Raw genomic sequence first — 57671 nt, forward strand, 5'->3', positions numbered from 1 at the left:
CTCTATACTGTTTTTTGCAACTCTAGTATATCAGATGAACATGTCTTTTGTGTTGCACTTCATTTTACAACAGGGCTCTTTCTATTTTATTGAAATTTTCTTTAATATACAAGGATCTTGTTTTCTATTTAAAATTATTTGAAGCTACATACCGTTAACAATAGGCTTAGCAGTGGATATTGTTTATCAAGCATTCTCAACTTCCTATTAACTTCAATTTCATCCACAAGACTTTCTATGAAAATAATAAAAATACATGCATGAAGAAAGGTATAGCTCATAAAATAAGATAGACAAGAGGTACTTCCTTTTATAAAGCCCAAAAAACCGTAAGAATTTCTTCTTACGGTTTTTCTAGTAAACTCATATAATCAAAATGCTCAAGTTTACTTTATCAGAGTAATGTTTTACTCTTCTTCCTCGCGTTTTTTAGCGATGAGAAGTCCACCTGTCGCTGCTGCAAGAAGCGCTAGAGCAAGTGAAGCACTAGATTGTTTTGTACCAGTGTTCGGCAACTCTTTCGCTCCTGCTTTCTTAGCTGTTGGGTTAGCAGAAGACTCTTTAGTTGCTTCCTTAAAAGTATTCTCACTTGCAATTACTGCTACTGAACCATTTACAAAGGTTACAACAACTGATCCGTCATTGTTAACCTTGATATCTTTCGCAGTTGGGTTAGCTTTCTTAACTTCATCCGCTACCTTAGCTTTTTCTGCATTAGTCAAGTTGCTTGAATCTGTAACTGGAGTTACGGCTGGATTCTTAACTCCATCTGATTCCTTAACCTTATCAGCTGATTTCTTAACTGTCTTATCTGCTGGAATAACGGCTGTGGTGTCATCTTTAAAGGTTACAACTACTGATCCATCTTTGTTTACATTGATGTCTTTCGCAGTTGGGTTAGCTTTCTTAACTTCATCCGCTACCTTAGCTTTTTCTGCATCAGTCAAGTTGCTTGGATCTGTAACTGGAGTTACGGCTGGATCCGTTACTTTGTTATTATCCGCATCTGTGCTTGGAGTTTTAACAGTAACTTTAATTGGAACTTCATCCTTAGATCCGTCTGGGTAGGTTACAACGACTGTTGCGTCTTTTTCACCATCAGTTGCTGTATCTACTGGTGTCTTGAATTCGTATGTTGTACCAATTGGTAGATCTGAAACATTACCAATTGAGTCTTGTGCATTTGGTGTTGAACCTGCTGTTACTGTTTGTGCCTTAGCAGTTGGATCATTCTTATCCGCATCGCTACGTGAGTTTTGTACTTCAAATGTAATCGTGACTTCTTGTGGGTCTTGTTTGTAGTATTCTGGATAAGTAACCACTACAGTTTTAGTATATGTACCTGGAGTTGTCGCTGTAGGAGCCTCACCATCTTTCCATGCAAATGTTGTTGCACCACGGTAGTTATTTGGAAATGCTGGTGTGCCAGTTTGATTTGTAACGTATGTCGAAGGATCTGCGTTAAAGCTTCCACCAACTTTTGCAGTGTACTTTTCTTTTACTGCTACTGCTTGGAATTTTGAACTTACATCATCAATAAAGTTATCTGTGAAACCAGTCATGATATTTGTTCTACCACCAACAACCCCTGTTCCTTGTATACCTGCAACATAGTCAAGTGGCATAGATTTATCTAGGATTGGTGTGTCAAATGTAATCGTCCACATAACGTTACGAATTGCATTATTATCCGCTGTCATCGTATACAAAGCCTGTGAACGTTCTGCTGTTTGAGCCGCTACCGCTGCTTCATTTCCTCGAATTGCTGGATTTTTTGTATCTTTGTAAAGTTGAGTCAAACGCTTCGTCGTTTCAGCGCCAGTATAGGTATTCATTCTACCATTTTGACCCATTAAGTATACTCCGTCATTATTCTTCCAGTAATTACGGCTATTGACTACTTTTCCATTCTTATCCGTCTGTACAACGCTCCAATTGGTCGGTTCACCTACAGAATCTTTCGGAATTGTGAAGTAGACATAACCACTGGCTGAGTTTCCTTTACGGCCTGGGTTATCAAGAATTATCCAGTGGATAACATTTTTAGCCTTGTCTACTTCGTAGTTAATTTTAACATAACCTTCGACATCTTCTTTGTTTGTATAGTCAAGGTTTTGTGCACCATCTGACGCACGTGTTTCAGTTGATGCTGTAGCACGCGCTGCACGATTAGTACATGGTTTAGCTACTAAAGAGCCATCTTTGATAGTTTGAACTGCTGTCAAGTTTGCACTTGAACCATCTGCAAAAGTAACAACTACTGATCCGTCTGCTTGGACTTGAACAACAGTCGCTGTAGGGTTTGCTGCCTTAACAGCTGCTACTACTTTTGCTTTTTCTTCATCAGCAAGTGCTGACGGATCATAAACTACAGTCACTTCTGGTGCTTGGATGCTGTCTGCTTCCTTAGCTTTTTCAACTTTATCAGTTGCTGCTACTGCTTCTTCCTTAGAATTTTCAGTAGTTGCAGCTGGTTTTTCAGCTTTTTCAGCCACTACTGTAGCTACAGCAGCTGGTGTTAATGGTGCTACTTCTACAGCTGGTGCTGCATAAGTTACATTCTCTTCATCTACAACTGGCTTAGTCCCCTCTGTTGTAGAGTTATTTTCTGGATTAGCTTCTACTGTATCTGCTTTGACTGGTGGAGCCACCAAAGCTGCCCCAACCGCAAAGACAAGCGAGCAACCGAAAAGGAAATGTTTTCCTTTTTTAATCATACGCCAATTCTTTTGTTCTGCATTTTTACGATTAAAATACATGAATCTTGTCCCCTATCAATTTTAAAATATAGTGTGTCTTTAACACACAAATTACATTATAAAATAAAATATAGCATTATTTTAGTCAACAATTTCAAACTTTATCATTAAAAATTTTTTTCAATACAAAAAAATTCCAAAATGTTATTTTTTATTCTAAAATACAATATAATAAATTCAGACAGATTCTTTGTTTTTTTTAATTTACTTGTGATATAATAACATTTATCTTCAAAAAAATATGATTTTTATTTATTATAATCAAATATATTACAGGAGGAATCATTCATGAGAGCCCTATTGACTCAAAAAGAACAAAGGCAATTAAAAATTTTAGAATATTTATTTGAAAATCCAGACTGGATCCACCTAGATCCTCTGGCGGAAGCCCTAGATATCAACACCCGTATTATCAAAAGTGATATCAAGGAGATGCGCGAAGTTTTGTCTTGCTTTGAAATTCAATCTTCAACTGCAGGTATCAGACTCGCCAATAATAAAAATCTGGGCATTGAACGAATTTACCGCCATATTTTACAAGATTCATCTAACTTCCAAGTTTTGAGAGCATTCTTTTTATTAGAAGAACCATTTACCTATGAACATCTAGCTCAAACCCTCGATGTCTCACTTCCTGCCCTTCGCAAAAAAGTCGCTGAGATCAATCATACCTTACAAAATAAATACCGCTTCAAACTTAAGGTCACTCCAATCTCTATCATTGGAGATGAAAAAGACATCCGCTTCTTCTTTGCTCAATATTTCCATGAAGCCTATGGTTACTTCAAATGGCCATTTACTGATTCTAAGAAAGACATTGAAGAGTTTGTTGCTTTCTTTCTTAAAGCGACAGGATTTCCTGCCAATTATGCCAACTTATTGCAGCTAGAAACACAAATAGCTGTTAATTTGCACCGATTTAAAATTGGTACCACTATCCAAACAACGAGTAATTCTACAAATGATCTCCCTATATATAATCAACTGCCAGAATACCAAGATCAACTTGAACCTCTAGCTAAGCGCCTAAATATCGAAGTTAACCGTCATACCTTAGAACAAATCTTTGATTCTTACACCCAAAAAGGAATCTTCTTTACTGTTGAAGAATTTCTAGCTGCCCGTTCAGAGAATGAGCAAGTTAACCACTCTTATCACGCAGCTCGCGATGTCCTGGATAACTTAACACGAGAGTTTGGTGTTCACTTTTCAAATACAGATGAGTTAGTGTGGCACTTGCACAATACTGCTCTTCTTGAACGCCAAGAAATCAACTCAGAATCTATCATTTCTCATAACAAATCCTATTCACTTTATAAAATCAAGCGATTCTTCCCTCATTTTTACGAAGCAGCTGTTTTCGAAATGATGCGTTATAAGTCTAGCTTGGGACAAAAAGAACATGCACATGCCGTTGTTCATCTCGTTTATACACTTTTGACCCACGCTTCAGGTTTGACGGAACAACTGTTAGAAGTTCAGAATAAGGTTCGTGTTCTTGTTTTGAGTGAGTTTGACTTTGCTCACCCTCACGCTCTCATCTCCCTCTATAAATACTACACTTCTAAAAATATCCAGTTTGAGACTTGGGACAAGGCTACACTAAATGTTGACGAGATTATGGAGGCTGGATACGATGCCATTCTGACCAACTTTGATATCGAAGGCTTAAAACATCCAAAACTGATCAATATTGGACGCATGGCACAGCTTCAGGTTATCAACGAATTGAACACCATTTCGATTGGTGATCTTTAAAGAAAACTTCTTTATGAAAGACCAATCATTCATAGTTTTATTTTCATAACGAAAAAGCTAGAATTCTGAATATCAGAAAACTAGCTTTTTTTATTTTTTATCCTACCATAGAATTCCCTTATAAGAAAATAGCAGGGCTAAGAATAACAATCCGTAGAAGAACATAAAGAGCCACTTTAATTTTACACACAGGGCTACAAATTCACGGATAAAGGCTGATGGGATGTAATAACCAGCTGTTCGACATCCCAAGCCATCTCCTTTCATGCCTAACTTGCGAGCATAGGTACTGGTTCTAAAAACATGATAATCATTTGTTACAAAGAGAAATTGAGGATTGGTTACCAGTTTCTCACCAAGTTCCTTGGAAAAGAGAAGATTCTCGTAAGTAGTCCTTGATTGGTCCTCCAGAATAATCGCATCTTTGGGGACATCTGTCTCCGTAAGCAGATAATTTGTCATAGCCTGAGCTTCAGATATCTTTTCGTCCTCTCCTTGTCCACCACTGGCTATGATTTTGATATGAGGATTCTTAGACTTATGGTAAGCTTCCACCGCCTTATCAATTCTCCTCTTTAGCAAAGGTGTTACCTTTTCCCCACCTAGTAAACCTGCACCATGAATAATAATAAAATCATAATGCTTCTTCTTAGGAATAAAGAGATACAAGATAGGGTACAACATAAAACCTGCAAAGGCAAAACCAAAAATAAAGTAAGAATAAGTGATAAATACAAATAGAATATTGATCAGATGGTTATTGGAAAATAAATCGCCTCTATCTCCCAATCGAAATGACACCAAGGCAAAAAATGCCAAAATGACTATTCCAAAGAGCGCTGAGAGATAATTGGCCTTTGACCGTCCCTCTCGCTTCAGCAAGATAACACCATTATAGATCAAAAAGATACCACCCCAAAAAACCAGCAAGGGGAGTAAAATAAAGGCAAATCCATAGAAAGCAAGCTGAACCTTCTCATAACTATTTTTATAAAAAAGTAGGATAGATAAATATAACTTGAAATGAGAAATAATAAAAATAATACTGAATTCCACAAACTTCTATTATCCTTCCAAAATGATAGTATAAAGGCTAATATAATTCCTATAACGAGATACATTTCTCCCTTCTTTAATGACTACATTTTATCATAATTATCCACATAGAAAAAGAGGATCTGAGGTCCTCTTATCCTTCTATCCTACTCCCTGCATCCGCCACTACTTGGGCCAGACTAGTTTGACTTAATTCTTGTTCCATGGCTTCTTGAATTTTATCTAACTTTTCATCCAAAATCCCATGGATATTGGCTCCAACTGGACAGGCTGGATTTGGTTTGTCATGAAAACTAAAGAGTTGCCCTGTCTTTCCTAGGGATTCAACTGCTTGGTAAACATCTAATAGGCTAATGTCCTCTAGATCTTTGATAATCTCTGCTCCACCAGTTCCACGCGCAACGGAAATCAAGTCTGCCTTTTTCAGTTGGGACAAGGTTTTACGGATAATAACTGGATTGACTCCAACACTACTCGCCAGAAAATCACTAGTCACCTTACTTTCTTTCCCTTTTAGGGCAATAATGATTAACATATGAGTCGCAATGGTAAATCGACTTGAAATTTGCATAAGCTTCTCCTTTTTCTATTAGACTAGTTCGTTTCTTTCTTATCTTTATTATATCTCTTCAAGTTGTAATGTCAAGAGTTACCACTAAGCCAGTCATCCAGTTCTGCATCATGCCCTTGACTTTGGGCAATTTCATGAAGTAATTCTTGGTTATGGGTATGGTGAATCCCATTAACCAAACTTTCATAATAAATTTGGTAGTAGGGTAAATTTAAGTCTTTGGCTAGCTGTAATTCTGCTTCAATATCATAAGCAACCCGACGAAAATCAACATCTTTTAAGCCTTTTTCGTCAAATTCTAATATCATGTATTGGGCACGCAAATCCTTGCGTAAATTTTCAGATAAAAAGAAGGGTTGACCAATCGAACCTGGGTTCAGGATAAGCTGACCACCACTACCATAGCGAAGAAACTGCTGATGGATATGACCATAAATGGCAATATCGCAATCTGGATTGGTGACAAGACGGTCAAAATCCTCTTGCTTTCCAAGATGAATCAGCTCTCTCCCCCAATTTTTATCAGGCAAGTGGTGGCTAATCCCTAACTTCAAATCTCCAAACTGACGGTGCACTTGCAAGGGATAGTTCTGCAGCGCCTCAATCTCCTCAATGCTGACTTCTTCCATAATATACTGGCACTGGCGCAAGAGATAACGATGACTCGGTCTGCTTTCATCCAACTTTCGATGACAGGCCCGCCACAAGCTCTCCTCCCAATTTCCCAGAACTCTAAGAGTGATGGGTAAAGTATCCAATGTCTGGAGAATATTTTTTCGTCCTGTTCCAGGCATGAGGATATCTCCCAAGAGCCAATACTCATCAACCTCTGCCTTCTGTACATCTGCCAGAACAGCCTCTAAAGCTGTCGTATTGCCATGTATATCTGATAATACTGCAATTTTTGTCATATCTCTTCCTCTTAGCTTTTCTATTTTTATTATAACAGACTCCAAGTCAAAGTCAAAAAGCATCAATCTTCTTCCTATCGTTTTTTACTTTACTTTTTTAGTGAAAAGGATTACAATGAAGGTAATAAGAATGAGGAGGTTTTTGCTATGACACAACGTTATGAAAACATCATGGTAGCGGTTGACGGTTCTAAGGAAGCTGACTTGGCTTTCATCAAAGGGGTTCATTCAGCACTGCGTAACCAAGCAAAACTAACTATTGCCCATGTCATTGACACACGTGCTCTTCAAAGCATCTCAACATTTGATGCCGAAGTTTACGAAGAATTGCAAGTAGAGGCCAACGATTTGATGGCTGAATATGAAAAGCGTGCAAAAGATGCTGGTCTCACAGATATTAAAGTAGTTATTGAGATGGGTAATCCTAAAACTCTTTTAGCTAAAACAATTCCAGACAATGAAAAGGTTGACTTGATTTTGGTTGGAGCAACAGGACTCAATGCCTTTGAGCGTCTACTAGTTGGTTCTTCATCAGAATACATCCTACGCCATACCAGCGTTGACCTTCTCGTCGTTAGAGATAAGGATAAAACTTTGTAATAAAAAAGAAATGAGAGTGGGACAGAAATCGGTAATTCGTTAGAATTCGATTTCGTCGTCCCACCTCCGCACAGTTGAGTAGGGCTGTAAAAGCTGATAAAATCAGCGTAGTAGAGCCCACTCAACCACTGCGTCTTGCTCGATAATCCAAAGACAATTGAGAGGCTAGGACCTTTGTCCCAGCCTCATTTTTTCATAAATTGTTGATGCAGTAGTTGGTGCTAGGAAATCAAGACTTCATACTCTTCGAAAATCTCTTCAAACCACGTCAGCTTCCATCTGCAACCTCAAAATAGTATTTTGAGCTGACTTCGGCAGTTCTATCCACAACCTCAAAACGGTGTTTTGAGCAACCTGCGGCTAGCTTCCTAGTTTGCTCTTTGATTTTCATTGAGTATCAGTTACCTAACGCCTACTTTTTATCTTCTCTTTCCTTATGGCGCTCATAAGCCTTTAACTGGCGCTCAATTTCCTTTTTAATGGCTGGTTCTGGAGCATATCGCTCCTCCCAGTCATCTGGTTTTAGGATTTTGTGAGTAACTGGGTCAAAATGAGCTTTTCCATCAGAGAACATTTTACCCATATTGGCTTGATGGACAATGTCAAAAATCCGTTCTGGATCCACCCCCATCAAAACAAAACTACCGTAGGTGAAGTAAAGGGTATCAATCAAGGCATCTACTTGCCCTACCAAATCTTGCTTAGCAGGTGTTTTCTTGACTACTTTCTCTGCTGCTTGGTCAAGAGCTTGGTGTAACTGTCCTACTGCCCGTTCGAAGTCTTCTTCAGAAGAGCTAGCAGCTCGAACAAACTCGACCAGTTCTTCTATCTTAAATCCCGCTCTATGGGTGGCACCTTCGAAATCCCAAGCTTGTGGCTCTTCTTGAGTTCGTTCATCCATCATGTGGTGAAAGGTTTTGAACTTATTGAAATGATAGTCACGGCTGACAAAGACTTTCTCTGAAGCCAAAACACCAAAGTGTTCCAAGGCCTTGTGAATCCCATCTTGCTGGTTGCTGGTTGTGATATGCTTCGCCACTTCCTTGACACTGCTACTACCATTGCCCATAGCGACTGACATCCCAACTCCTGCCAGCATCTCTAGGTCATTGTCCGAGTCACCAAAGGCCATGACTTGATTGAGATCAAAACCATACTCTTTTCCGACACGGCGAATTCCTTCTAACTTGGAATTCCCTTGGTTAATAACATCGGCCGCAAAAGGGTTACTACGAGTCAATTTCAAGTCTTGAAAATCAGCTGCTGCTTTCTCAGATTCTTCCGGCGTCATTAGCATCAAAACTTGATAAATGGGCTGATTCATCAAGTGAAGCAAGTCTTCTTCCTTCTGAGGAACAACCTTACTCACCATTCGATTAAAGGAATGACTAACTGTACGAGTCAACATAGAGGGGACAAAACGACTCACCCTTTGAGAAAAAGAACCTAGGCCAAAAGACATGATTTTCGAACCCAGCATGGCATCCTTGGTCCCTAGAGCAATCTCCTTGCCCTCTTTTTTGGCATAGGTGATCAACTGCCGTAAATGAGACTTGGAAAGAGGACTTGTAAACAAGACTCTGTTTTTATTAAAGATATATTGGCCGTTATAGGTTACGGCAAAATCCAGATCTAAATCTTCCATTAAATCCTTAACAAAAAAAGGTCCTCGCCCTGTCGCTACTCCAACAAGCACCCCCTGGTCCTTCACAATCTTAATCGCGTCCTTAGTGGATTTCAAAACACTCTTGCGATCGTTGACCAGTGTTCCATCGATATCAAAAAAAACAGCTTTGACTTCCATCCTACCTCATTCTCCCCTTTTGTGATACAATGATTATACCACATTTCAGAAAGAGTGAGTAAATCATGCCTAAGAAAATCCTTGTTTTACATACGGGTGGTACTATTTCCATGCAAGCGGATGCCTCTGGCGCTGTTGTGACTAGTCAAGAAAACCCTATGAATCATGTATCCAATCCACTTGAGGGAGTTGAAGTCCATGCTCTCGATTTTTTTAATCTGCCAAGTCCTCATATTAAGCCAAAACATATGCTGGCCCTCTATCAAAAAATCAAAGAGGAGTCTGATAATTATGACGGTTTTGTGATTACACATGGGACAGATACCTTAGAGGAAACTGCCTATTTCCTCGATACCATGGAGGTTCCTCACAAACCGATCGTACTAACAGGGGCCATGCGTAGTTCCAACGAACTCGGGAGCGATGGTGTCTACAATTATCTCAGCGCCCTACGCGTAGCGAGCGACGATAAGGCTACTGACAAGGGGGTCTTGGTTGTAATGAATGACGAAATTCACGCTGCTAAGTATGTGACTAAGACACACACGACAAATGTTAGTACCTTTCAAACGCCGACCCACGGCCCTCTTGGACTCATCATGAAACACGAGATTCTCTACTTTAAAACAGCTGAACCCCGTGTTCGCTTCGACCTTGATAAGATCCATGGCTTGGTCCCTATTATCCCTGTCTATGCTGGTATGACAGAAGAACTCCTTGATTTGCTTCCCGTTGACCAACTGGATGGACTTATTATCCAGGCCTTTGGTGCTGGAAATGTCCCCAAGGAAACATCACAAAAATTGAACGCCCTTATCCAAGAAGGACTCCCAATCGCCTTGGTTTCTCGTTGTTTTAACGGGATTGCTGAACCTGTTTATGCCTATGAAGGCGGTGGCGTTTGTCTACAAAAGGCTGGTGTCTTCTTTGTCAAAGAGCTCAATGCTCAAAAGGCTCGTCTCAAACTCCTCATTGCTATCAATGCTGGCCTTACAGGAGAGGAATTACGAGCCTATATGGAAGGATAATACTCTTCGAAAATCAAATTCAAACTTCGTCAACATCGCCTTGCCGTACTCAAGTACAGCCTGCGGCTAGTTTCCTAGTTTGCTCTTTGATTTTCATTGAGTATAAAAAAGTCGGTGAGATAGAAATTACTAGACCACGTCTTGTTTTCTAGTCACCCCCGCAAGCCTTCTACCATCAACTTGATGCTTGAATCATTGACCAAAAAGTTTTTACTACTAAAAAGCGAGAGTGGGACAGAAATCGGTAATTCGTTAGAATTCGATTTCGTCGTCCCACCTCTGCACAGTTGAGTAGGGCTGTAAAAGCTGATGAAATCAGCGTAGTAGAGCCCACTCAACCACTGCGTCTTGCTCGACAATCCAAAGACAATTGAGAGGCTAGGACTTTTGTCCCAGCCTCTTCTTGTTAATCTTTACGAGTTGAATGACGTTCTACCAAACCATGTGGCAAAAGAACTTCACGCTCTTCCAACTCTTCCTTATGCATAATCTTCGTCAACATACGCATACTAATAGCACCAAGGTCATACAAAGGTTGAGCAATGGTGGTTAGGTTTGGACGAGTATAGCGCGCGATTTGCGAATCATCACTAGTGATAATTTCAAAGTCTTCCGGTACAGAAACACCCTTGTCAGCAAGTCCGTTCAAAACACCTGCTGCAAGTTCATCACCTGTTACAATCGCTGCTGTTGCTTTGGAAGAAATCAAACGTTCTGCTAAGGCATAACCATCGTCATAACGGTATTTTGATTCGAAAACAAGCCCTTCACTATAGTTGATTCCCGCTTCTTTCAAAGCATCTTTATATCCAGCCAAGCGAATTTTACCGTTGATGTCATCCACTAATGGTCCACTAATAAAAGCAATTTTTTTATTTCGTTTCAAGAGGTGGCGGACTGCATCAACAGTAGCATGTTTATAGTCAATATTGACACTTGGAAGTTGGTGCTCCACATCCACTGTCCCCGCGAGAACAACAGGAGTACGTGAGCGTGAAAACTCTGAGCGAATCTTCTCAGTCAAATGATAACCCATGAAGATAACGCCATCCACCTGTTTAGAAAAAAGAGTATTGACTACAGATACTTCCTTCTCATCATCTTCGTCACTATTGGCAAGGACGATGTTGTATTTGTACATTTCCGCGATATCGTCAATCCCTTTAGCAAGAGTAGAGAAATAAGTGTTTGTGATATCTGGAATGACGACTCCAACTGTTGTCGTTTTCTTGCTTGCTAGACCACGTGCTACTGCATTTGGACGATAATCGAGACGGTCGATGACCTCTAAAACCTTCTTGCGAGTGTTTTCCTTGACGTTCTTATTGCCATTAACAACACGACTAACCGTCGCCATTGACACTCCTGCTTCTCGGGCAACGTCATAAATTGTTACTGTATCATCTGTATTCATTCCGTTTCCTTTCTACTTTGAAAATTTTGTTTTCATGATTCCACTATTTTCATTCTACCACTTATTGTAAGCATTTTCAAGCATTTGATGAAGAATCTTTGAAAAAAGTTTCAAAAACATTCACAACTTTTTAAGAGCAGTTGACTTTTCTTGATTTTTCTAGCAGTTTGCAGTATGATAATAAGAAAATCAATCAGGAGAAATGGATGGCTTTTATAGATTCCCATAGACGGTGCGCCAGTTTCGGTGTTGTGACCAATCTACCCGATGATGTTATCGACTCTATCTGGTATATTATTGATCATTTTTTAAAACATGTTTTTGATCTAGAAGATGAATTGGAATTTCGGTTTTTGAATAATGAAGGCTCCATCACTTTTCGTTTTTCTAGTCAACATCTTCCAACAACGATTGACTTCGACTTCAACCATCCCTTTGACCCACTCTATCCACCTAAAGTTCTGGTGCTAGATATGGATGGGAAGGAAACCATTCTCCTACCAGAAGAAAATGACCTATTTTAAAAACTCTAGCTTCCCCTATCTACTTAGGAAACTAGAGTTTTCTTTTTGCTAATAAATAGAACGACTGACTACTATACCACTTGGTTTGGTATATTCTAAATCAAGATAATCCTGATAAGTTCCTGGAACGATAAATCCTTGGGGACTGAGAATGTCTGTTCCAGCTTTACCCACGATAGAATCAGCCAGTAAAACACAATTTGTACTGAGAACAAAATAGGTCTTAAACTTAGATGAGCTGAATTTATAAAGCATCGCATCTGCTTCCTGTTTCAGTTGGTAGGAGTAGGTATGCTTGACCTCGCCCTCTCTTCTTTTCATCAACTGCGAGCTTGGCTCCCAAGGTATTAACAAATCTTCTATTTCTGCTAAACGAGTTTGGATAGCAGCTTTCTGTTGGTCTGTCAAACTCAGACCATAAGCAAACAAGGTCTTCTGACTTTCCCTCTTACAAAGTTCAATGTATTTTTCCCGATTGGCCTTAAACAAAACACCATCTCCGACCATGCCGAATAAACGCTCCGAGTGAGGATCGTACGAGCCATAGGAAATAACCTTCCCTTGATAACAAATATCCACATGTCCCATAGCGAGGAAAAAAGAGGTTTCTGAAGTATGGACAAAAATTTCCAAATCAACCACCTGATCGTTTTTTCTTTCTGAATGCACTTCTCCTTCTTGGTTTTCATGATTTGACAGCCACTCATTCAGTTTACGCAAGGTGCTAATAGGGATCAGAGCTGTCACAAAGATTGGCAAAGTCATTCGCATTCGTCGCTTCAGCTTGGGATTGCTTTCTATCCTCTCAAAAAAGAAACCGTCCCGAAGACTGCTGGCTCCTAGCATGAGCAAGTAACATCCAAGCAAGAGCAATTCAAAATTCGCCGCATCGTGAAAAGGAGAAATGCTATAAAGACCAAATCCTATCATCCATACAGCATCGAAGAAATGATGGAGTCGAGGGTGAATGGCATTTTTTCGATAGAGAAACCAGGTAACAAGACTAATGCCACCCGTAAACAGCTGGTAGCTCGCAATGATAAAAACTAGGAGATAGAGGGTGAGGTCTTGCAAGATGATGGAGTCAAACACGAGAGCCGCAACCATCAGCTTAGCCAAGGTTACAAGGATGTTTTCCCTACGTTTTTTGTCCTGAAACCAGCGAGTCAATAAGTGCCAAACCGCTGACAAGGAAAAGTAGCCGATCAGCAACTGGTACCCCATCCGTGGAACAACTTGTCCAAAACGAATCAAGAGAATCCCTAAAGTAATAGCAAGCAGTCCCTCCCCAATACTCTTCCACTTGCTATAGGTCTCGGAAAGTTTAGGCATTTCCTTGCTCCAACTGGTTAAGCAAGTAACGAATTGGTTGCTTTAAGATCGGATGAATAAAATGCGGAGCTATTTCCACTAGCGGTTCAAGGACAAAGAGGCGCTCAGCGATATAAGGATGCGGCAAGATAAGCTCATCAGTGTAGATGACTTGGTCCTCGACAAAGAGCAAATCCAAATCAATCAAACGAGGTCCCCAATGAACTTCTCTGATCCGTCCCATTTCTGACTCAATGGCTAACAAGGTTTCTAGCAAGATTGGAGCTGGCAACCATGTTTCCACTTCAATGACCTGATTGGCAAAACTATCTTGCTCTACACCGCCCCATGGCTCAGTTGTAATCACACTGGACTCTTTGAGAATACGAATCCCACGAGCACTCATGTTAGCAATAGCTTGCTTGAGATTAGCCCTTTTATCGCCCATATTGCTCCCTAAAGCAATAAAAGCTCGCTGCTTACGGCGATGGATGGTTACTGAACAAGTATCTAGTGGTAGATGAACAGGCGCCCATGGTTTTTTAAGCTCTAGTTCAATCTCATGAACAATTGGATAAGTTTCAAAGGTCCGCTCCACTAGTTTGTAAGCTACTGTTTCAATCAAGTCCTCGGTGTTTTCCTGAAACCATGTTGTCCATTGTTGACACAGCTCTCCGTAGTGGATAGAAGACACCAAATCCAACTCTGTCGCAGCCTTGGTCATATCATAGGATAAGCTAGCTGAAATGACAAACTTTTGCCCCAGTTCTTTCTCACTAGGAAAGAGTCCATGAAAGGCAAAAATTTCTAGGTCTTTAATTCGCAGTTGATCCATAACTAGTCCTTTCTAGAAGAATCCGCTTCAAGCGGATTCTTTTTATACTCAATGAAAATCAAAGTGCAAACTAGGAAGCTAGCCGCAGGCTGCTCAAAACACTGTTTTGAGGTTGCAGATGGAAGCTGACGTGGTTTGAATTTGATTTTCGAAGAGTATTATAGTCCCATTAAACGATAAGCCTGATCTCGGAGGTCCTTATCCGTTTCAAATAGACCACGAGCCACTGTTGTCAAAGTAGCAGTGCCTGGTTTTCGAACGCCACGCATGCTCATACACATATGCTCTGCCTCAATGACAACAAAGGCTCCCTTGGCACCCAAAAACTCCATCAAGGCATCTGCCACTTCGATATTCAAACGCTCTTGAATCTGTGGCTTTTTAGAGTAGACTTCAACCGTACGGGCAAGCTTAGACAAACCTGCTACACGCCCATCTGGAATGTAGGCAATATGAGCCTTCCCATAAAATGGCAAGAAGTGATGCTCACACATGGTATGGAAAAAGATATCCTTTTCTACTACCATATTGTCATCAATAATCTCAAAGGATTTTGACAGGTGCTCTTCAGCAGTTTGCCCAAGACCTGAAAAAATCTCTTGGTACATACGAGCGACACGGGCTGGTGTTTCCTGCAAGCCTTCGCGATTTGCATCCTCACCAACTGCCTCGATGATCATTTTTACAGCTTCTTCAATCTTTTGTGTATCCATTCTCTAATTTTTCCTCTCCATTAGATAGGCTCTCACTTGGGCTAAAAAGTATAAAGACCCCGTGACAATCCTAACTGTTTTTTTCTCTTTATTTTCTGATAATTTTTGATCTAGAAATTCTCTCCAACTTTGATAGTTGAGATTTCTAGAATGGGCTGCTTTTTTTAGCACCTCTTCGTCGGTCGCCCGACTATCCTCAAAATGAGTTAGTGTAACCTTAGTATTGGGCAAGGTTTCTAGCAAGTCCAACATATCCTCTAAGGCCTTGGTTTTGATGCAAGTAAAGAGGATTTCCTTATGGTAGTCAGCAAAGCGTTTTTGCAATGTTTCTACCAAAGCCTTGATAGCATGGGAATTGTGGGCACCATCCAGAATCATCAAAGGTTCTCTAGAAACAACTTCCAAGCGTCCTGGCCAGCTTGTCTCCTCTAAAGCTTGAGCCACTAAGTCATTACTGGCTAATTCTTGACCAGTAGTTTGGCAATAAGTATCTAACAAGGCTAGTGCCATCCCAGCGTTTTCTATCTGGTGTAAACCAAGTAGACCTGTCTGAAAACGACCTTGTCTAACCGAACTTGAATAGTCAAAGACCTCTCCAGCGATAATACTTTCACAATGGCTGACCTGATAGTCATCTCCATAAGCAAGCCTTGGGGCTTGTTTCGCTTTCGCAATCTGGTCGATAACCGCCAATGCTTCTGGGACAATGTTCCCAGTCACTAGAGGAATTCCTAATTTGATAATCCCAGCTTTTTGTTCTGCAATGGCTTCCAGAGTATCTCCCAACAAAGCTACGTGGTCCAGTCCTATTGTCGTGATACCAGTTAGTATCGGTTGACAGACATTGGTACTATCCAAAAGACCACCCATACCAACTTCCATAATAGCCACATCGACTTGCTCTGAAGCAAAATAGTCATAGGCTAGGGCAGTGATAATCTCGAACTCTGTCGTTCCTTGTAAGGCCGGAGCATGCTCCCCTTCAAGTAGTGAGCGATATTCCGCCATTAAGTCTTCTAATCTCACTTCTGGGATGGATTCTCCATTAATGGCAATCTGATCCGTATAATGAACCAGATAGGGAGAACTAAAGACACCAACTCTTAGCCCCATCTTTTCCAACATATTCTTCAAAAAGGCTATAGTAGAGCCCTTGCCATTGGTTCCACCAATGTGGATAACCTTAAGCTTAAGATGGGGATTGCCTCGTAAAGCTAAAAGCTCTATCATTCTTTCCAAACCAAAGTGCGGTTGGTCTGTCCGGTAGTGGGCAATCCACTGATTCGTTTCGTTTTTATTCATCTTATTTATACTGTTTCAAGTTTAAATTTTCCGCATCATCTGCCAGACGGATGGCTGATGCAATTTCAACCGCCATCTTGTGGCTGGCTACATCGTGTACGCGCACCACTTCCACACCTTGTCTAGCGGCGATACTGGTCACATGAGATGAAGCCGTATCACGATTTCGGAAGCCTTCTTCAGTTTCTGGATTTACTTCAAAACCATTTTCTTCCAGAATATTGATGACAAAGCGCTTGCGAGAGACTCCTAAAAAGATAGGATAGCCCATCTCGTGTAATTTATCAAGGTCACGTAGAAGTAGTAGATTTTCCTTTTTGGTCAAGCCAAAGCCAATCCCTAGATCCAGCATGATCTTGTCTTTCGAAATTCCTGCTATTTCCGCTCTTACTAGAGCACGGTCAAAGAAAGCTGTCATCAGTTCTTCTACTGGTAGTTTTTCAAACTCATCTAAGTCTTCCTTTGTAAAAGGCTCTCCAAAGCCAAAATGAGGGAAGATAAGTGAACTAGGGTGCTGAGGGCGTGCCATGACTGGATTAAACATGATGACTACCTGAGCTCCAGCTTTAGCAACCACATCCGCCATCTCCTTATCACCCATGAGACCAGTAATGTCATTGACTATATGGGCACCAGCTTTTAGAGCTTCATCTGCAACCTGACTTTTCCATGTGTCGACCGAAATCAGAACATCACTCTCTTGACGGATAGCCTTAATGACTGGGATGACACGTTGGATTTCCTCTTCAATCTCAACATAGCTATAGCTACTTCCAGGTCGAGTGGATTCTCCACCAATATCTAGGATAGTGGCTCCTTCGTCTATCAATTTTCTAGCCTGTTTCAAGGCCTCCTCAACAGCAAAAAACTGGCCCCCATCAGAAAAAGAATCTGGGGTGACATTGATAATACCGCAAATAGCTGTTTTTGTATGATTGTCTCTTTTTTCCACGATTATCACTCAAATTTCATTTAGATTGGTATTCCTCTATTTTACTGTTTTTTTTGGATTCTGTCCAATTATCCCTCACTACTCTCAAACTTTAAAAGAGCGCAAAAAAGAGAGTGGGACAGAAATCGGTAATTCGTTAGAATTCGATTTCGTCGTCCCACCTCCGCACAGTTGAGTAGGGTTGTAAAAGTTGATGAAAGCAGCGTAGTAGAGACCACTCAACCACTGCGTCCTGCTCGACAATCCAAAGACAATTGAGAGGCTAGGACTTTTGTCCCAGCCTCCTTTTTTATATTCTTATTTTTCAGTCAAAGCTGCAAGTCCTGGAAGAACTTTACCTTCGAGAAGCTCCATTGAAGCTCCACCACCAGTAGAGATCCATGAGAACTTGTCTGCACGACCAAGGTTGATAGCTGCGGCAGCTGAGTCACCACCACCGATGATTGATTTAACGCCTGGTTGTTTCACGATAGCGTCCATCACACCGATTGTACCTGCTTGGAAGTCAGGGTTTTCAAATACACCCATAGGTCCGTTCCATACAACTGTTTTAGCACCAGTCAAAGCTTCGTCAAATTTAGCGATAGATTTTGGACCGATGTCAAGACCAAGGAAACCTGGGTCAACTGCTTCACCTTCAGTGTCTTTCACTTCAGTGTAGTCAGCAAATGCGTTTGCTTCTTTTGAGTCAACTGGCAAGATCAATTTGCCGTTTGCTTTTTCAAGAAGAGCTTTCGCAACATCCAATTTATCTTCTTCTACAAGTGAGTTACCGATTTCGATACCTTGTGCTTTGTAGAATGTGTAAGTCATACCACCACCGATAAGAACTTTATCAGCTTTTTCAAGCAAGTTTTCGATAACACCGATCTTATCTGAAACTTTTGAACCACCAAGGATAGCCACGAATGGACGTTCTGGAGCTTCAACAGCTTCTTGGATGTAAGCAATTTCGTTTTCAAGAAGGAATCCAGCAACTGCTTTTTCAACGTTTGCTGAGATACCAACGTTAGATGCGTGTGCACGGTGAGCAGTACCGAATGCATCGTTTACGAAGATACCATCTCCAAGTGATGCCCAGTATTTACCAAGTTCAGGATCGTTTTTAGATTCTTTCTTACCGTCAACATCTTCAAAACGAGTGTTTTCAACCAAAAGAACTTGTCCATCTTCAAGAGCGTTGATAGCTGCTTCCAATTCAGCACCACGAGTAACACCTGGAAGGAATGTAACTTCTTGACCCAATTTAGCAGCCAAGTCAGCAGCTACAGGAGCAAGTGATTTACCAGCTTTGTCTGCTTCTTCTTTTACACGTCCAAGGTGAGAGAAAAGAATCGCACGTCCACCTTGTTCAAGGATGTACTTGATAGTTGGAAGAGCTGCAGTGATACGGTTGTCGTTAGTAATCACGCCATCTTTTACAGGAACGTTGAAGTCAACACGAACGAGAACTTTTTTCCCTTTCAACTCAACGTCTTTAACAGTCAATTTTGCCATTTGGAAAGACTCCTTAATTTTTTTTACGTGTTAATTATATCACAAAATCAATAAAAGAGATAGCAAAACCTTAAACTTTTCCAGTTCTTTATTGCCCTTTATTTCTTATTATTTTATAATAAAAATAAGATAAGGAGCGCTAAATGATGAAAAACACTCTAACAGATAAGCAAAAAGAGGCAGATTCAGACCTCAATATCATTGCCATTTTGACAATTCTTTCGTTTATAGGATACATCCTTTTCCAAAAACAAATACTTGATTTCTCTCACCAAACAGAGTTTCCCGTCTGGATTCGTCTTCTTTTTCTCGCAACTCTCCAGTTTTGTGTTGCTGGATTGGGGACGAGCATAGTAATGATTCGAAGAAAAGAAAGCTGGAAACAATATGGTTTGCTAGCTAAACATCTCCTCCCAACCATTATTAAGACCGCTGCTATCTGTCTCCCCTTACTTCTTTTTCTCATCAGTAGAGGGCAGATTCATTCCTATCTCCCTTTTCAATCCATCCTCTTAACCAGAGAAGTTCTGGCAAGTTCTTTTCCGACAAATATCTTGGGGTTCCTCCTTATTGGACTTATCTGGGGATTCTGGGAAGGTTTTAATTATGTTGTCATTGCAAACAAAATTAACTGTCGCTTTCCATCACATCAGACTTGGCTTGATTACGGAGCCTTGACTTGTGCTCTTATCTGTCTGATGATTCATGGGATGATTAGCTTTCATCTCCATGCCATTTTAGAGGCTTTGTCTGTTTTTATCTTGATTTATGGTATGCTCGTCATTCAAAAGAGAACAGGCAACGCTTGGGGTTGTATTTTTATCTTCCTATTCATTTGGAACGCATTTTAACCCCCAAACAAGATTTTCACTTTTTAAACTCAAAAAAAGATTTGACTCTTAAAAGTCAAATCTTTTTTATTAATATGAAGTCAGTGTTAGATACACTCTCTATCTTAATCTTCTTTTTTCTTTTGAGCTAGCAAGCCAAAACCACTTAAAACTCCAGCTAGGCCAAGGGCAAGAAGATTTGCATCTACTTCTGTACCTGTACTTGGAAGTTGTTTTCCTTCAGGTTTTTCAACTTGTGCTTCTGTTTTTGCTGGTTCTTGCTTCGCTGCTTGGCTTGCTTGAACTGGCGAAACGGATGTTTCAGTCTTAGGTTCTGTTTTTCTAGTTTCCTTCTTAATATCTTGAGTCGCTGGAGCAGGTGTAACTGGTCTGTCACCTGGTACTTTAACTATTTTTGTACCGACTTCAACAATCTCAGTTACGGCTTCCTTGAGAACTTCCGTTCCCTTAAGACTACGATGTCCTTCAGAATCAATCTCTACAAGGTTTCTACGAAGGCCTGCAACTCCTACTTGAACCAAGCGTCGTTCTCCTAATGGGAGGCTAGGATTTACTCCTTCTTCATGTCCATATGCAAGAACTTCTTCTTCCACAACCAAGCTTGGTTTCTTAACTTCTAAGACTTTTGGACCGTCTAGCGGTTGAACACGGCTTTCTACCTTGGTACCAACTTCAGTAATCTCTGTCACTGCTTCCTTGACTACTTCTGTCTTAAGAAGAGTACGGTTACCTTTGGCATCTACTTCAATCAGACGACGAGTCTGACCTTCTACACCTGCCTGAACGATTCTACGTTCACCCACCAAGAGGTCTCCTGACGGACGTTCTTGGCGTTCGAAGGTTTGAGTTTCTGTTTCAATCACTAACTCAGGTAGCGCTTCAACTGTTGGCGCAGTTTCACCTTCTTCTAAGCTACCCACATGATGACTTTCTTCTGCAGAAGCTAGTTTCTTATTCAGCTTTTCTTTCATGTCCGCAAAGGCTTCTGGAGTTGGTGTTTGTGAAGATAATAAAGCTTCAGCTTGCGCAATCAACTCAGATTTAGGATCTTTTTCAAGGACAGATTCGAGCAAGCTCTCCAATTCTTCTCTAGCAGTTTGATAACGTTGATTGCCATCCAATTCAGTACCAGCTTGTTTCAAGTCATTCAAGGTCTGGTTGACTGCTTCTTGACTAGCATCATGATTTTCTAAGATGGCTTTCGCTGCATCAAGCTTCTCAACAAGAGCTGCTTGTTTTGCTGCATCAGCAAATGTATAAGCTAATGTTTCTTTGCGTCCTTGGGCAGATGTGATTTCTTGTTTCAGATATTCGTCGTTAATGGCTGCCTTAGGTGATACTAGAACATCAAAGTCGACAGTTTGTCCTTGATAGTGCAACTGAAGTTTTTGACGACCTGTTTTTTGAGAATCATAACCTGTAATTTCGACTCCTTGGTCTGTAAAGCTATGTTCAGTCTCCGTCTCATCATCATACAAGACCTTGAAACGTCCTTCTGATAAGTCTAGAGCATCACCTACCAAGTAGTCAATTTTCGGTTGCTTGCTAATATACAAGGCTGCGACTTCTTTTGGACCAGTTTCTTCACCAGTGACTTGAACCTTAAAGCTACCTGCAACTGGAAGACCAAGATAGGTTACTGTTAACTCTTGTTCGCCATGATGGTGAGCATCGTAGCCGTTGACTACAACACCAGCATGACTAAGGTTGATGACTTCATCTGCTTCTTCACCTTCGTATTTGACACGGAGAAGACCACCTTTAAGATTCAATTCCTCACCAACTTGATAAGTTGCCTTTTTAGGTGCTACTTCTAGACTGACAGCCTTAATCTTTCTTTCATCCTGAGGAATCGTTACAGCAAGAGTATTACTGATTTCTTTCCCTGGCAATTGTGTGCGGTAGTAAAGAAGGCTTGGACGTTTTTCAAGGCTCAATGGTTCTGTTGCCAAATCTCCTCCAACTACCGTATTTAAGGTAGCGATTGGAGTTTGTGAATCTGCCTTGTCATAGACTGTGATGGATGCCCCAGCAGGAACTTCTGAGAAGCCGAGCTGAACCTTATTGTCAGTTAGAACACGCGCTGCAACTTTAGCCATTGGAATATTTTGGCTCTCCGTATCAAGAGTTTCATACATCTTCCAGTTGTAGATACGAATGGCTTTCCATGGTGTTCCATTGTCAGATGTAATAACGTGCAAACGCCAGTCTTGCGCCGTAATTGGGCTATCAAGGGTAATGTCTGAAACATGAGCTCTATTGCCACGAACAGCCTTGGCTAGTTTCCATTCTCCAGCTTCATCCTTGTAGTAGAGGTCAAAGTCCTTAGTATTCATCAAACCATCGTTGACAGATTCTCCACCAGCACCGGCATGGTCCATGACCCATCTAACGACACGGCGTGGTTGTGTCAAACGGATATCAACGCTACCACTCAATTGAGCAGAAGACCATTTATCAGATAAGCTAGTGATAGTTCCATTCAACATACCTTCGATACCTTCGCCGCCTTCTGTGTCTGGGAAGGTACTTCCGATAACAGTCGCTCCTGGAACGATATTTTCTGCTAATGGTCTTGGAAGACTTGTGTCTTGGACAGTCATTCCCCACTCAAAGTTTGTAGTTGCTGCTTCAGAACGAAGACCATTCTTACCAACTGCGACAACCTTCAACTCTTGACTAGTTCCAGTCGCACTAGCTGAACGGCTAACTTTTGGTAGGTAGATAGTAGTGGCAGATGAGCCTGTCAATAGGCGCCAAGCATCGCCATCCTTCTCATAAACTTCATAGAAATCAGCATCTTTGTTACCTGTAAATTGAACAATAGCTTCCGCTTCTTGGGCATTTTTGAGAGATTTTTTGGCTACTTTAAGAACAGTTGGATCCTGAGGAGCCTCTTGATTATCTGTTACAGTCAACTCACCCAAGTTAAATTGATAACCCTTAAGGGCAGCAGCGTTTTCGAAAGTGAGCTTGATGCCGTAAATAGTCTGACCTGCCAAGGCACTCAAATCAAATTCATCTTTTGTCCAATCGTCAGATAGAGTCAGCTCTTTACGAGCATTCTCGCCACCATAAGTATAGTTTTTCTGAGTCGCAAACTCTACATAAACCTTGCTTCCCTTACCACCTTTATGGGCAACACGAAGTTTCGTTTTATCTGTTACTTCCAGTTTTGTAGAATAGAGACGAACATCTTGGTTGGTATTTTCAGCTAAATCACCCGCAAATTTGAGTGAATTCCCTCCATTGTAGGCATCTTCAAAGTCATAGTCAGCTTGAAGTTTAGCCCCTGATGAAGTTTGCCACCAGCGCCATGTAGGTAAGATACCTGATACAGAACGATAGTTCCATTCAGAATCCTTAGAGACTTTACCGTCTACAAACCATTTCTTCCCATGTCCTGTGTTAAAGGATGTTGTGAAGCTACGTCCTACTGCTGGTGTACGGTCAGCTACAAGGTTGGCAATCCCGTACCAGTCCTTATCATCTGGTTTTTGACCAGTTGGATCTCCTTGGTAGCCTGTGAAGAAGATATTTTCATTCTTGTGATAGTCTTCTCCTGTCTTCCCAAGACTCGTGATAGTATCTGGGGCAAAGAGACCTAGTGATAAGCGAAGTTTGCCATTTTCATCAAAGAGAGCATCCCATTTCACTTTTGTCTTGTAAGAACCTCCTTGTTGCAATTCCAAACCTGCAAAAACATCATACTGACTGCGACCTAGCCATTGTGCCATCGTTACAGAGTAATCATTTTTCTCTTTTGTCCAGTTAAAGTTGGCAAAGAAGTGATCAGCAGGAACCTTATCCCCCTCTTTTTCCATGAATTGGTAATTGTATTCACCCAAACCATCTGCATGATAACGACCATATTCATAGGTCATGGCATCGTACCAAGAATATTTCACTGGATGATTGACTTGAGCCGCATATTCCTTGGTATAGAGCATGAAGTCACGCATTTTCTTACCAAGAGGCGTTACGATATCTCCTGTTGTTTCTTGGTTGATAAAATATCCATCAAATCCATAGTATTTAGCCAAATCAACCAACTTACGAGCGATAGGGAAAGTACCGTCTTCGTCTTGTTGAAGGGCTGCAGCAAATTTTTCTTGGTCTGCAATACTGTTAGACCAGTTAAAGAACAAAGTTCCTAATACAGGAACACCATTACGGTGACCAGCATCAATCACGTCTGGAGTTGGAACCAGCCCTTCCCAGAAGACCATTGAATTCAAGTATTGCCAGTAGTCAAAAGCATAGGCCTTAAACTCTTCACCACCTACAGAAGCGTGGTCTTTAGCCTTAGAGTTAGTGTTAGCAAGGGCTTCAACCTTGGCATCCTTATTGGCTTTTTCGTTGACTACATGTCCACGATAGCGCTTGGCTAGTTCTACTGAAGATCGGTTAATAGCATCGTCTTCACGGGCACCTGGTTCCCATTTCAACAAATCTTCCCATGTGTCAAACTTAATTTCTTTTGGTCGAAGACTTTTTTCTTCTTTCTTAGGAACGTCAGCGACAGTAGCTTTTTCTTCTGGCTTATTTTCTGAAGTAGCAGGCGCTTCTTCCACCTTAGGTGTTTCAGCAGCTGGACTAGTTGCTTCCTTATCACCTGCATTCAACTGGTCCAAGGTTGGTTTTTCTTCTGAAACTGGTTGCTCACTTTCCTTGTCTTCCCTTGCTTCTAGCTCTTTCAATACTTCTGGTGCTGGTGTAGTTGCTTCTGCTGGAGTAGTGGTTGACGGTTGCTCTGAAGCTACTGCTGTAGTTGTTGTCCCATTTTCTGGAACGACAGACTCTTCAGCCAAAGCTGGACCTGCAAACAGAACTGAACCAATCATCAATGAGCAGGCACCCACTGACAATTTTCGAATACTATAGCGACAATGTTTTTCAAAAAATGGATTCTTCATCTTTTTCTCCTTTGACTTTCTCTTGAAAGTAAGCGCTTTATTTTTGAATTAAAAAAGTAGCTGTTCCAAAAATAAACAGAACAGGTCATTTTTATTTTACGATATTTAGAAAAAGAGTCAACACTAGCCCTTCAAGAACTATAAAGAAGTGAAGAATTAATATAAATTAGACAATCATCTGCCATTTTTCGAATAAAAACAACATTTTTCTCAAAAAAGAGTATTTACTACTTGTTAGATTTACTTTTATCCTTTAAAATAGAATGGGAGAAATTCCGCGATTATTTTTCGGAGGAAAAAGAAAATGTCCATTAATTGGCAGGAAATTATTTTTCACTTTTTAGGTGGTCTGGGACTGTTTTTGTATAGTATCAAGACCATGGGAGACGGTTTGCAACAAGCTGCTGGAGATCGCCTTCGTTATTACATTGACAAGTACACAAGTAATCCCTTCTTAGGGGTCTTAGTGGGGATTGTCGTCACTGCCCTCATCCAGTCAAGTACAGGTGTAACGGTTATTACGGTTGGACTTGTCAGTGCTAGTCTCCTCACCCTTAGACAGGCCATCGGGATTATCATGGGAGCCAATATTGGAACGACCGTAACGTCCTTCATCATCGGTTTCAAACTTGGCGAGTATGCCCTACCCTTGATTTTCCTTGGAACCATGTTCTTATTCTTTACAAAAAACCGTACTGCAAATAATATTGGACGTATCCTTTTTGGTGTGGGTGGTATCTTCTACGCCCTCAACCTCATTAGTGCTGGGATGAGCCCTCTTAAAGACTTGCCTCAGTTTAAGGAATACATGGTTACCTTGGGGCAAAATCCTATCTTGGGAGTTGTGGCTGGTGCTGTCATTACCGTTCTGATTCAGGCATCTTCTGCAACCATCGGGATTCTACAAGGTCTCTATGCAGGTGGATTCCTCGACCTCAAAGGGGCACTACCAGTCCTATTCGGAGATAATATCGGTACAACCTTAACGGTTATTATCGCAGCAGCCGGAGCAAACATCTCTGCTAAACGAGTTGCAGCAACTCACGTTACCTTTAACGTTTTGGGAACTATCCTCTGCTTAATCTTGTTGGGCCCATTCACTTCTATGATTGAGTACTTCCAAGCTTTACTTCACCTCTCGCCAGAGATGACTATCGCTTTCTCACATGGTGCCTTCAACGTAAGTAATACCATCGTACAATTCCCATTCATCGGTGCTTTGGCTTACTTTGTAACTAAGTTAATCCTGGTGAAGACGAAGTTGTTAAGTATGAACCTCTTTACTTGGATGAACAACTCATCAAGCAAGCTCCTTCTATCGCCCTAGGAAATGCCAAGAAAGAACTCTTGCACTTAGGAAACTATGCGGTTAAAGCATTTGACCTTTCTTACGACTACATTATCAATTCTAATGAAAAAGTAGCTGAAAAAGGACACAAAACTGAAGAAGCTATCAACACAATCGATGAGAAATTAACACGTTACCTCATCAGCCTTTCTAGTGAAGCATTGAGTCAAAAAGAGAGTGAAGTCTTAACCAACATCCTTGACTCTTCTCGAGACTTGGAACGTATCGGTGACCACGCTGAAGCTTTGATTAATCTTAACGACTACTTGCAACGCAAGAATGTTCAATTCTCTAACTCAGCCCTAGAAGAGTTGGAAGATATTTACCGTCAAACAAGCGATTTTGTTAAAGATGCTCTTGAGAGTGTTGAAAACAATGACCTTGAAAAAGCTCAATCTCTTATTGAACGCCATGAAGCCATCAACAAGATGGAACGCGTCCTTCGTAAGACTCACATCAAGCGCCTAAACAATGGTGAATGTTCTACCCAAGCAGGTGTCAACTTTATCGACATCATTTCACACTACACTCGTGTATCAGACCACGCTATGAACCTTGCTGAAAAGGTTTTGGCTGAACAAATCTAAGATAAAAAAATGCTTTGATTCTTTCGAATCAAAGCATTTTAAATAGCTCTCCAATCATAAAGGAAGAGGCAGCTGCACCCTTGTACCTTGCTTCTTCCTTTTTGATATAGCGGGCCAGATTAACTAACTCTGGCGCTGGTGTTCTAGGATTCTTGAGGAGTTCAAGTGTGACTAGCCCTGAAAGTCGAACTGCAAGCAAGCGCTCATTGGTGCTGGGCAATTGCTTAGCAGTTTCTAGGAGTGCAGCCACTAAATCTTCACTCAAGTTTTGACGGGCATGATTGTAAAGGTCCCGTATCAAGGTTTCTAGGTTTGGTTCTTCCATACCTATCACCTCCATCTTTTTAGTTTAATAATTTTTGATCAAATCTACAGTAGAACGATCCAATTTTTTAACCAAGGCTTGTAGGAAAGCTTGGGCTTCAAGGAAATCATCCATGGCATAAAGGGTTTGATGAGAGTGGATATAACGAGCGCAGACACCGATTGTTGTTGATGGGACACCACCATTTTTCAGATGAGCTGCACCTGCGTCAGTTCCACCTTTTCCACAGTAGTATTGGTACTTGATACCAGCTTCTTCAGCAGTTGTCAAAAGGAAGTCCTTCATGCCTGGGAGAAGCAAGTGACCTGGATCGTAGAAACGAATCAAGGTTCCATCACCAATCTTACCTTGACCACCATAAACATCACCTGCTGGTGAGCAATCCACCGCAAGGAATACTTCTGGATCAAATTTTGTTGTAGATGCATGGGCACCACGAAGTCCAACTTCCTCTTGGACGTTAGCACCAAGGTAAAGTTCATTTCCCAGTTTTTGACCTGACAAGTTTTCAGCTAACTCGCTAACCATAAGCACACCGTAACGGTTATCCCATGCTTTTGAGATGATATTTTTTTCATTAGCAGTTAGGATTGCGCTACTATCTGGAACGATTGTGTCTCCTGGACGGATACCGAAACTTTCAGCCTCAGCCTTATCTGCAAAACCACCGTCAAAAACGATATCTGAAATAGCTGGCATGGTTGGTCCACCTGTGCCACGAGTCAAATGCGGAGGAACTGAACCTGAGATGACTGGAATTTCACGTCCTTCACGTGTAAAGAGTTTAAAGCGTTGGCTGCTGACAACCATAGGGTTCCAACCACCAATGCTGACTACTCGGAAGGTCCCGTCTGGCTTGATTTCACTAACCATAAAACCAACTTCATCCATGTGAGAGGCTACCAAGACACGAGGTGCATTTTCAACTTCTGAGTGTTTAACCCCAAAAATACCACCCAAGCCATCAGTCACGACTTCATCCACGTGAGGTGTTAATTTTTCACGAAGATAAGCGCGAACAGGTGCTTCATGACCTGAGATAGCGGAAAGTTCTGTTACTTCTTTGATTTTAGAAAATAATGTTGTCATTTCTATCCCTTCTTTCTTTCAACCATTTTACCACTTTTTATAGGAGAAAGGTAGTGGAAATCAACATTTTACCAAGTAACTTACTCTTATAACAATAAAAGAATCACAAATGTGATCCTTCTTCTCTTGTATTTCGCTTTAATGAAAAATGGTCTGGCACTGGATCTTTACCCGTTTCAGACCAAGGATGGCAACGTAAAATCCGAGCCAAGCCCATCAAAACTCCCTTGAAGCCATGTTTTTCAATAGCCTGAATCATGTAATTTGAACAAGTGGGCTCAAAGCGACAAGAGGGGGGAAAGGCTGGTGAGATAAAGCGTTGGTAAAAGCGCACTGGCGCAATTAAGATTTTTTTCATTATTTATTATTTGTTACAGCCATGGTGTGTAGCTGGCTGATTTCTTTTTTATTGAGACGGCGTGATTCTCCTGGACGAAGTCCTGTCAAGTCTAAATGTCCAAAACGTGTCCGAGACAACTTATCCACTTGGAGCCCAACTGCTTCAAACATCTTTTTAACTTGGTGATTGCGTCCTTCATGAATGGTTAGCTGAACAACCGAACGGTTTTTAACAGGATCTACTTTGAGAATTTCATAGACGGCCGGCTTGGTTTTCTTGCCTTCAATTTCAACGCCTCGAGTCAAAGGACGGAGGTTTTCTTTGTTGGCAATCCCTTTTACACGCGCAACATAGACTTTGTCGATCTCATTTCGAGGGTGAATCATCTCGTCTGTAAAGTCCCCATCATTGGTCAAAATCAAGACTCCAGATGTGTCCCAATCCAAACGTCCCACAGGGTAAATCCGTTCTTTCACATTAGGCAAGAGATCCACAACAGTCTTGCGACCCTTGTCATCTGTCACACTGGAAATCACACCGCGCGGTTTGTTAAGCAGATAGTAGACTTTTTCTTCGTTGTAGATTGGTTGGCCTTCAACTTCGACCTTGTCGCCTGACTTAATGGTCGTTGCTAGTTCACGTACTACCTGTCCGTTAACCGTCACCAAGCCTTGCTTGATCAACTCTTCTGCTTTTCTCCTACTGGCCACACCTGCGTGGGCAATATATTTATTGATTCTCATCTTCTTCTATCCTTTCACCAAATAATTGGCTTTCTTGTGCTTGAATATCAAGTTCATCTATCACTGGTAATTCTTCCAGATGATTAATACCCATGTAATCTAGGAAATAATCCGTAGTTACATAGAGATTAGGGCGACCCAAAACCTCTTTTTTCCCGTCTTCCTTTATCAGATCAAAAGCCTGCAACTTTGCCAAGGCTCCACTCGAGTTGACCCCACGGATGGCATCAATTTCTATCCGTGTGATAGGCTGCTTATAAGCAATGATGGACAAGGTTTCTAGCGCAGCTCGAGATAGACTCTGGTTGATGGGCGCCTTAGAATATTCTTTCAAAATAGCTGCAAATTGAGGCTTGGTTACCAATCTATAGGCACCACCTGTCTCAATCAAGGCTAAACTGGAATCCTGGTCTTTTTCATACTTTTTGGCTAATTTTTCAAGACTTTGCTGAATCCCAGTCGGTGGCAAAGAAAGGAGTTCAGCCAACTGGCGAATCCTTATCCCCTCTTCACCCGCTACAAACAAGAGCGCTTCTATTTCTGCTAAAGTACTCATATTTCCTCTCTATCAAGCCTGACTTTGTTCTACTTGATTTTCGTCTTTCTTTTTCATGAGATAGATATCTCCAAAGCTCTCTTTTTGAATTAAGAGAATTTCTTGGGTTTTAATCAACTCCAAGGTCGCTAAAAAGAGCGTGATGACCTCTTGTAAATCCTTGGTTTCTTTAAACAAATCTTGCAAGCATAATTGCTGACCTTCAAGTAAGGCTTCTCGGACGATAACCATCATATCCTCAATCTTGTACTCATCTCGTAAAATGGTTGTGTGACTTTGCGAGAATTCTTCCTTTTTCTTGGAAAGCAAGTTTGAAAAGGCTAAGAAAAGATCGATAGTAGTCTTATCGTGGACAAGTTCAGCATCCTCATAAATCAACTCTGTCGGCGCTTTTGAGTAATATTGAGCTCGCTCTTGATGCTTCACTTCCAACTGCTCTCCCAAAAGTTTAAACTTGCGGTATTCTTCGATTTGAGAAAGGAGGTCCTGCTCCAGGTCATCCTCTAGGTCTGTCACTTCTGCAACCTTCGGCAAGAGCTTGCGACTCTTGATCAGCATGAGTTGACTAGCCATGACCATGTACTCACCTGCGACTTCCAAACGCATAGCTTGTAATGTCGAGATATAGGCTAGATATTGCTCGATAACCTCTGTAATCGGCACATCATAGATATCCATCTGGTACTTTGAAACCAAGTGCAAAAGAAGATCCAAAGGTCCTTCAAAATCTTTTAATTTAATATCCATTATCTATATTTTTCCAAGGTCATGACTGTCTTTAATCCTAATTTTTTAGCAATTTCGTACAAGTCAACCTTTTCTTCGATTTGTCTTAATATAAACTGTTCTCTCAATCCTTGAGCCGATAAATCTGAAAAACCTTTTTCCTTTAGAAAGGCTTCTAACTGACGAAAGGCCCACTGACGGGAGTATGGCTTCCCAGCTTTTTCAAAGAGATAGGTCTGCCCCATCAAGGGTTCTAACTCTGCAAGCAAGTTTGTAGGAAGGCTCAAGATTCTTTGTTGAGAAGCTTTATTGATTCTCAATACTTGAAAGTCTAGATTCACATCATTTGTTTTTAAGGCTAGAATTTCACTTGGTAAGAGGCCCAATTCAACTATCAGTAAGGCCAACAAGCGTCCCTCTGGATAGGCACTTTCTTGCCAGAAAGAACTCAAGTCTAAAAGCTCTGACTTGACTTGTTTTTTCTCAGCCTGTTTCGGCAATTCTAAACGATAAAAGGTGCCAATTTCCCCCTTCTGGTATAAAAAGTAAAGAAATTGATTGCAAGCAGAAACCTTACGCTTTTGGGCACTGATTTTAAACTGAGATAGTTGAGCTTGGTAGATTTTTAAACTTGTCTCAGAGATTCGTTCTCCAATCAAATCTAAAAACTGCTCCAAGTCATACTTATAGGATTGCTTAGAATTTACAGACAAACCTTGTTTTTCTTCTAAAAATACTGAAATTCCTTCTCTCATTTGCTTCGAATCTCATATTCCTTACTAAAGTCATGCAAGAGAGCATTTACTGCCTTGAGGATGGACTTACGCGTGATAATGCCTTGGAAAATCCCCTCTGCATCCACAACTGGTAAGAAGGACTCGTCCACTAGCTTGTGCAAAACATCCGTGAGGCGATAGTCTGGACTGACAACTGCTACGTCCTTCTTGGTCATGTGCACGATATCCGTGTCTGCCATAGCTTCCTGACTCAAGCCCTGCTCCATCTGGTAGGCCAGAATGTCTCTAAGTCCAATGGTTCCGACAAATTCTTTCTCATCAGTCACTACTGGCACTCTGGTATAGGTCATCTGGCTAAGGAGGAGAATTGCATGATCTGCATTGTGGCTATCAATGAGTACAGCCAAATTTTCAGCAGGAGTTAAAAAGGTTTCCTCTTGCTCCAGTAAAAACTGTTCAAACTCCTTGGCAATCATCGAGCAAACTCCTTGGATAAGCCTGGATAGACCTCATGGTTACGTGTCAAAAAGTCCACTTTAAAGTAGCTATCATCAATCTCTACACGGGCATAGAGGCATTCTCTGATAGTCCCACGTGGCTGACTGATAGAACCAGGGTTTAGAAAGAGAGTCTTCCCTTCCATCCAAGCGTTTGGAACATGCAAGTGCCCATAAAGACAGATATCTGCATCTTCTTCCTGCGCCCAGAAATCAAGCTTTTGGAAATTGAAGTTAATGTCAAATAAGTGTCCATGGGTCTGGATGATCTTGGTAGGACCCAGTTGAGTCACCAAGCGTTCTGGATAATCTGAATAAAAATCCATGTTCCCTCTGACGACCTGGATTCCTTCCCAGAGGGGTGAATCTGGGCGAAGCTCAGAGTCACCATCGTGAAAAATAGCATCGACTTTCCCCAGATAGCGGTTACGGATTTCTTCTACAATCAAGCTATCTCCGTGGGAGTCACTCATTACAATGATGGTTTGCTTTGCCATGATGGAAATACCTCCAAAAGTTTCTTAACGGCTAAGGCACGGTGGGATTGACTATTTTTTTCTTCGAGGGTTAATTCAGCTGATGATTTGCCAGTTTCTCCTACTAAAAAGAGCGGATCATAACCAAAGCCATTTTCACCCTTAGGTTCAAAGTTAATGTAGCCTGGCCAATCAGCTTCGACCACCAAGCTTTCCTTACCTGGGCTAGCTACGACCAGGGTTGTATGGAATTGAGCTGAACGGTCCTTGAGTTCAAAGACCATGGCTAATTCGTGCAAGAGTTTAGCATTATTTTCTTGGTCAGTAGCCCCTACTCCTGCAAATCGAGCTGACCAGACACCTGGCAATCCACCGAGGACATCGACTTTGAGACCTGAGTCATCTGCTAGCACCATCTTGCCTGTTAATTTGGAGATGGTTTCAGCCTTAAGGCGAGCATTTTCTTCAAAGGTCATACCTGTTTCAGCTACTTCAGGCAGATCAGGATAGTCATTGAGATTTTCTACATCATAACCTAGCTTATCAAAGATAGCACGAAATTCCTTGGTCTTGCCCTCGTTACGAGTTGCAATCAGCAAAGTTTCTCTGACCTTGTTTGTCTCAAAGAAATCTTGAACGTTGACTCCTTCTTTAGGCAATTCCACATGCAGAAGTTGACCATTTTCAACTAAGAGCAAGGCACCTTGACGTTGAATGACTTCTAAGTTTCGGTTCGCTTCTTGGTTGAGAATATCTACCACAAAAGAGAGTAAGCGATAGGCTGAACCATATCGTAAAACAGTGACTGAAAGCGGAAATCCTCGCTCCTCATCTCGAAAGATTTTGGCTAAATCAAACAAAGGAAACGCTAAGTCATCATCCGTCAAAGTCCGAATGCCACCAAAAACACTGTAGGATCCAACATACCAGTCCTGGTCGTCCTTGTATTCATAAATTTTGTTTGTCATAATGTTACATGCTCCACATGAATCTCTTTTTCCAGCCATTCTGCTCCTATCTGGGCAAAACTTTGGCTATTTGCAGTTGTGTAAAAACGGTGTTGAAGGGACGCCGCATCTCGGCTACGGTTAATCTCAAAGTAATTGAGCAAGACTGAAATATCACGCACACACTCAGCTCCGCTATCAATCAGCTGAACCTTAGGCCCCATGACATTTTGAATAATGGGTCTGAGGAGTGGATAATGAGTACAGCCTAAAATCAAGCTATCTACTTTTCCGACTAAGGGACGCAAGGTTTCATAAACAACTTTCTTGGTCACACTGGTCGATAGAGCACCTGACTCGACCAAGGGAGCAAACTTAGGGCAGGCCAAGCTTTCCACTTGTAAATCTGGGTCTAAATCATGAATCTTTTGTCGATAAATATCTGATTTTACCGTCATCGGGGTTCCAATCACACCGATTTTCCCACCTTGACTCGCTTTGATGGCTGCTGATGCACCAGGCAAAATCACACCCAACACCGGAATATCCAACTTAGCTTTAATCTCTTCCCAGACGACTGCCGTTGCTGTATTACAAGCAATAACAATCATCTTAACATCCTTGGTCAAAAGAAAGTTGACCAGTTGCCAAGTATATTCACGAATCTGCTCAGCAGGACGGGGACCATAAGGAGCCCGTGCCGAATCTCCAATATAGACGATTTCTTCATGGGGAAGCTGGCGCATGAGTTCACGTACAACCGTCAAACCTCCAACGCCCGAATCCAAAAAACCAATCGGTCGATTATCCATACAGTCTTCTTTCTAGTATTTTTTCTGATTGATAGTTCATTATCATTACATTTCTTCCTGAAATTGCTGACAGACTGGGTAGCTCCCCACTGTCTCCCTCTTAATCATAATCAAATATCAATAGAATGCAAGGAAAAAGTCTTGTCTCTAAATATCAGTCAAACATAGTGAGAAGTCTGGAACTTTCATCCCAGACTTTTCCTATTTATTTCTTTTTATTGTTAGCAAGGGCTGCTTTTTGTTGGCGAATGATTTGGTGGTAAACTTGTTGTACTTTAGCTTCGCTTGGCTTTTGACCGCTTGCACTCAACAGAGTACGAACTGCTTCTGCATTCAAACGTGGGTTATCCGCAAATTCTTTTTCGATTTGCTTGCGCACCAAGTACATACCTCCAAGAGCTCCTCCTAGAAAAGCTAAAAGAATCAATACAATTGCTAAAATAAGGTTCATAACATTTCTCCTGTTTCTTTTTGAATCTTCTATATTATACCATAAAGTCCCACGCCTGACTAGTTTGAGTTACGCTTTCATAAGGGTTGGTAATTACTCAGATTATTTTTTATCTCTGATCTTTTTCAATAGAATTAAAAAGAACTAAAATTTGGTAAAATAAAGTCATTTCCCCTGAAAGCCCTTGCAATCGCTTTGTTTATTTGTTATATTAAGATTATCTGAAAAAATCACACATATTTCTGCAAGACTTATTTTTTTAAAAGAGAATGTATGCGCTTACAGATTGAAGAAAGGAGAATTTTGTGGATAAGAGATATTGGGAAAAATCCTGTAAGTATAGCATCCGCAAACTAAGTGTCGGAGCTGCCTCTGTTTTACTTGGTGCTGTTTTTTTAGCAGCACAGGGTGTGGCTGCTGATGGTGTCGAGATTCCGGAAAGTGAGGCAACCATTACTGAAACCTCTGCTAAACCTGAGACGAATGTAGAGGAAGTTCTTGTTTCTAACACAGAGACTCAGCCTGTAGCTGAATCAGCTGAAAAGCAAACAAACTCAGAGGTAGAACCACCTCAAACTGCTAGTCAGTCAGAACCAAGTGCTACTACCGCCCCTGCTGACAATAAGGAGAGTGAGAAACCAGAACTTCCTGTGAATAAGCAAGAACATTACGAACTACATTACAACCAACCAACTGCTCCTTCCTATGACGGATGGGAAAAACAAGCCCTTCCAGTAGGAAATGGAGAAATGGGTGCCAAAGTCTTTGGATTGATCGGTGAAGAAAGAATCCAGTACAATGAGAAAACACTTTGGTCTGGAGGCCCACAACCTGATAGTCAAGACTATAACGGAGGAAACTACAAAGACCGCTACAAAGTCTTAGCCGAAATTCGTAAGGCCCTAGAGGACGGTGATCGTCAAAAAGCCAAACAACTAGCAGAGAGAAATTTGGTTGGACCAAACAATGCCCAATACGGTCGCTATCTGGCCTTCGGTGATATCTTCATGGTCTTTAATAACCAGAAGAAGGGCTTGGAAAATGTTACCGACTATCATCGTGGCTTAGATATTTCTGAAGCTATCACAACTACCTCTTATACCCAAGATGGGACAAGTTTCAAACGTGAGACCTTCTCTAGTTACCCAGATGACGTCACTGTTACCCACCTGACTAAAAAGGGAGATAAGACGCTTGACTTTACACTTTGGAACAGCTTGACAGAGGACCTGATTGCTAATGGAGACTATTCTTGGGAGAATTCTAAATACAAACAAGGGACTGTCAGTGTAGATTCTAATGGTATTTTGCTCAAGGGTACTGTCAAAGACAATGGTCTGAAATTTGCCTCCTATCTTGGTATCAAGACTGACGGACAAGTCACTGCTCAAGATGGTTATTTAACCGTTACAGGAGCAAGTTATGCAACACTGCTACTCAGTGCCAAGACTAATTTTGCTCAAAATCCGAAAACCAATTACCGCAAGGATATTGATGTAGAAAAAACTGTCAAATCTATCGTAGAAGCTGCCAAAGCCAAAGACTATGAGACTCTGAAAAATGACCACATCAAGGATTACCAAAGTCTTTTCAATCGTGTTCAACTAAACCTCGGCGGTAGCAAGTCTAATCAAACTACAAAAGAAGCTCTTCAAACCTATAATCCAACAAAAGGACAAAAACTAGAAGAACTCTTCTTCCAATACGGACGTTACCTACTGATCAGTTCTTCTCGTAACCGGACAGATGCACTTCCAGCAAACTTGCAAGGTGTCTGGAATGCTGTAGATAATCCACCATGGAACTCAGACTACCACCTCAATGTCAACCTACAAATGAACTATTGGCCTGCCTACATGAGTAATCTCGCAGAAACAGCTAAGCCAATGATCAATTATATCGATGACATGCGTTACTATGGTCGTATCGCTGCTAAAGAATACGCAGGTATCGAATCCAAAGAAGGTCAAGAAAACGGTTGGTTGGTTCATACTCAGGCGACACCATTTGGCTGGACTACTCCTGGCTGGAACTATTATTGGGGTTGGTCTCCAGCTGCCAATGCTTGGATGATGCAAAACGTCTATGACTACTACAAATTCACCAAGGATGAAACTTATCTTAAGGAAAAGATTTATCCAATGCTCAAGGAAACTGCTAAGTTCTGGAATTCCTTCTTGCACTACGACAAGGCTAGTGACCGTTGGGTTTCTTCTCCATCTTACTCGCCAGAACATGGAACTATCACGATTGGGAATACCTTTGACCAATCTCTAGTTTGGCAGTTATTCCACGACTATATGGAAGCAGCCAATCATCTGAAAGTCGACCAAGACTTGGTGACAGAAGTGAAGGCTAAATTTGACAAGTTAAAACCTCTTCACATCAACCAAGACGGCCGTATCAAGGAATGGTACGAGGAAGACAGCCCACAATTCACTAACGAAGGCATTGAAAACCATCACCGCCACGTTTCTCATCTGGTTGGACTCTTCCCAGGTACTCTATTTGGCAAGGATCAGCCTGAATATCTAGAAGCTGCACGCGCAACCCTAAACCACCGTGGAGATGGTGGAACTGGTTGGTCTAAAGCCAATAAAATCAACCTCTGGGCTCGTCTCTTAGATGGAAATCGCGCCCACCGTTTGTTGGCAGAACAGCTCAGATTTTCAACTCTAGAAAACCTCTGGGATACGCACGCGCCTTTCCAAATTGATGGGAACTTTGGTGCAACCAGCGGTATGGCAGAAATGCTCCTTCAGTCTCACACAGGCTACATTGCCCCATTACCAGCCCTTCCAGATGCATGGAAAGACGGGCAAGTCTCAGGCTTAGTCGCTCGTGGTAACTTTGAAGTCAGCATGAAATGGAAAGAGAAAAATCTTGAAACGCTGTCCTTCCTTTCTAATGTTGGTGGAGACTTAGTCGTAGACTATCCAAATATCGAATCTAGTATTATCAAGATTAATGGCAAGGAAGTTCAAGCTAGTCGCCTCAAAGATAACCGTATCCAACTTGCGACTCAAAAGGGTGATGTCATTACATTTGAAAACTTCCCTGGACGAGTGACTCGCTTATCAGCCCTTCGAAAAGATTCCGTCACAGCTGAACTCGACTTTAACACAGTTGAGGGAGCAACTCATTATGTCATCCGACGAGAAAGCAAGGATGAAAACAGCCAAACTCCTATCGTTCGTGAGTTCATCACCAACCAAACTCACTTTATCGATCGCTCAATTGATTCTAGTCATGCCTATACTTATAGCGTTAAGGCTATGCTAGGGGACCGTACAACACCAGTTTCAGATCCTGCTTCTATCGATGCCTTCAGTGAGTTGATGGATGACCGTGATAAGCGCATCCAGTACGGCTCAGCTTATGGAAACTGGGCTGACTCAGAACTCTTTGGTGGAACAGAGAAATACGCCGATATCTCAAATGGAAATTACTCCGATAAGGATGCGACTGCAACTATTCCATTCAATGGACCTGGTATTGAAATCTACGGACTCAAGTCATCTCAATTGGGACTTGCTGACGTTAAAATAGATGGCAAGTCTGTTGGAGAACTTGACTTCTATACAGCAGGAGCAACTGAAAAGGGTGTATTAATAGGACGTTACACAAATCTATCTTCAGGTCCTCATCTCATGACCATCACTGTTAAACGAGAACATAAAGGACGTGGAAGTGAACGCTCAAAAATTTCCTTAGATTACTTCAAAGTCTTCCCAGGTCAAGGAGCAACTGTTGAGAAAATCGACGACCGTGACCCTCGTATCCAGTATGGTTCCATGTTTAAGGATTGGAGCGATGCAGAACTCTATGCTTCTACAGAAAAATACGCTGACATCAACGCTGATGATAGCCTCGCTTCTGAAGCCACTGCAACCATTCCATTCTCTGGAACAGGTATCCGAATCTATGGATTAAAAACGGCATCACTAGGCAAGGCACTTGTCACACTGGATGGAAAAGAGATGCCAGCCCTTGACTTCTACACTCCAGGAGCGACTGAAAAAGGAGCTTTGATTGGTGAATTCACCAATCTAGCAGATGGCGATCACGTTCTTACTTTGAAAGTAGACCCAGATTCTCCAGAAGGTCGTAAGAAAGTCTCTCTTGATTCCTTTGATATCTTAAAGGCACCTTCTGTGTCTCTCGATAGTCCAAGCCTTGATTCCGTTAAGTCCAAAGATAAGACTGTTACCCTAACCTTACCAACTGGCAATTGGGATGCAGTCGCTGTGACCTTCCCTGGTATCAAGGATCCTCTTCTACTCAGAAAAGTCGATGATGACCATCTTGTCACATCAGGTGAACAAACTGTTCTAACCATTAAGGATAACAAGGTCCAACTAGACATACCTGAAACTACGGACCGTAAAGCTGGCAATTCAATAGAAGCTTATGCCATCCAAGGTACAACAACTACTAGTCCTGTTGTAGCTGTCTTTCCTAAGGATGAAACTAGTCCAGTTGAAGAAAAAATCCATACTAGTAAAGGGGATGAGCCTGCTCCTGTTGTAACCATTCCTGAGTACACAGATCCTATTGGGACAGTGGGAGATCAGGATGCACCTACTGTGGGAATCCCTGAATACACTGGTCCTGTCGGCACTGCTGGAGATCAGGATGCACCTACTGTGGGAATCCCTGAATACACTGGTCCTGTCGGCACTGCTGGAGATCAGGATGCACCTACTGTGGGAATCCCTGAATACACTGGTCCTGTCGGCACTGCTGGAGATCAAGAAGCGCCTTCTGTGATAATTCCTGAATACACTGAACCTATCGGCACTGTGGGAGACCAGGAAGCGCCTTCTGTGGTAATTCCTGAATATACTGAACCTATTGGCACTGTGGGAGACCAGGAAGCGCCTTCTGTGGTAATTCCTGAATATACTGAACCTATTGGAACAGGTAGTGGTCAAGCCGCACCAAGTAACACAGTTCCCGAGTTCAAACTCAAAGTCTTGAAAGACAAGGCTACAAGAGTTCAAGTTATTAGTGGAACAACTGAACTAGGAAGTGCAAGCTACCTCGACAGTCAAAAAGTTGAAAACAAAGAACTTTTGGGCAAGAAATACGATGCTTACGCTCTTCAACTCAAGGATAAAGACGGACGGCCAGTTCAACCAAAAGGTGCTGTGCTCGTTCGACTACCAGTAGCAGGTGACATTCAAGAACTCTATCAATTGACTTCAACAAATGAATTAAAACCACAAGAATTCACCATTCGAGACGGTATGATTGAGTTTATTACTTTTGACGTGAGCACCTACGCTATTGTCTACAAGACAGAAGGCTCAACTGTTAAACCTGTCCCAGCTCATACGGAAGAAAGAAACCTAGAAACCACAAAACCATTAGTTGAAAGTAATGAAGCAAATGATCAGGTCTCTACGAATGACAAACAACTCCCAGCCACAGGTGAACAAGCTAGCCCTCTCCTCTTTATGGCAAGTCTCAGCTTAGCCTTATCGGCTGCTTTCTTACTAAAAGGTAAGAAAGATTAAACATTGTCCCCCTAGGAATATAGATTTATTCCGCTATAAAAAAGAGAGTGGGACAGAAATCGGTAATTCGTTAGAATTCGATTTCGTCGTCCCACCTCCGCACAGTTGAGTAGGGCTGTAAAAGCTGATGAAATCAGCGTAGTAGAGCCCACTCAACCACTGCGTCTTGCTAGACAATCCAAAGACAATTGAGAGGCTAGGACTTTTGTCCCAGCCTCTTTTTCAATTTTAATAATATACTACAAATCAAATCCTATTCACATCTTTTGCAAATGATTTGGTGGGGTAGATAAGTGGTAGAACAAGTCTTAATGCTCTACCTTTTTTTACATCCACTACTTCCGTTTTCTTGCAATCAGGTGAATCGGTGTTCCTTCAAAGACAAAGGCCTTGCGAATTTGATTTTCCAAGAAACGTAGGTAAGAGAAGTGCATGAGTTCTTCTTCGTTGACAAAGATGACAAAGGTTGGTGGTTTGGTTGCCACTTGAGTCGCATAGAAAATCTTGAGGCGTTTCCCTTTATCGGTCGGTGTTGGGTTGATGGCGATAGCATCCATAATGACATCATTCAAGACTGCTGATGGGATACGGGTATTTTGACTCTCGCTGATTTGCTTAATCATCTCAGGCAACTTGTGGAGACGTTGCTTAGTCAAAGCGGATACAAAGATAATCGGTGCGTAAGGCAGGTATTGGAACTGCTCACGGATATCTTCCTCCCAGTTTTTCATGGTGTGGTTATCTTTTTCAAGCGTATCCCACTTATTGACCACGATAATCATCCCTTTACCAGCTTCGTGGGCAAATCCAGCGATACGCTTGTCATACTCACGAATACCTTCCTCTGCATTGAGGACCATCAAAACTACATCTGAACGGTCAATAGCACGCATAGCACGCATAACCGAGTATTTCTCAGTATTTTCATAGACTTTACCTGACTTACGCATACCAGCCGTATCAATCATGGTAAACTCTTGGCCGTCAGCATCTGTAAAATGGGTATCAATGGCATCACGAGTGGTACCAGCGACAGGGCTGGCAATGACGCGATCTTCTCCCAAAATGGCATTAATCAAGCTAGATTTTCCAACATTTGGACGACCAATCAAGCTGAATTTAATAACATCTGGATTTTCTTCTTCAACTTCATGTGGGAGGTTTTCCACAATAGCATCCAGCACATCCCCTGTCCCGATACCGTGAACAGATGAGATCGGTAGAGGTTCGCCCAATCCAAGAGCATAGAAATCATAGATATCATTTCGCATCTCTGGATTGTCAACCTTGTTAACGGCTAGGATGACTGGTTTATGAGTTTTATAAAGTTTACGGGCAACGTATTCGTCCGCATCTGTAATTCCTTCTTTACCAGACACGACAAAGACGATAACATCTGCTTCTTCCATGGCAATTTCTGCCTGGTGCTTGATTTGTTCCATGAAAGGCGCATCGACATCATCGATACCTCCAGTATCAATCATACTAAAAGAACGATTGAGCCACTCACCTGTGGCATAGATACGATCTCGCGTTACACCTTCAATATCTTCTACGATTGAGATGCGTTCTCCCGCGATACGGTTAAATAGGGTTGATTTCCCAACATTGGGACGCCCTACAATGGCAACAGTTGGTAAGGCCATGTTTTCTCACTTTCTACAATAACTTCTTCTGCTCAAGATTTTCTCGAGTCGAGCTTGGTTCTGGATTGCCGAATTGCTCCGCTAAACGTTGACTCCAAGTTGTAGTCGCACGCGCACCTGCATATTCAGTCTGTACTCGGTCATAGGCTTCGATTGCCTCAGTTGACTGTTCTTGGTATTCTTCCTCAAAGACAATATTCTCTAGTGGCAGTCTTGGTTTCACATCATGCTGTTGATTTGGCACACCGAGTGCAATCCCAAAGACTGGATAGGTATAGTCAGGAAGCTTGAACAATTCTGCTAACTCAACAGACTTGTAACGCACCAAACCGATAATCACTCCACCATAGCCTAAGCTTTCTGCCGCAAGCAAGGCATTTTGTCCAGCCAAAGCCGCATCTACTGAAGTGATGAGGAGTCCTTCCACCCCTTGAGGTTGGAAAATATCCGTATGGAGACGAGCCCCTTTTTCTGCACGGTTTAGATCACCAACAAAGAGTAAAAATGCTGCAGACTGGCGAATCGCTTCCTGAGGAACTAGCTCAAATAAGGCGTCCTTCTTTTCTTGACTTCTGACAAGAATGACCGAGTAGGATTGGAAATTTTTCCAAGAAGAAGCCATTTGGGCAGCTGCCAAGATCTCATTCAAGTCTGCTTGGGGAATCTCTTGCTCTTTAAATCTACGCACTGAAGTTTGAGCCTTCATTAATTTGATTGTTTCTGTCATCGGCGGTTTTCTCCTTCAAGTCTTGTTTCCTCTGCTAAATAACGAATGCGTTCCATGACGCGTCTAGCTTCCCAGGTTTCGTCATTTCCGTTTTTCCCTTTAGCGAAATGCTTCTCCAAATCTTCAAAGTTGAAGTTGGAGGTAAAGAAGGTTGGCAAATCTTCCTGCATACGATATTGGAGAATAACCTGCAGGATCTCGTCACGCACCCAAGCTGTTGATTGCTCGGCACCAATATCATCCAAAATCAAGACTTCAGCAAGCTTAATCTCATCCACCAAGGTCTTGACATTGCCATCACCGATGGCATTTTTGACATCGATGACAAAGCTCGGATAGTGGAGGAGAGTTGATGAAACGCCACGTTTTTCTGACAAATCATGGGCTAGGGCAGCCACCATGAAACTTTTACCCACACCAAAGTCTCCATATAAGTAGAGACCTTTTCGAATAGCTGGATATTGCTCCACAAAGGCTAGGAGCTTTTCAAAAACTGGCAAGCGCCCCAAATCATCTAAATCAACTTGAGCTAGGCTAGCTTTTTTAAGACTAGCTGGAAGATTGATTAGCTTGAGACGGTTTTTAATCGCTGCTTCTTTTTCCGCTGCAATTAGCTCTGGAGTCTCTTCATAAGAGACATCTGCATAGCCATGATTCATGACTAGGATAGGTTTGTAGCCACGCGCGATATAGTCTGTATCTCCTCGGAGGAACTTATCTCTCTCAGTAATGTATTGGTTAAACTTGGAAATACTACGGTTTAACTCCTCCTGACTGAGAGATTCTTTCTGGATAAAGGCTGCAACATCAGGGTCCTTCACAATTTGCTGGACTAAATCCTGATACTGAAATCGGCTTGGTTGACGCTTGAGCACGTCTCCGACACTTTCCATCTAGTCTCCTCCTTTTTCTAATCGAGCTAACATTTCTTTTTTCTTACGTTCTAGTTCTAAGCGAGTTTCTTCGCTAGTTTCATTCTTATATTCAGGATTACTCCATTTAGGCACATTGGTTTTTGCTGGGGCATTCTGATTCTGCTTTTGCGTTTTTGCTTTTTGGCCACGTTCACGAATACGGAGAACTGCCTCCTCGGCACTACGGATATTTTGATAGGCGTAGTCATTAGCTACCTTCATGGCGTATTTTTCATTGATATTGGCCGAATCAACCTTATTAAAGGTCAGGAGCAAGATAACATTAATCACTTCATCCAGCAAGCCCAAGGCAGCCATCTGCTGGAGCAGGTCCCGTTCAGTCTGAGTAATACTTCCCTTGCGGGTCTGCTTAATCTCAGCAAGGAACTGCAAGGCTGTCTTTCTCTTAGCCTCTCGGATAATGGTTGCTTCCTTGGGACTAAAGTCAGAAGTCACAGGCTTTTGCGCTATCTTTTCGCGGATGCGTTTGACAGAAATCACTTGCGACATTGCTGTCGCTTTGGCTACTTGATAAGTTTCAAACCAAGTCCACCTCTGCTCGTCTGCTATTGCAAACAAGGCCAAAACATCCGAAGTCTCATCTTGAAAACGAAGACCATCACGGGCCATGAGCTGACGAAAATGCTCCAAATCAAAATCATCTGCTACTGGCTGACTGCTAGAGGGTTCTTGACTCGCAGACTCGGATAACTGAGGGAAGATTTGACTCAAGGCCACCGAGATAGGTTCCCCTTCAACACTTTCCTGTCTCATGGCTGCAACCGCACTATCCCCAATCATTTTTTCTAACAAGGTCCGATAAACTGTATGTTGTAAAAATTCTTGAGTCGATAGGGGAGAATGAAGTAACAAGTTATAGGACTCCCCCTGTTGATAGAGGGTCACCAATTTCATGGCTGTCAGAGTTTTAAAAGCCTTTAAAAGACTATCCATCCCAAAATTCAAATGATTGAGCATGGCTGCAAAGAGATGCTCCTTTTGACCATCATCCCAAAAAATCACAGCATAAAGATAGAGGCTCAGCGCCTCCTGACCGATAATCGGGAGGTAGCACTGCACCATTGATGAGGTATCTTGCGACACCCGATTATTCTTTACAAAAGAAAAACGGTCATTTGGCTTCATTTATTTTTCCTTTTTCTTTTTAGAGGATTGTGTAATCTGCTGGAGTAGGCTTTCAAGCTCACTCACATCCTTAAAGCTACGGTAGACACTGGCAAAACGGACATAAGTAATCTCATCTAGCTCTGCCAACTCTTCCATAACCAAGGAACCAATAACCTCACTCTGAATTTCATTTTCATTGCGACTACGGAGTTTTTGTTCGATGCGATTGACAACCATGCCAATCTCATCACTAGACACTGGACGTTTCTGGGCTGAGCGAATAATCCCGTTAAAGATTTTATCTCTTGAAAATTGTTCCCGTGTACCATCTTTTTTTACCACAACCAGTGTTCTCTCTTCAACACGTTCATAGGTTGTAAAACGATGCTGACACTCTTCACACTCACGTCTTCTTCTGATTGTATTTCCTTCTTCAGCCTGGCGACTATCGATCACACTTGATTTTGTAGCGCCACATTTTGGACAACGCATGCCTTTCCCTCCTTGTCGTTTTCTTTTCATTATACCATTTTTTAAGAGATTCCCAAAATAATTCTCCTTTTGGCTTGACAAGTTTTTTGTTTTGTTGTATTATTGAATTAACACAAAGGTAATTAGAAAGGAGATCGTGATGTCTTGGACATTTGATAACAATAAACCCATTTATTTGCAGATTATGGAGAAAATCAAATTGCAGATTATTTCCCATAAACTCGAGCCCAATCAACAGCTTCCAACCGTTAGAGAATTAGCTAGCGAGGCAGGTGTCAATCCCAACACCATCCAGCGTGCCCTATCGGACTTGGAAAGGGAAGGCTTCGTTTATACCAAGCGGACATCTGGACGCTTTGTCACAGAGGATTTGGACTTGATCCTCCAATCCCGTAAGCAACTGTCAGAAGAACAGCTGCAACAGTTTGTAACAGGCATGGTAGAATTCGGCTATGAAAAAGAAGAACTACCGACTGTTTTGAGAGATTATATTGAAGGAGTTTAAACTATGACCTTGTTAGCATTTGAAAATGTGTCAAAATCCTATGGAGCAAGCCCTGCTCTTACAAATGTTTCCCTTGAAATTCCAGCTGGAAAAATCGTTGGTCTCCTTGGCCCAAACGGTTCTGGAAAGACAACCTTGATTAAACTAATCAACGGCTTGCTACAGCCAGAGGCAGGGCGTATTCTTATCAATGGCATGGAACCAAGCCCAGCAACTAAGGCTATCGTTTCTTATCTACCTGATACGACCTACCTCAACGAGCAGATGAAGGTCAAGGAAGCTCTCACTTATTTCAAGACCTTCTACCAAGATTTTAATCTGGAACGTGCTCAAGGTCTTCTTCGTGACCTTGGTATTGATGAAAATAGCCGTTTCAAGAAACTCTCAAAAGGGAACAAAGAAAAGGTTCAGTTGATCCTTGTCATGAGTCGTGATGCTCGTCTATACGTGCTTGATGAACCAATCGGGGGTGTAGACCCAGCAGCTCGTGACTATATCTTGAACACCATCATCAACAACTACTCTCCAACTTCGACTGTCTTGATTTCAACTCACTTGATTTCAGACATCGAACCAATCTTGGATGAGATTGTCTTCCTCAAGGATGGAAAAGTTGTCCGTCAAGGAAATGTGGATGATATTCGCTATGAGTCTGGAGAGTCTATCGACCAACTCTTCCGTCATGAATTCAAAGCCTAGATAAAGGAGATTATTATGTTTTGGAATTTAGTTCGTTATGAATTTAAAAATGTTAACAAGTGGTATTTAGCCCTCTACGGTGCTGTGTTGGCTCTTTCTGCCCTTATCGGGGTTCAAGCTAGTTCCCTAAAATCCATCGACACCCCCGATCAACAAATGATTATGTTAGTTTTTCTGGCTCTAGTTTTTGGTGGACTAATCATTACCTTAAGTATTTCAACCTTGATTTTGATCATTCGTCGCTTCAAGGGTAGTGTCTACGATCGTCAGGGATACCTAACTCTCACACTCCCCGTATCTGAGCACCAAATCATTTTATCCAAACTTTTGGGTGCTTTCATCTGGTCTCTGGCTAGCTCATTAGTCTTTATCTTGAGTATTTATATCATTTTAGTTCTGACTGGTGCAAACTTCCTTGATATCTTTTCTCTCGAATACCTCTTTAAATTTTACATGGATAGTTTCTGGCTTTCTGTGATCTCATATATCCTCAGCACAATTTCAGGAATCCTCTGCATCTACTTGGCGATTTCCATCGGACAACTTTTCATTGAATACCGCACAGCACTCGCGGTTTTAGCCTATATTGTTATCCAAACCATTCTCGGCTTTGTTGGTCTCAACCTTCGCATAGATTTCGACTACAATTGGATGATCTCCTTTGAAATCGTTAAAGACCTCATCCTCAGCGCAGCCTTCTATCTCGGAACCTACTATATCTTGAAGAATAAAGTTAATTTGCAATAAAAAATGCCCAGCTACTAGAGCTGGGTTTTTGCGTTAACTCAATATCAAATTGGCTACAATAGGACTGACAAATACATAGAGAATACCTGTAACACCGATGGCTAGTCCTCCCATAGCACCTGCAACTGGTCCATAGCGAAAGGCCGTTCCAGTTCCAACGGCGTGACCTGTTCCACCCAGGGCTAGTCCAGCCGCTACTGGATCGTCTATCTTGAGCCATTTTAGAAGCGTTGGTCCGATTACACTGGTCAAAATCCCCGTCGCTACGACAACTACTAGGGTCACTGTGGTCAAGCCCTGCAACTTTTCTGTAATTCCTACTGCCATGGCGGTCGTTACTGACTTAGGAAAGAGGGAAATAGCTAGGAAAAAGTCCATACCAAAGATTTTTGCGACTAGGGCTGTAAAAGAAGTATTGACGATGACAGCTAGAAAACTACCCAGCAAAATACTTCTAACATGATGCTTCATCAAGTGGAAGCTCTTATAGAGGGGAATTCCTAGAGCCACTGTTGAAGGAACAATCAAGTTATTAAGATAAACCCCACCTTGGTAGTAATCTTGGTAGGAAATGCCAGTTACCTTTAGAAATATGATAATAAAAATAGCTGACAGTAGCAAAGGAGTCGTTAAGGGATGAGGATAGCGTCTGAAAATCATCATTCCCCCAAGATAGGCTAAGATTGATAAAGCAATTCCAAATAGGGGATTAGATACAAATTCGCTCATTTGGTACCTCTTTCTTCGTAGTCACCTTCATAGCGTTTTTTGATAAATTGAACCACAAGCGCAATCAAGATGATATTAATCACTGCTGCAAAAAAGACAATCAAAACAATCGGCAGAAGATAGGGAGCAATCACATCAAATTTTTCCATAATTCCAACTGCAGGAGGTAGAAAAAGAATGGTCATGTTGGCTAGGAGAAAATTTCCAACCATGTTAACATGGCGGGTGCGCAGCCACTTGAACTGCAAGGCTAGAAAAAGAATAATCAAGCCGATGATACTGCCTGGGATGGGCAAATGAAAAAAACTAGAAATCCCTTCACCGATTAGAGAAATCACAAAGAGAATCATTAACTGAACATATAACTTCATCGTAAACTCCACAAATAGACTTTCTGCATACCAGTTTACTCTTTTTTCAGAAAATTTCAAGGAAATATATAAGAAACATCCTTCTTGCTATCCAAGCCAAAAAGATGTATACTAATTGCGTGCGCAAGCATCATAGATGCACTAGTATGATTACACTATTATAGAGGGAAAGGAGATGGACATGACTTACTTAGAAAAATGGTTTGACTTCAACCGTAGGCAAGTAGAGCTAGAAGCTATTTTAGAAGAGACCATCGCTGAGCAGAGTGAACAAACCTTAACACTCAAGGAATTTTACCTCTTGCACTTTCTAAATCAGGCTGAAGGCAAATCCCTAAGACAAATCGACTTGCCAGATAAACTCCACCTGAGCCCTAGTGCTGTTTCACGGATGGTGGCACGCCTAGAAGCCAAGAACTGCGGTTTACTTAGTCGGAGATGCTGCGACCAGGACAAACGAGCTAGTTTTATCTGTCTGACTAACGAAGGACAGACTACCTTGTCTCATTTACAAACAGCTGTTGAAGAAAGCTTAGCAACAAAATCAAACTGGTTATCCTAAAACTTTTTTTAAAAAACTTGCGTGCGCAATCAATTTTCTTGACATTCCTTTTTCCAAGGAGTAAAATGAAGATATGATTTAGCAAAGGAGAATCCTATGATTGAAATCACCTATCTTGACGCCAGCAAGCAAGAGAGAACCATGACCTTTGAGTCATACGATGAATTTGAACGTTCTCAACATGCCTGCCTGATTGGTGTCGCAGACTATTACCCCGTCCAAAAAGTAACCTACAAGGGACATGATTTGGACTACCATGGGACTTACGGAGATGTTTTCTTCTATCTCATGAAACAAGATTTAAGCCAATATAACTAAAAAGGAGAAATACTATGGCAAAAGCAATTACAGACGCAACATTTGAACAAGAAACTAAAGACGGATTGGTCTTGGTAGACTTCTGGGCAACTTGGTGTGGCCCATGTCGTATGCAAGGTCCAATCTTGGACAAATTGTCTGAAGAACTTTCAGAAGATGTCTTGAAAATCGTTAAAATGGACGTTGATGAAAATCCTAACACAGCTCGTTCATTCGGTATCATGTCTATCCCTACTCTACTCTTCAAAAAAGATGGACAAGTGGTTAAACAAGTGGCTGGTGTCCACACAGCTGAACAAATCAAGGCTATCGTAGCTGAATTAAGCTAATCAAAGGAGAGGCTGGGGCAAAAGTCCTAGCCTCTCAATTGTCTTTGGATTGTAGAGCAGTACGCAGTGGTTGAGTGGGCTCTACTACGCTGATTTCATCAGCTTTTACAGCCCTACTCAACTGTGCGGAGGTGGGACGACGAAATCGAATTCTAACGAATTACAGATTTCTGTCCCACTCTCTTTTTTCTTGCCCTTTGCCATTTTTCAAAAAATATGCTAGACTGTAATTAGAATATCACGATGTTTGGGACATGCCATCGCTAAAAAAAACCTCTACTTGGTATTTTTTAGCTCCCTCAAGGGAGCTTTTTGCGTGCTCTAAACATTTCCCATTTTGGAAGGAGTACTATGAAACGTCAATCCGCCTTGGTCGTCTTTAGTGGTGGTCAAGATTCAACAACCTGCCTTTTCTGGGCCAAGCAACATTATGAAAGGGTCGAAGCCGTGACCTTTGCCTACGGTCAACGCCACCATTTAGAAATTCAAGTCGCCAAAGAAATCGCCGAGGAACAAGGAATTCCCCACCATATCCTAGATATGTCTCTGCTGGGACAAATCACTGAAAACGCCTTGACCTCTGATCTGGAAATTGAGCAAAAAGAGGGAGAGGTTCCCAATACCTTCGTTGACGGTCGCAATCATCTCTTTCTGTCCTTTGCGGCAGTTCTTGCCAAGCAGCGAGGAATTACAGATATCGTCACAGGAGTGTGTGAAACAGACTTCTCAGGCTATCCTGACTGCCGTGATGTCTTTGTCAAATCCCTCAATGTCACCCTCAACCTTGCCATGGATTACGACTTCGTTATCCAAACACCTCTCATGTGGCTAGACAAGGCTGAAAACTGGGAGTTATCCGACCAACTTGGCGCCTTTGACTATGTTCGTGAAAAGACCTTGACTTGTTACAATGGGATTATTGGTACTGGTTGTGGAGACTGTCCAGCCTGCCACCTACGTCAAAATGGTTTAGAGGTTTATCTCTCGCAGAAAGGAGAAGCCTGATGTTTTTTGCCCCCAAAGAAATCAAACAAGAAACTGGGGAATCTCTTGTCTACAATCCTCACAGAACCTTGGTATCAAAGGAATTTACCTTTGATGCTGCCCACCACCTCTTTCACTATGAAGGGAAATGCAAATCCCTGCATGGCCACACTTATCATCTACAGATTGCTGTTAGTGGATTTTTAGATGAACGTGGCATGACCTATGATTTTGGGGATATCAAGCAAATCTACAAAGACTACTTAGAGCCCCACTTGGATCACCGCTATCTCAATGAAACTCTTCCTTATATGAACACAACTGCTGAAAATATGGTTTATTGGATTTTCCAAACCATGAATCAAGAGTTGCCAGACGAACGCGGTCTCCGTTTGGAATACGTTCGCCTCTATGAAACACCGACTGCCTTTGCAGAGTTTAGACGGGAGTGGTTAGATGACTAGGGAACGTGTCCTCAAACTACCAGTTTTGGAAATTTTTGGGCCAACCTTTCAAGGTGAAGGACGTGCTATTGGCCAGAAAACTATGTTTGTCCGCACTGCTGGTTGTGACTACCACTGCGATTGGTGCGACTCTGCCTTTACTTGGGATGGTTCTGAGAAGCCTACTCGCATGACAGCTGATGAAGTGATCGCTGAGTTAGACAAACTAGGAAGCTACGACTACGTCACCCTGTCTGGGGGAAATCCTGCCACCCTAGCAGCCAACATGGCCGAATTAGTCACCAAGCTCAAGAAACGTGGTGTCACCCTTGCTGTCGAGACACAAGGTTCTCGCTGGCAAAATTGGTTAAAAGACATCGACCAGGTCACCCTGAGTCCCAAACCTCCTTCATCAAAAATGGAAGTCAACTTCGAGACCTTGGATTTCATCGTTTCCCAACTAGATCCTGACAAGGTCACCTTTAAAATCCCTGTTTTTGATGATGCAGATCTAGCCTTTGCCAAAGGCATTCAAGAGCGCTACCAACCAGATGTTCTCTTCTTATCTGCTGGAAATCCTGAACCCAAGGCCACAGGCAATATTGTCCAAGACCAACTGGACCGTCTCAAAGAACTCTGGGAACGTGTCGCTGCTGACGATAGTTGGGGCAATGTCCGCGTCCTTCCTCAACTCCATACCCTCCTCTACGACAACCAACGCGGTGTTTAAGAATAGAAAGAAAAAATCATGTCACAACAAGAAGAAATGAAAAACCTCAGCCTACTAGGCAACGAAGAAACCAACTATATTTTCGAGTATCAACCAGAAGTCCTCGAATCCTTTGACAATCGTCATGTGGAAAATGACTATTTCATCAAATTCAACTGCCCTGAATTTACCTCACTTTGCCCTATTACCGCTCAACCAGACTTCGCAACCATTTATATTTCCTATATTCCTGACAAACTCTGTGTCGAGTCAAAATCCCTCAAACTCTACCTCTTTAGCTACCGAAATCACGGAGATTTTCACGAAAACTGCATTAACACCATCGGAAAAGACTTGGTCAACTTGCTAGACCCTCGCTATTTAGAAGTCTGGGGAAAATTCACTCCACGCGGTGGCATCTCAATTGACCCCTACTACAACTACGGTAGACCTGGAACCAAGTATGAAGCCTTGGCAGAACAACGCCTCTTTCAACACGACCTTTATCCAGAGAAAATTGACAACCGCTAAACTCATACTCAATGAAAATCAAAGAAGCTAACTAGGAAGCTAACCGCAGGTTGCTCAAAACACTGCTTTGAGTGAGGTTGTAGATAGAACTGACGAAGTCAGCTCAAAACACTGTTTTGAGGTTGTAGATGGAAGTTGACGTGGTTTGAAGAGATTTTCGAAGAGTATAATACGAAAAAGCCCTGTTCCTCAAGCTAAGGAGCAAGGCTTTTTGAGTTTCAATTATTCTTCAGTTCCAAGGAAGTTTTTAGCAACAAGGGCTGCAAGTACTCCACCAACGATTGGTGCAAGGATGAAAATCCAAACTTGTTGAAGCGCTACGCCACCTACCAATACAGCAGGAGCCAAGCTACGAGCTGGGTTTACTGAAAGTCCAGTGATGTTCAATCCAACAAGAATCATAGCCATCAATGACAAACCGATCACCAAACCAGCAATAGCGCCATTCCCTTTGCTTGCTGAAGTTACAGTCATGATCACCAAAACAAACAAGAATGTTGCGATTGTTTCAAACAAGAAACCACCAAAGACAGTTACACCATTTGCCAAGGCATTTTCACCAAGACTTGCAGTTGACATACCTGAATTTGCCAAGAGGAAGAATACAGATCCTGACGCAAGGAAAGCACCAACTACTTGACCAAGGATGTAGTTTACAAGCTCTGAAGATGACAAACGTTTATTAACAAACATAGCGATAGAAACAGCTGGGTTCAAGTGAGCACCTGAAACAGTTCCGATTGAGAAAGCTGCAACTACGATTGCCAAACCAAAGGCAAGAGCAATTCCAAGGTGTCCAAGTCCTTCAACACCATTTCCAAAAACAACAGCTCCTGTTCCGATGAACACAAGCATAAAAGTACCGATTAATTCAGCAACAAATTTTTTCATGTTAAGTCTCCTTTTTTCAAACTATGTATTAGTCTATCAGAAGAAGGAAAGGGTTTCAAGAAAATTGTTTGGAAAAATACTGGTTTACCTTAATATCTTTTAATTGAGGGATTAGACAGAAAAATACATTTCCTCTATAGTACTTATCAGTTGCTCATCTCACTAGCTTTTAGAAACTTGATATAATCCAAACCCCATTTCTCGACAGCATCTAAAACAACTCTGAATTCCTGTCCCATTTCGGTTAAGCTGTACTCAACTCGTGGGGGAACTTCCGCATAGACCTTTCGTTGAATAATCTTATCCTTTTCTAATTGACGGAGATGACGTGTCAAAATAGTTTGAGTAATCCCAGGCAATAATCTCTGCAATTCTTTAAATCGTTTGGTACCCGTACTCAACTGATAAATGATTACCAGTGCCCATTTCCCCGTTAAAACCCTCTGCGTTGTCGCAAATGGACAAATACCATACTCACTCACTTTATTTGTCATAAAATATCTTCTTTCTATTTTTTAAAAAAAATTTATCTTTTAGTATCAATAAAAGTACTACTTTTGATACTAGCTATCGAAAAAGTGTCTACTTGTTTTTTTCGATTGTAACTGTTACAATTATATCATAAAAAAGAAATGGAGAATAGATATGTCAACAAACTTAGAAATTTTCAACGCTTATAACCAAGCTTTAATTGCTGGTGACTTTCCTGGTGTCTTTGAAACGATGGCAGACGATATTATCTGGCATCAACCTGGTACTCATAGTATATCTGGTACAGTTGTTGGTAAGGACAAGCTAGGAACTCACCTGGCTACATTTGCTGAGAAAACTAATGGAACCTTTAAGGTGATAACAAATTGGGTTTCTGACAATAAGGATTTAATCGCAGCTAATGTTACTTTTCTCGGAACACGTGTTGATGGTACTGAACTCAATATGAACGGGATTGACCTCTTCCGTATTGAAGACGGAAAAATCAAAGAAGTTTGGCTCTTCTCTTCAGATCAAGCTGAAGAAGATAGCTTTTGGGGATAATTTAAGAGGCCGGGACAAAAAATTTTGATTTTAGGAATTCTTTATTATAAATCTTTAAAATCGATAGATTAGAAAAAAAGCGAACAAGACCGAATTCTGAATGTCAGATAACTCGTTTTGTTCGCTTCTTATATTTAAGGTTAGACTTTTGTCCCCGACTCAAACTACATTACAGGACAAACCATTATCGTTGATGGTGGTATGCAATTCCATTAAGATATAGGAAAGAGGTTGGAAAATGATTCAACCTCTTTTATTAGTTTTCATTATTAGTTAGGAGGATACAATAGAAGCTCTTTCAATAAGTAATATTAGCTAATCTCTAGTATTGAAAAGATTGAATTGCTTCTTTCAAGTCATCTTGTAAACTATTTCTCTGGTCGAGTTGAACATAGACTTCTAATAGACAAGATCTAAAATTGGAAAATTTATAAAAATCTTCCGTCTCTTCTATCGGGAAATCAAGTGACTTTATCCAAGAGGCTAGTGTCGCTTGATCCACCTTGCCTTGCAAAATAGGTTCGTAAAGCACTCTGGCTAAGCGCCATTCCTCATCATCTATAAATCGAATCGAAATTCTTTTAAATAGTTGGCCAAGTATATCAAATCCTTCATGAACTCTGTTTTTAGGAAAGTCTGGATGACAAACCACCTCTGTCAGTAAATCGGCTCCGTGTGCAAAAGCATGTACCCAACCATACTGACTTGAAAAACCAGTCGTATCCTCTTCTTTTTCAAGGTAGTGCAAACCTTGATTGAGCATCGTATTTCTGATATCAATTTTAAGCACTTGATAATAAAGAGAGTGTCGGTTGCCATCGGCAGACAAGAGATTGGCATAAATAAGTGCCCTAAAAGAACGTTCAAGGGTTGAAGCTCCTAGCTTATCGAGCTCTTTATCTAGTCCACCATCAGAAACAATCATAGCAGATATAAATTGAAATTGCTCCTTTGTAAATAACTCTTCTTGGATTCCTCTAGCCAAACTGATAAAAACCAATTCATCGCGAATTTCTGGACTCGGATCCCCTAAGTGTTCAATTAACCACTGGAGTTCTTCTTGACGATAGCTCGGTTTTTCTTCTGCTATTTTTCTTTTCAATTCTGGATACATCTGCATACCTCCAATCATACAAATATATTATACAACATTCTTTTCTAGCTATCATTATAAAAAATAAATAGGTTAGTCTCTGATAGCTTTTCACTCTTATTTATAGGGTTAATTTTTTCCAAAAACCAAGTATTTGTTTGACACAAATTTCACAAAGGTGTATACTGAAACGTGATAGGACTTCTTTTAGAAACCTATCACGACTCACTTATAAACCTTTTGCTGTTCTTTTATGAACGTTTGAATGGTATCACGGATACCGAGGAGGAATCATATGTCTAAAGTAGCTATCGTTACAGGTGCAGGTCAAGGGATCGGTTTTGCAATCGCAAAACGCTTGGTTCAAGATGGTTTTAAGGTTGGAGTTTTAGACTACAACGCTGAAACAGCTGAGAAAGCAGTTGCTGAATTGTCAGCAGATAAAGCTTTTGCTGTTGTAGCTGATGTGTCTAAACAAGCAGAAGTTGCTGCAGCTTTCCAAAAAGTTGTCGATCATTTCGGAGACTTAAACGTTGTTGTAAACAACGCTGGTGTCGCTCCTACTACACCTCTGGATACAATTACAGAGGAACAATTCGCTCGCACATTTGCTATTAACGTCGGTGGGGTGATTTGGGGAGCACAAGCTGCTCAAGCTCAGTTCAAAGCACTTGGTCACGGTGGTAAAATCATCAATGCTACTTCTCAAGCAGGTGTTGTCGGAAATCCAAACTTGACTGTTTACGGCGGTACAAAATTCGCTGTTCGTGGTATTACTCAAACATTGGCGCGTGATTTAGCAGAGTCAGGTATCACTGTCAACGCCTATGCTCCAGGTATCGTAAAAACACCAATGATGTATGATATCGCTCATGAAGTTGGAAAAAATGCAGGAAAAGATGACGAGTGGGGTATGCAAACATTCGCAAAAGATATTACATTGAAACGCCTATCTGAACCAGAAGATGTAGCTGCAGCAGTTAGCTTCCTTGCTGGACCAGATTCAAACTACATTACAGGTCAAACCATTATCGTTGATGGTGGTATGCAATTCCATTAAGATTAAAAAAAGTGAGGTTGGAAAAAATCCAACCTCTTTTATCATCTCTACGATTCCAATTTTCGGAGTCGTTTTTTGTCATTTAAAACAATCTTTCTGTCCTATTCATGCTTCAGAAATGAAAGGATTTCTTCAAGACTAGCGGAACTTCCTTGCTCTAAATAGCGTGATTTACTACCATTTTGATAGACTGAAAGATTCGGAACGGTTTGGATATCCATTTCTTTTGCAAAGGCTGTAATCTCATCCTTTTCATCAGAAGCACTATCCAAATAATAGACTGTCTGGTGACTTTTTTGAATCGCTAGAGCCAAATTGGGCACAAACTTTTGACAGTAGGGACAGGATTCTCTTCCAATGTAGACGACAAACTCGTCGCCATTTGCAAGTTTGGAGCGCATTTCTTTCATATTGATTGCTTTGGTATACTGAACAGCTTCCTGATAAGTTTTTGGAAGAACAGGCTGACTGAATTTCCAAATCATAAACAAAATCGGCATAGCAATTCCAATGATAAGCAAGCTAAGTTTTTTATTGACACGCACTAGCATCTCTGTCCTTTTCTAAGTATTTTCCCTAGTCTAATCGCCCACGACAAGATATAAAATCCAACCGATAGATCTATAATATCGCACATTCTGAAGACAAAGTCTTTAGTAAACTTTATTAAATAAATGTCATTCTAAAATCTCAACAATATAACTCTATTGTTGCACTTTTATGATTTTATTCTCCCAACTGGGCACTGTAGTTGATAATTTGGTCAACTGTGTCTGACAAGAATTGAATGGTATCACGGAGTGGTTTATCCGTTGAAATATCGGCTCCGATAATCATGGCTGACTCAAGTGGTGTCTTGCTACCACCAGACTTGAGGAGATTGAGCCAGTCTTCAGCTCCAGTTTCTGAATGTTTCAGATGAAGGTAACCTGCAGTCGAGATAACAAGACCAGCAGAGTAAGTGTAGCTATACAAGCCCATGTAGTAGTGAGCTTGGCGCATCCAAGTCAGTGCTGCATCATCATCAATCTCAATAGCATCTCCCCAGAAGTCTGTCAAGACTTCCTTCATAATGCTATTGAGTTTACTTGCTCCAAAGGTCTCCCCTTCTTCAATCAGTGTATAAACCTTACGTTGGAAGGCTGCTTCCAAGAGGTGGGTGATAAAGTTATGGAAGTAGGTATCTGTCAAGCGGTGAGCAAGAGCGAATCGTTTCTGACGTGGATCATCAGACTGCTGTTCCAAGTAATCACTTAAAAGCAATTCATTGAAGGTTGACGGTGCTTCAACATAGTAGGTTGACATGTGGGCATTAAAGTAACTTTGATGATTGTCTGAGAAAATGAATTGACCAGAATGCCCAATTTCATGAATCAAGGTATAGACATCACTCAAACGGCCTGTCCAACTCATGAGGACATATGGATGCACACGATATGGATCCGCCGCATATCCGCCAGAATCCTTGCCACTATTAGCAGCAAAGTCCACCCAGCGCTCTTCTTGGTAACGAGCAACTTCTTGACTGTATTCTTGACCCAAAGGTTCTACCGACTTCATGACCAAATCATAGGCATCGTCAATAGTCACTTCAGGATTAAGGGCGCTATCCAAATCCAATTTCCAGTCGGCAAAGGTCATTTTCTCAAGACCGTTCACCTTGGCAACATGCTTGAGGTATCTCTGAGCAACTGGCGCAAAATCTTTCATAATCAGGTCAATCTGACGGTCAAACATGGCACGGTCCACTTCTTGCTCAGCTAGAAGATAATCAAAGACTGAATCGTAGCCCTTCATATCTGC

At 41.5% G+C, this 57671-nt stretch carries 53 protein-coding genes and 3 pseudogenes (1 of these 56 running past the window's edge); 19 read left to right on the plus strand and 37 right to left on the minus strand.

Translation table 11 applies throughout. From position 1 onward, the window contains the following. Positions 1–407: 407 nt before the first annotated feature. Positions 408–2759, minus strand: a complete 2352-nt coding sequence (locus tag K1I67_RS00005) for a Rib/alpha-like domain-containing protein (RefSeq protein WP_223338267.1) — start codon at positions 2757–2759, stop codon at positions 408–410. Positions 2760–3047: 288 nt separating this feature from the next. Between K1I67_RS00005 and K1I67_RS00010 the strand changes: the two genes are divergently transcribed. After that, positions 3048–4517 (plus strand): M protein trans-acting positive regulator PRD domain-containing protein, encoded by a 1470-nt coding sequence (locus K1I67_RS00010; protein WP_223338268.1) that lies wholly within the window; start codon positions 3048–3050, stop codon positions 4515–4517. Positions 4518–4619: 102 nt separating this feature from the next. Here K1I67_RS00010 and K1I67_RS09955 read toward each other — a convergent pair. The 3 genes and pseudogenes from K1I67_RS09955 to K1I67_RS00030 all read right to left on the minus strand — a co-directional run bounded on the left by K1I67_RS09955 (position 4620) and on the right by K1I67_RS00030 (position 7055). Next, a pseudogene (locus K1I67_RS09955) lies at positions 4620–5638 on the minus strand (YdcF family protein). Positions 5639–5706: 68 nt separating this feature from the next. Further along, the gene (locus K1I67_RS00025; RefSeq protein WP_223338269.1) at positions 5707–6144 is read right to left on the minus strand and encodes an Rrf2 family transcriptional regulator; all 438 of its coding nucleotides are present in this window, start codon (positions 6142–6144) and stop codon (positions 5707–5709) included. A 71-nt stretch (positions 6145–6215) separates the two neighbouring features. Further along, entirely contained in the window at positions 6216–7055 is an 840-nt protein-coding gene (locus tag K1I67_RS00030; protein WP_223338270.1) for a metallophosphoesterase family protein, read from the minus strand. Positions 7056–7202: 147 nt separating this feature from the next. Here K1I67_RS00030 and K1I67_RS00035 point away from each other — a divergent pair, with 147 nt between their 5' ends. Further along, positions 7203–7655, plus strand: coding sequence for a universal stress protein (locus K1I67_RS00035; RefSeq protein WP_223338271.1), 453 nt, complete (start codon positions 7203–7205; stop codon positions 7653–7655). A gap of 412 nt (positions 7656–8067) precedes the next feature. On the opposite strand, the gene K1I67_RS00040 is transcribed toward K1I67_RS00035, so the two are convergent. Further along, the gene (locus K1I67_RS00040; RefSeq protein WP_223338272.1) at positions 8068–9459 is read right to left on the minus strand and encodes a Cof-type HAD-IIB family hydrolase; all 1392 of its coding nucleotides are present in this window, start codon (positions 9457–9459) and stop codon (positions 8068–8070) included. Positions 9460–9524: 65 nt separating this feature from the next. On the opposite strand from K1I67_RS00040, the gene K1I67_RS00045 reads away from it, so the two are divergent. Continuing rightward, a complete protein-coding gene (locus K1I67_RS00045; protein WP_223338273.1) occupies positions 9525–10487 on the plus strand; it encodes an asparaginase in 963 nt (320 codons plus the stop codon). Positions 10488–10893: 406 nt separating this feature from the next. Here K1I67_RS00045 and ccpA read toward each other — a convergent pair whose 3' ends face one another. Further along, positions 10894–11901: a catabolite control protein A gene (gene ccpA / locus K1I67_RS00055; RefSeq protein WP_223338274.1), complete on the minus strand. Its 1008-nt coding sequence runs from the start codon at positions 11899–11901 to the stop codon at positions 10894–10896. A 206-nt stretch (positions 11902–12107) separates the two neighbouring features. On the opposite strand from ccpA, the gene K1I67_RS00060 reads away from it, so the two are divergent. Beyond that, positions 12108–12425 (plus strand): DUF960 domain-containing protein, encoded by a 318-nt coding sequence (locus tag K1I67_RS00060; protein WP_223338275.1) that lies wholly within the window; start codon positions 12108–12110, stop codon positions 12423–12425. Between the two features lie 48 nt (positions 12426–12473). Here K1I67_RS00060 and K1I67_RS00065 read toward each other — a convergent pair whose 3' ends face one another. The 6 genes from K1I67_RS00065 to K1I67_RS00090 all read right to left on the minus strand — a co-directional run bounded on the left by K1I67_RS00065 (position 12474) and on the right by K1I67_RS00090 (position 19035). Next, positions 12474–13757, minus strand: a complete 1284-nt coding sequence (locus tag K1I67_RS00065; RefSeq protein ID WP_223338276.1) for a DUF308 domain-containing protein — start codon at positions 13755–13757, stop codon at positions 12474–12476. Further along, positions 13750–14571: a 2-amino-4-hydroxy-6-hydroxymethyldihydropteridine diphosphokinase gene (gene folK / locus K1I67_RS00070; RefSeq protein ID WP_223338277.1), complete on the minus strand. Its 822-nt coding sequence runs from the start codon at positions 14569–14571 to the stop codon at positions 13750–13752. The genes K1I67_RS00065 and folK overlap by 8 nt, the downstream gene beginning before the upstream one ends. A gap of 158 nt (positions 14572–14729) precedes the next feature. Next, positions 14730–15284: a GTP cyclohydrolase I FolE gene (gene folE / locus K1I67_RS00075; RefSeq protein WP_223338278.1), complete on the minus strand. Its 555-nt coding sequence runs from the start codon at positions 15282–15284 to the stop codon at positions 14730–14732. A gap of 3 nt (positions 15285–15287) precedes the next feature. Then, entirely contained in the window at positions 15288–16586 is a 1299-nt protein-coding gene (locus tag K1I67_RS00080; RefSeq protein WP_223338279.1) for a bifunctional folylpolyglutamate synthase/dihydrofolate synthase, read from the minus strand. 1 nt (position 16587) lies between these two features. Continuing rightward, entirely contained in the window at positions 16588–17538 is a 951-nt protein-coding gene (gene folP, locus K1I67_RS00085; protein ID WP_223338280.1) for a dihydropteroate synthase, read from the minus strand. Positions 17539–17835: 297 nt separating this feature from the next. Further along, positions 17836–19035: a phosphoglycerate kinase gene (locus tag K1I67_RS00090; protein WP_001096781.1), complete on the minus strand. Its 1200-nt coding sequence runs from the start codon at positions 19033–19035 to the stop codon at positions 17836–17838. A 143-nt stretch (positions 19036–19178) separates the two neighbouring features. Between K1I67_RS00090 and K1I67_RS00095 the strand changes: the two genes are divergently transcribed. Further along, positions 19179–19886, plus strand: coding sequence for a hypothetical protein (locus K1I67_RS00095; RefSeq protein ID WP_223338281.1), 708 nt, complete (start codon positions 19179–19181; stop codon positions 19884–19886). A gap of 104 nt (positions 19887–19990) precedes the next feature. On the opposite strand, the gene K1I67_RS00100 is transcribed toward K1I67_RS00095, so the two are convergent. Next, positions 19991–24802 carry an endo-beta-N-acetylglucosaminidase gene (locus K1I67_RS00100; RefSeq protein ID WP_223338282.1) on the minus strand — a complete coding sequence of 1604 codons (4812 nt, stop codon included), beginning with the start codon at positions 24800–24802 and terminating at the stop codon, positions 19991–19993. Positions 24803–25106: 304 nt separating this feature from the next. Between K1I67_RS00100 and K1I67_RS00105 the strand changes: the two are divergent. After that, positions 25107–26737 (plus strand): annotated as a pseudogene (locus K1I67_RS00105) (Na/Pi cotransporter family protein). 28 nt (positions 26738–26765) lie between these two features. Here K1I67_RS00105 and K1I67_RS00110 read toward each other — a convergent pair. From K1I67_RS00110 to K1I67_RS00165, 12 genes are all read right to left on the minus strand, one after another. After that, the gene (locus tag K1I67_RS00110) at positions 26766–27062 is read right to left on the minus strand and encodes a bacteriocin immunity protein (protein ID WP_223338283.1); all 297 of its coding nucleotides are present in this window, start codon (positions 27060–27062) and stop codon (positions 26766–26768) included. 24 nt (positions 27063–27086) lie between these two features. Continuing rightward, positions 27087–28151 carry a glutamyl aminopeptidase gene (pepA, locus tag K1I67_RS00115; protein ID WP_000209210.1) on the minus strand — a complete coding sequence of 355 codons (1065 nt, stop codon included), beginning with the start codon at positions 28149–28151 and terminating at the stop codon, positions 27087–27089. A gap of 103 nt (positions 28152–28254) precedes the next feature. Then, the gene (gene yidD, locus K1I67_RS00120; protein WP_060955256.1) at positions 28255–28509 is read right to left on the minus strand and encodes a membrane protein insertion efficiency factor YidD; all 255 of its coding nucleotides are present in this window, start codon (positions 28507–28509) and stop codon (positions 28255–28257) included. Further along, positions 28509–29234, minus strand: a complete 726-nt coding sequence (locus tag K1I67_RS00125; protein WP_223338284.1) for a pseudouridine synthase — start codon at positions 29232–29234, stop codon at positions 28509–28511. Before K1I67_RS00125 ends, yidD begins: the two co-directional genes overlap by 1 nt. Further along, the gene (gene scpB / locus K1I67_RS00130) at positions 29221–29790 is read right to left on the minus strand and encodes an SMC-Scp complex subunit ScpB (RefSeq protein ID WP_070458687.1); all 570 of its coding nucleotides are present in this window, start codon (positions 29788–29790) and stop codon (positions 29221–29223) included. Before scpB ends, K1I67_RS00125 begins: the two co-directional genes overlap by 14 nt. A gap of 12 nt (positions 29791–29802) precedes the next feature. Continuing rightward, the gene (locus tag K1I67_RS00135) at positions 29803–30537 is read right to left on the minus strand and encodes a segregation/condensation protein A (RefSeq protein WP_223338285.1); all 735 of its coding nucleotides are present in this window, start codon (positions 30535–30537) and stop codon (positions 29803–29805) included. Next, positions 30537–31271: a site-specific tyrosine recombinase XerD gene (gene xerD, locus K1I67_RS00140; protein WP_070458691.1), complete on the minus strand. Its 735-nt coding sequence runs from the start codon at positions 31269–31271 to the stop codon at positions 30537–30539. Before xerD ends, K1I67_RS00135 begins: the two co-directional genes overlap by 1 nt. After that, positions 31268–31729 carry a cyclic-di-AMP-binding protein CbpB gene (cbpB, locus tag K1I67_RS00145; protein WP_070458694.1) on the minus strand — a complete coding sequence of 154 codons (462 nt, stop codon included), beginning with the start codon at positions 31727–31729 and terminating at the stop codon, positions 31268–31270. The genes xerD and cbpB overlap by 4 nt, the downstream gene beginning before the upstream one ends. After that, on the minus strand, positions 31726–32247 hold the full coding sequence (locus K1I67_RS00150) for a metallophosphoesterase (protein ID WP_001118959.1): 522 nt from the start codon (positions 32245–32247) through the stop codon (positions 31726–31728). The genes cbpB and K1I67_RS00150 overlap by 4 nt, the downstream gene beginning before the upstream one ends. Further along, entirely contained in the window at positions 32223–33194 is a 972-nt protein-coding gene (locus K1I67_RS00155; RefSeq protein ID WP_070458696.1) for a nucleoside-triphosphate diphosphatase, read from the minus strand. Before K1I67_RS00155 ends, K1I67_RS00150 begins: the two co-directional genes overlap by 25 nt. Then, the gene (gene racE / locus K1I67_RS00160) at positions 33191–33985 is read right to left on the minus strand and encodes a glutamate racemase (RefSeq protein WP_223338286.1); all 795 of its coding nucleotides are present in this window, start codon (positions 33983–33985) and stop codon (positions 33191–33193) included. Before racE ends, K1I67_RS00155 begins: the two co-directional genes overlap by 4 nt. A gap of 205 nt (positions 33986–34190) precedes the next feature. After that, entirely contained in the window at positions 34191–34436 is a 246-nt protein-coding gene (locus tag K1I67_RS00165) for a YneF family protein (protein ID WP_060955249.1), read from the minus strand. A gap of 305 nt (positions 34437–34741) precedes the next feature. On the opposite strand from K1I67_RS00165, the gene K1I67_RS00170 reads away from it, so the two are divergent. Then, on the plus strand, positions 34742–39955 hold the full coding sequence (locus K1I67_RS00170) for an SIALI-17 repeat-containing surface protein (protein ID WP_223338287.1): 5214 nt from the start codon (positions 34742–34744) through the stop codon (positions 39953–39955). 335 nt (positions 39956–40290) lie between these two features. Here K1I67_RS00170 and der read toward each other — a convergent pair whose 3' ends face one another. Genes der through nrdR form a run of 5 tightly spaced genes read right to left on the minus strand, consistent with a single transcriptional unit; the run spans position 40291 to position 44862 of the window. Further along, on the minus strand, positions 40291–41601 hold the full coding sequence (gene der / locus K1I67_RS00175; protein WP_049508964.1) for a ribosome biogenesis GTPase Der: 1311 nt from the start codon (positions 41599–41601) through the stop codon (positions 40291–40293). A 13-nt stretch (positions 41602–41614) separates the two neighbouring features. Then, positions 41615–42328, minus strand: coding sequence for an NADPH-dependent oxidoreductase (locus tag K1I67_RS00180; protein WP_223338288.1), 714 nt, complete (start codon positions 42326–42328; stop codon positions 41615–41617). Beyond that, on the minus strand, positions 42325–43221 hold the full coding sequence (gene dnaI / locus K1I67_RS00185) for a primosomal protein DnaI (RefSeq protein ID WP_049549027.1): 897 nt from the start codon (positions 43219–43221) through the stop codon (positions 42325–42327). The genes K1I67_RS00180 and dnaI overlap by 4 nt, the downstream gene beginning before the upstream one ends. Next, positions 43222–44388, minus strand: coding sequence for a DnaD domain protein (locus tag K1I67_RS00190; RefSeq protein WP_223338289.1), 1167 nt, complete (start codon positions 44386–44388; stop codon positions 43222–43224). Continuing rightward, the gene (gene nrdR / locus K1I67_RS00195) at positions 44389–44862 is read right to left on the minus strand and encodes a transcriptional regulator NrdR (RefSeq protein ID WP_001203674.1); all 474 of its coding nucleotides are present in this window, start codon (positions 44860–44862) and stop codon (positions 44389–44391) included. A gap of 139 nt (positions 44863–45001) precedes the next feature. On the opposite strand from nrdR, the gene K1I67_RS00200 reads away from it, so the two are divergent. The 3 genes and pseudogenes from K1I67_RS00200 to K1I67_RS10135 form a co-directional block, all read left to right on the plus strand. Beyond that, the gene (locus tag K1I67_RS00200) at positions 45002–45367 is read left to right on the plus strand and encodes a GntR family transcriptional regulator (RefSeq protein ID WP_000119157.1); all 366 of its coding nucleotides are present in this window, start codon (positions 45002–45004) and stop codon (positions 45365–45367) included. 3 nt (positions 45368–45370) lie between these two features. Continuing rightward, entirely contained in the window at positions 45371–46066 is a 696-nt protein-coding gene (locus K1I67_RS00205) for an ABC transporter ATP-binding protein (RefSeq protein ID WP_223338290.1), read from the plus strand. Between the two features lie 468 nt (positions 46067–46534). Beyond that, positions 46535–46813 (plus strand): annotated as a pseudogene (locus K1I67_RS10135) (hypothetical protein); the annotation flags it as partial. Between the two features lie 33 nt (positions 46814–46846). On the opposite strand, the gene K1I67_RS00215 reads toward K1I67_RS10135, so the two are convergent. After that, on the minus strand, positions 46847–47542 hold the full coding sequence (locus K1I67_RS00215; protein ID WP_049508971.1) for an LrgB family protein: 696 nt from the start codon (positions 47540–47542) through the stop codon (positions 46847–46849). Then, a complete protein-coding gene (locus K1I67_RS00220; RefSeq protein ID WP_000781324.1) occupies positions 47539–47913 on the minus strand; it encodes a CidA/LrgA family protein in 375 nt (124 codons plus the stop codon). The genes K1I67_RS00215 and K1I67_RS00220 overlap by 4 nt, the downstream gene beginning before the upstream one ends. 181 nt (positions 47914–48094) lie before the next feature. On the opposite strand from K1I67_RS00220, the gene K1I67_RS00225 reads away from it, so the two are divergent. The 7 genes from K1I67_RS00225 (at position 48095) to queF (ending at position 51789) form a co-directional block, all read left to right on the plus strand. After that, positions 48095–48475 carry a MarR family winged helix-turn-helix transcriptional regulator gene (locus K1I67_RS00225; protein WP_223338292.1) on the plus strand — a complete coding sequence of 127 codons (381 nt, stop codon included), beginning with the start codon at positions 48095–48097 and terminating at the stop codon, positions 48473–48475. A 96-nt stretch (positions 48476–48571) separates the two neighbouring features. Further along, a complete protein-coding gene (locus K1I67_RS00230; protein ID WP_049508973.1) occupies positions 48572–48793 on the plus strand; it encodes a DUF4649 family protein in 222 nt (73 codons plus the stop codon). Positions 48794–48807: 14 nt separating this feature from the next. Then, a complete protein-coding gene (gene trxA, locus K1I67_RS00235; protein WP_001029584.1) occupies positions 48808–49122 on the plus strand; it encodes a thioredoxin in 315 nt (104 codons plus the stop codon). A 351-nt stretch (positions 49123–49473) separates the two neighbouring features. Continuing rightward, positions 49474–50127, plus strand: coding sequence for a 7-cyano-7-deazaguanine synthase QueC (queC, locus tag K1I67_RS00240; RefSeq protein WP_223338293.1), 654 nt, complete (start codon positions 49474–49476; stop codon positions 50125–50127). Further along, positions 50127–50570, plus strand: coding sequence for a 6-carboxytetrahydropterin synthase QueD (queD, locus tag K1I67_RS00245; RefSeq protein WP_223338294.1), 444 nt, complete (start codon positions 50127–50129; stop codon positions 50568–50570). The genes queC and queD overlap by 1 nt, the downstream gene beginning before the upstream one ends. Then, positions 50563–51279 (plus strand): 7-carboxy-7-deazaguanine synthase QueE, encoded by a 717-nt coding sequence (gene queE, locus K1I67_RS00250; RefSeq protein WP_223338295.1) that lies wholly within the window; start codon positions 50563–50565, stop codon positions 51277–51279. Before queD ends, queE begins: the two co-directional genes overlap by 8 nt. An 18-nt stretch (positions 51280–51297) precedes the next feature. Then, entirely contained in the window at positions 51298–51789 is a 492-nt protein-coding gene (gene queF, locus K1I67_RS00255; protein WP_223338296.1) for a preQ(1) synthase, read from the plus strand. A 222-nt stretch (positions 51790–52011) separates the two neighbouring features. Here queF and K1I67_RS00260 read toward each other — a convergent pair whose 3' ends face one another. Both K1I67_RS00260 and K1I67_RS00265 read right to left on the minus strand, forming a co-directional pair. Beyond that, a complete protein-coding gene (locus K1I67_RS00260) occupies positions 52012–52680 on the minus strand; it encodes an MIP/aquaporin family protein (RefSeq protein ID WP_223338297.1) in 669 nt (222 codons plus the stop codon). Between the two features lie 146 nt (positions 52681–52826). Then, positions 52827–53174 (minus strand): winged helix-turn-helix transcriptional regulator, encoded by a 348-nt coding sequence (locus K1I67_RS00265; protein WP_223338298.1) that lies wholly within the window; start codon positions 53172–53174, stop codon positions 52827–52829. A 151-nt stretch (positions 53175–53325) separates the two neighbouring features. On the opposite strand from K1I67_RS00265, the gene K1I67_RS00270 reads away from it, so the two are divergent. Further along, a complete protein-coding gene (locus K1I67_RS00270) occupies positions 53326–53715 on the plus strand; it encodes a nuclear transport factor 2 family protein (protein WP_223338299.1) in 390 nt (129 codons plus the stop codon). A 322-nt stretch (positions 53716–54037) separates the two neighbouring features. On the opposite strand, the gene K1I67_RS00275 is transcribed toward K1I67_RS00270, so the two are convergent. Beyond that, entirely contained in the window at positions 54038–54829 is a 792-nt protein-coding gene (locus K1I67_RS00275) for a DUF2785 domain-containing protein (RefSeq protein ID WP_223338300.1), read from the minus strand. A gap of 274 nt (positions 54830–55103) precedes the next feature. On the opposite strand from K1I67_RS00275, the gene K1I67_RS00280 reads away from it, so the two are divergent. Next, positions 55104–55868 carry a (S)-acetoin forming diacetyl reductase gene (locus tag K1I67_RS00280; protein WP_000048146.1) on the plus strand — a complete coding sequence of 255 codons (765 nt, stop codon included), beginning with the start codon at positions 55104–55106 and terminating at the stop codon, positions 55866–55868. 101 nt (positions 55869–55969) lie between these two features. Here the strand turns inward: K1I67_RS00280 and K1I67_RS00285 are convergent, their stop codons facing one another. Both K1I67_RS00285 and pepF read right to left on the minus strand, forming a co-directional pair. Beyond that, entirely contained in the window at positions 55970–56419 is a 450-nt protein-coding gene (locus K1I67_RS00285) for a thioredoxin domain-containing protein (protein ID WP_065427776.1), read from the minus strand. Between the two features lie 175 nt (positions 56420–56594). Further along, positions 56595–57671 carry the 3' portion of an oligoendopeptidase F gene (pepF, locus tag K1I67_RS00290; RefSeq protein WP_223338301.1) on the minus strand. It continues 720 nt past the right edge of the window, so 1077 of the gene's 1797 nt are visible here — the last part of the coding sequence; its start codon lies beyond the right edge, outside the window; its stop codon occupies positions 56595–56597.

Source organism: Streptococcus infantis, assembly GCF_019929575.1.
Lineage (GTDB): Bacteria > Bacillota > Bacilli > Lactobacillales > Streptococcaceae > Streptococcus > Streptococcus infantis_L.

What these genes read in the sequence shown, in the direction of transcription:
- K1I67_RS00205 (WP_223338290.1), top strand. Translation starts at nt 45,371, where the DNA reads ATGACCTTGTTAGCATTTGAAAATGTGTCAAAATCCTATGGAGCAAGC.
- K1I67_RS00045 (WP_223338273.1), top strand. Translation starts at nt 9,525, where the DNA reads ATGCCTAAGAAAATCCTTGTTTTACATACGGGTGGTACTATTTCCATG.
- K1I67_RS00010 (WP_223338268.1), top strand. Translation starts at nt 3,048, where the DNA reads ATGAGAGCCCTATTGACTCAAAAAGAACAAAGGCAATTAAAAATTTTA.
- queC (WP_223338293.1), top strand. Translation starts at nt 49,474, where the DNA reads ATGAAACGTCAATCCGCCTTGGTCGTCTTTAGTGGTGGTCAAGATTCA.
- K1I67_RS00275 (WP_223338300.1), bottom strand. Translation starts at nt 54,829, where the DNA reads ATGTATCCAGAATTGAAAAGAAAAATAGCAGAAGAAAAACCGAGCTAT.
- scpB (WP_070458687.1), bottom strand. Translation starts at nt 29,790, where the DNA reads ATGAGTACTTTAGCAGAAATAGAAGCGCTCTTGTTTGTAGCGGGTGAA.
- folE (WP_223338278.1), bottom strand. Translation starts at nt 15,284, where the DNA reads ATGGATACACAAAAGATTGAAGAAGCTGTAAAAATGATCATCGAGGCA.
- K1I67_RS00200 (WP_000119157.1), top strand. Translation starts at nt 45,002, where the DNA reads ATGTCTTGGACATTTGATAACAATAAACCCATTTATTTGCAGATTATG.
- K1I67_RS00005 (WP_223338267.1), bottom strand. Translation starts at nt 2,759, where the DNA reads ATGTATTTTAATCGTAAAAATGCAGAACAAAAGAATTGGCGTATGATT.
- K1I67_RS00060 (WP_223338275.1), top strand. Translation starts at nt 12,108, where the DNA reads ATGGCTTTTATAGATTCCCATAGACGGTGCGCCAGTTTCGGTGTTGTG.
- K1I67_RS00080 (WP_223338279.1), bottom strand. Translation starts at nt 16,586, where the DNA reads ATGAATAAAAACGAAACGAATCAGTGGATTGCCCACTACCGGACAGAC.
- K1I67_RS00035 (WP_223338271.1), top strand. Translation starts at nt 7,203, where the DNA reads ATGACACAACGTTATGAAAACATCATGGTAGCGGTTGACGGTTCTAAG.
- yidD (WP_060955256.1), bottom strand. Translation starts at nt 28,509, where the DNA reads ATGAAAAAAATCTTAATTGCGCCAGTGCGCTTTTACCAACGCTTTATC.
- K1I67_RS00280 (WP_000048146.1), top strand. Translation starts at nt 55,104, where the DNA reads ATGTCTAAAGTAGCTATCGTTACAGGTGCAGGTCAAGGGATCGGTTTT.
- K1I67_RS00270 (WP_223338299.1), top strand. Translation starts at nt 53,326, where the DNA reads ATGTCAACAAACTTAGAAATTTTCAACGCTTATAACCAAGCTTTAATT.
- K1I67_RS00125 (WP_223338284.1), bottom strand. Translation starts at nt 29,234, where the DNA reads ATGAGAATCAATAAATATATTGCCCACGCAGGTGTGGCCAGTAGGAGA.
- K1I67_RS00100 (WP_223338282.1), bottom strand. Translation starts at nt 24,802, where the DNA reads ATGAAGAATCCATTTTTTGAAAAACATTGTCGCTATAGTATTCGAAAA.
- xerD (WP_070458691.1), bottom strand. Translation starts at nt 31,271, where the DNA reads ATGAGAGAAGGAATTTCAGTATTTTTAGAAGAAAAACAAGGTTTGTCT.
- K1I67_RS00030 (WP_223338270.1), bottom strand. Translation starts at nt 7,055, where the DNA reads ATGACAAAAATTGCAGTATTATCAGATATACATGGCAATACGACAGCT.
- K1I67_RS00065 (WP_223338276.1), bottom strand. Translation starts at nt 13,757, where the DNA reads ATGCCTAAACTTTCCGAGACCTATAGCAAGTGGAAGAGTATTGGGGAG.
- K1I67_RS00090 (WP_001096781.1), bottom strand. Translation starts at nt 19,035, where the DNA reads ATGGCAAAATTGACTGTTAAAGACGTTGAGTTGAAAGGGAAAAAAGTT.
- nrdR (WP_001203674.1), bottom strand. Translation starts at nt 44,862, where the DNA reads ATGCGTTGTCCAAAATGTGGCGCTACAAAATCAAGTGTGATCGATAGT.
- K1I67_RS00110 (WP_223338283.1), bottom strand. Translation starts at nt 27,062, where the DNA reads ATGGAAGAACCAAACCTAGAAACCTTGATACGGGACCTTTACAATCAT.
- K1I67_RS00040 (WP_223338272.1), bottom strand. Translation starts at nt 9,459, where the DNA reads ATGGAAGTCAAAGCTGTTTTTTTTGATATCGATGGAACACTGGTCAAC.
- K1I67_RS00155 (WP_070458696.1), bottom strand. Translation starts at nt 33,194, where the DNA reads ATGACAAACAAAATTTATGAATACAAGGACGACCAGGACTGGTATGTT.
- queF (WP_223338296.1), top strand. Translation starts at nt 51,298, where the DNA reads ATGTCACAACAAGAAGAAATGAAAAACCTCAGCCTACTAGGCAACGAA.
- cbpB (WP_070458694.1), bottom strand. Translation starts at nt 31,729, where the DNA reads ATGATTGCCAAGGAGTTTGAACAGTTTTTACTGGAGCAAGAGGAAACC.
- K1I67_RS00190 (WP_223338289.1), bottom strand. Translation starts at nt 44,388, where the DNA reads ATGAAGCCAAATGACCGTTTTTCTTTTGTAAAGAATAATCGGGTGTCG.
- ccpA (WP_223338274.1), bottom strand. Translation starts at nt 11,901, where the DNA reads ATGAATACAGATGATACAGTAACAATTTATGACGTTGCCCGAGAAGCA.
- K1I67_RS00220 (WP_000781324.1), bottom strand. Translation starts at nt 47,913, where the DNA reads ATGAAGTTATATGTTCAGTTAATGATTCTCTTTGTGATTTCTCTAATC.
- pepA (WP_000209210.1), bottom strand. Translation starts at nt 28,151, where the DNA reads ATGACAACATTATTTTCTAAAATCAAAGAAGTAACAGAACTTTCCGCT.
- K1I67_RS00230 (WP_049508973.1), top strand. Translation starts at nt 48,572, where the DNA reads ATGATTGAAATCACCTATCTTGACGCCAGCAAGCAAGAGAGAACCATG.
- K1I67_RS00095 (WP_223338281.1), top strand. Translation starts at nt 19,179, where the DNA reads ATGATGAAAAACACTCTAACAGATAAGCAAAAAGAGGCAGATTCAGAC.
- K1I67_RS00215 (WP_049508971.1), bottom strand. Translation starts at nt 47,542, where the DNA reads ATGAGCGAATTTGTATCTAATCCCCTATTTGGAATTGCTTTATCAATC.
- K1I67_RS00285 (WP_065427776.1), bottom strand. Translation starts at nt 56,419, where the DNA reads ATGCTAGTGCGTGTCAATAAAAAACTTAGCTTGCTTATCATTGGAATT.
- folK (WP_223338277.1), bottom strand. Translation starts at nt 14,571, where the DNA reads ATGGATCAACTGCGAATTAAAGACCTAGAAATTTTTGCCTTTCATGGA.
- K1I67_RS00165 (WP_060955249.1), bottom strand. Translation starts at nt 34,436, where the DNA reads ATGAACCTTATTTTAGCAATTGTATTGATTCTTTTAGCTTTTCTAGGA.
- trxA (WP_001029584.1), top strand. Translation starts at nt 48,808, where the DNA reads ATGGCAAAAGCAATTACAGACGCAACATTTGAACAAGAAACTAAAGAC.
- K1I67_RS00025 (WP_223338269.1), bottom strand. Translation starts at nt 6,144, where the DNA reads ATGCAAATTTCAAGTCGATTTACCATTGCGACTCATATGTTAATCATT.
- queD (WP_223338294.1), top strand. Translation starts at nt 50,127, where the DNA reads ATGTTTTTTGCCCCCAAAGAAATCAAACAAGAAACTGGGGAATCTCTT.
- der (WP_049508964.1), bottom strand. Translation starts at nt 41,601, where the DNA reads ATGGCCTTACCAACTGTTGCCATTGTAGGGCGTCCCAATGTTGGGAAA.
- queE (WP_223338295.1), top strand. Translation starts at nt 50,563, where the DNA reads ATGACTAGGGAACGTGTCCTCAAACTACCAGTTTTGGAAATTTTTGGG.
- K1I67_RS00260 (WP_223338297.1), bottom strand. Translation starts at nt 52,680, where the DNA reads ATGAAAAAATTTGTTGCTGAATTAATCGGTACTTTTATGCTTGTGTTC.
- dnaI (WP_049549027.1), bottom strand. Translation starts at nt 43,221, where the DNA reads ATGGAAAGTGTCGGAGACGTGCTCAAGCGTCAACCAAGCCGATTTCAG.
- K1I67_RS00135 (WP_223338285.1), bottom strand. Translation starts at nt 30,537, where the DNA reads ATGGATATTAAATTAAAAGATTTTGAAGGACCTTTGGATCTTCTTTTG.
- racE (WP_223338286.1), bottom strand. Translation starts at nt 33,985, where the DNA reads ATGGATAATCGACCGATTGGTTTTTTGGATTCGGGCGTTGGAGGTTTG.
- K1I67_RS00150 (WP_001118959.1), bottom strand. Translation starts at nt 32,247, where the DNA reads ATGGCAAAGCAAACCATCATTGTAATGAGTGACTCCCACGGAGATAGC.
- K1I67_RS00225 (WP_223338292.1), top strand. Translation starts at nt 48,095, where the DNA reads ATGACTTACTTAGAAAAATGGTTTGACTTCAACCGTAGGCAAGTAGAG.
- K1I67_RS00180 (WP_223338288.1), bottom strand. Translation starts at nt 42,328, where the DNA reads ATGACAGAAACAATCAAATTAATGAAGGCTCAAACTTCAGTGCGTAGA.
- K1I67_RS00265 (WP_223338298.1), bottom strand. Translation starts at nt 53,174, where the DNA reads ATGACAAATAAAGTGAGTGAGTATGGTATTTGTCCATTTGCGACAACG.